The 55,104-nt window shown below is 67.0% G+C and carries 53 protein-coding genes, 1 tRNA gene and 1 pseudogene (2 of these 55 only partly in view); 27 read left to right on the top strand and 28 right to left on the bottom strand.

Annotated elements, in window-relative coordinates; genetic code table 11:
- Positions 1-133, bottom strand: partial view of a quorum-sensing-regulated virulence factor family protein gene (locus tag AVCA_RS17505; RefSeq protein ID WP_012702367.1) — the start only. The gene continues 266 nt to the left of window position 1, outside the view; only the first 133 of its 399 coding nucleotides appear in the window; its start codon is at positions 131-133; the stop codon falls past the left edge of the window.
- Positions 134-337: 204 nt separating this feature from the next.
- Here AVCA_RS17505 and AVCA_RS17500 point away from each other — a divergent pair, with 204 nt between their 5' ends.
- Both AVCA_RS17500 and erdR read left to right on the top strand, forming a co-directional pair.
- Entirely contained in the window at positions 338-1,048 is a 711-nt protein-coding gene (locus AVCA_RS17500; RefSeq protein WP_041807370.1) for a tRNA-uridine aminocarboxypropyltransferase, read from the top strand.
- Between the two features lie 190 nt (positions 1,049-1,238).
- Positions 1,239-1,886: a response regulator transcription factor ErdR gene (gene erdR, locus AVCA_RS17495; RefSeq protein ID WP_012702365.1), complete on the top strand. Its 648-nt coding sequence runs from the start codon at positions 1,239-1,241 to the stop codon at positions 1,884-1,886.
- A gap of 29 nt (positions 1,887-1,915) precedes the next feature.
- On the opposite strand, the gene AVCA_RS17490 is transcribed toward erdR, so the two are convergent.
- Positions 1,916-2,842, bottom strand: coding sequence for a LysR family transcriptional regulator (locus AVCA_RS17490; protein ID WP_012702364.1), 927 nt, complete (start codon positions 2,840-2,842; stop codon positions 1,916-1,918).
- Between the two features lie 112 nt (positions 2,843-2,954).
- Between AVCA_RS17490 and fpr the strand changes: the two genes are divergently transcribed.
- Positions 2,955-3,731, top strand: a complete 777-nt coding sequence (fpr, locus tag AVCA_RS17485) for a ferredoxin-NADP reductase (RefSeq protein ID WP_012702363.1) — start codon at positions 2,955-2,957, stop codon at positions 3,729-3,731.
- Positions 3,732-3,789: 58 nt separating this feature from the next.
- Here the strand turns inward: fpr and tsaA are convergent, their stop codons facing one another.
- The 3 genes from tsaA to AVCA_RS17470 all read right to left on the bottom strand — a co-directional run bounded on the left by tsaA (position 3,790) and on the right by AVCA_RS17470 (position 6,446).
- Positions 3,790-4,482: a tRNA (N6-threonylcarbamoyladenosine(37)-N6)-methyltransferase TrmO gene (gene tsaA, locus AVCA_RS17480; protein WP_175555870.1), complete on the bottom strand. Its 693-nt coding sequence runs from the start codon at positions 4,480-4,482 to the stop codon at positions 3,790-3,792.
- A gap of 59 nt (positions 4,483-4,541) precedes the next feature.
- Entirely contained in the window at positions 4,542-4,760 is a 219-nt protein-coding gene (locus AVCA_RS17475) for a hypothetical protein (RefSeq protein ID WP_373860954.1), read from the bottom strand.
- A 168-nt stretch (positions 4,761-4,928) separates the two neighbouring features.
- Positions 4,929-6,446 (bottom strand): fumarate hydratase, encoded by a 1,518-nt coding sequence (locus AVCA_RS17470; protein WP_041807368.1) that lies wholly within the window; start codon positions 6,444-6,446, stop codon positions 4,929-4,931.
- Positions 6,447-6,631: 185 nt separating this feature from the next.
- On the opposite strand from AVCA_RS17470, the gene AVCA_RS17465 reads away from it, so the two are divergent.
- Positions 6,632-7,777 carry a GGDEF domain-containing protein gene (locus AVCA_RS17465; protein ID WP_012702359.1) on the top strand — a complete coding sequence of 382 codons (1,146 nt, stop codon included), beginning with the start codon at positions 6,632-6,634 and terminating at the stop codon, positions 7,775-7,777.
- A gap of 31 nt (positions 7,778-7,808) precedes the next feature.
- Here the strand turns inward: AVCA_RS17465 and pyk are convergent, their stop codons facing one another.
- Together pyk and AVCA_RS17455 are read right to left on the bottom strand one after the other, a co-directional pair.
- A complete protein-coding gene (pyk, locus tag AVCA_RS17460) occupies positions 7,809-9,260 on the bottom strand; it encodes a pyruvate kinase (protein ID WP_012702358.1) in 1,452 nt (483 codons plus the stop codon).
- A 54-nt stretch (positions 9,261-9,314) separates the two neighbouring features.
- Positions 9,315-10,247, bottom strand: coding sequence for a universal stress protein (locus AVCA_RS17455; RefSeq protein WP_012702357.1), 933 nt, complete (start codon positions 10,245-10,247; stop codon positions 9,315-9,317).
- A 201-nt stretch (positions 10,248-10,448) separates the two neighbouring features.
- Here AVCA_RS17455 and AVCA_RS17450 point away from each other — a divergent pair, with 201 nt between their 5' ends.
- Complete coding sequence (locus tag AVCA_RS17450; protein ID WP_012702356.1) at positions 10,449-10,808, top strand: PilZ domain-containing protein; 360 nt, start codon at positions 10,449-10,451, stop codon at positions 10,806-10,808.
- 7 nt (positions 10,809-10,815) lie between these two features.
- Here AVCA_RS17450 and AVCA_RS17445 read toward each other — a convergent pair whose 3' ends face one another.
- The 6 genes from AVCA_RS17445 to AVCA_RS17420 are packed head-to-tail and all read right to left on the bottom strand — an operon-like array spanning position 10,816 to position 17,457.
- Positions 10,816-12,150: a DUF58 domain-containing protein gene (locus tag AVCA_RS17445; protein ID WP_012702355.1), complete on the bottom strand. Its 1,335-nt coding sequence runs from the start codon at positions 12,148-12,150 to the stop codon at positions 10,816-10,818.
- Positions 12,147-13,133, bottom strand: a complete 987-nt coding sequence (locus AVCA_RS17440; RefSeq protein WP_012702354.1) for an AAA family ATPase — start codon at positions 13,131-13,133, stop codon at positions 12,147-12,149. The genes AVCA_RS17445 and AVCA_RS17440 overlap by 4 nt, the downstream gene beginning before the upstream one ends.
- Positions 13,130-14,275 carry a DUF4350 domain-containing protein gene (locus AVCA_RS17435; RefSeq protein ID WP_012702353.1) on the bottom strand — a complete coding sequence of 382 codons (1,146 nt, stop codon included), beginning with the start codon at positions 14,273-14,275 and terminating at the stop codon, positions 13,130-13,132. Before AVCA_RS17435 ends, AVCA_RS17440 begins: the two co-directional genes overlap by 4 nt.
- Complete coding sequence (locus AVCA_RS17430) at positions 14,272-15,768, bottom strand: DUF4129 domain-containing protein (protein WP_236616254.1); 1,497 nt, start codon at positions 15,766-15,768, stop codon at positions 14,272-14,274. Before AVCA_RS17430 ends, AVCA_RS17435 begins: the two co-directional genes overlap by 4 nt.
- Positions 15,755-16,732 carry a stage II sporulation protein M gene (locus AVCA_RS17425; RefSeq protein ID WP_012702351.1) on the bottom strand — a complete coding sequence of 326 codons (978 nt, stop codon included), beginning with the start codon at positions 16,730-16,732 and terminating at the stop codon, positions 15,755-15,757. Before AVCA_RS17425 ends, AVCA_RS17430 begins: the two co-directional genes overlap by 14 nt.
- Complete coding sequence (locus AVCA_RS17420) at positions 16,729-17,457, bottom strand: RDD family protein (protein ID WP_012702350.1); 729 nt, start codon at positions 17,455-17,457, stop codon at positions 16,729-16,731. Before AVCA_RS17420 ends, AVCA_RS17425 begins: the two co-directional genes overlap by 4 nt.
- A 118-nt stretch (positions 17,458-17,575) precedes the next feature.
- On the opposite strand from AVCA_RS17420, the gene sbcB reads away from it, so the two are divergent.
- Positions 17,576-19,006, top strand: a complete 1,431-nt coding sequence (sbcB, locus tag AVCA_RS17415) for an exodeoxyribonuclease I (protein WP_012702349.1) — start codon at positions 17,576-17,578, stop codon at positions 19,004-19,006.
- Between the two features lie 66 nt (positions 19,007-19,072).
- Here sbcB and mvaT read toward each other — a convergent pair whose 3' ends face one another.
- Complete coding sequence (gene mvaT, locus AVCA_RS17410; protein WP_012702348.1) at positions 19,073-19,453, bottom strand: histone-like nucleoid-structuring protein MvaT; 381 nt, start codon at positions 19,451-19,453, stop codon at positions 19,073-19,075.
- Between the two features lie 520 nt (positions 19,454-19,973).
- On the opposite strand from mvaT, the gene purU reads away from it, so the two are divergent.
- The 13 genes from purU (at position 19,974) to AVCA_RS17345 (ending at position 32,540) form a co-directional block, all read left to right on the top strand.
- Entirely contained in the window at positions 19,974-20,825 is an 852-nt protein-coding gene (purU, locus tag AVCA_RS17405) for a formyltetrahydrofolate deformylase (RefSeq protein ID WP_012702345.1), read from the top strand.
- A gap of 136 nt (positions 20,826-20,961) precedes the next feature.
- On the top strand, positions 20,962-21,894 hold the full coding sequence (gene pcaQ / locus AVCA_RS17400) for a pca operon transcription factor PcaQ (RefSeq protein ID WP_012702344.1): 933 nt from the start codon (positions 20,962-20,964) through the stop codon (positions 21,892-21,894).
- Between the two features lie 125 nt (positions 21,895-22,019).
- Complete coding sequence (gene pcaH / locus AVCA_RS17395) at positions 22,020-22,739, top strand: protocatechuate 3,4-dioxygenase subunit beta (RefSeq protein ID WP_012702343.1); 720 nt, start codon at positions 22,020-22,022, stop codon at positions 22,737-22,739.
- Between the two features lie 13 nt (positions 22,740-22,752).
- On the top strand, positions 22,753-23,358 hold the full coding sequence (gene pcaG, locus AVCA_RS17390; RefSeq protein ID WP_012702342.1) for a protocatechuate 3,4-dioxygenase subunit alpha: 606 nt from the start codon (positions 22,753-22,755) through the stop codon (positions 23,356-23,358).
- 4 nt (positions 23,359-23,362) lie between these two features.
- A complete protein-coding gene (zapE, locus tag AVCA_RS17385; RefSeq protein WP_012702341.1) occupies positions 23,363-24,445 on the top strand; it encodes a cell division protein ZapE in 1,083 nt (360 codons plus the stop codon).
- A gap of 63 nt (positions 24,446-24,508) precedes the next feature.
- The gene (locus tag AVCA_RS17380; RefSeq protein WP_012702340.1) at positions 24,509-25,348 is read left to right on the top strand and encodes an IclR family transcriptional regulator; all 840 of its coding nucleotides are present in this window, start codon (positions 24,509-24,511) and stop codon (positions 25,346-25,348) included.
- A gap of 191 nt (positions 25,349-25,539) precedes the next feature.
- Positions 25,540-26,409, top strand: a complete 870-nt coding sequence (locus tag AVCA_RS17375) for a CoA transferase subunit A (protein WP_012702339.1) — start codon at positions 25,540-25,542, stop codon at positions 26,407-26,409.
- Positions 26,406-27,188, top strand: a complete 783-nt coding sequence (locus tag AVCA_RS17370; protein ID WP_012702338.1) for a CoA-transferase subunit beta — start codon at positions 26,406-26,408, stop codon at positions 27,186-27,188. The genes AVCA_RS17375 and AVCA_RS17370 overlap by 4 nt, the downstream gene beginning before the upstream one ends.
- A complete protein-coding gene (gene pcaF, locus AVCA_RS17365; RefSeq protein ID WP_012702337.1) occupies positions 27,185-28,390 on the top strand; it encodes a 3-oxoadipyl-CoA thiolase in 1,206 nt (401 codons plus the stop codon). The genes AVCA_RS17370 and pcaF overlap by 4 nt, the downstream gene beginning before the upstream one ends.
- Positions 28,391-28,622: 232 nt before the next feature.
- Entirely contained in the window at positions 28,623-29,975 is a 1,353-nt protein-coding gene (locus tag AVCA_RS17360; RefSeq protein ID WP_012702336.1) for a 3-carboxy-cis,cis-muconate cycloisomerase, read from the top strand.
- A gap of 292 nt (positions 29,976-30,267) precedes the next feature.
- Positions 30,268-31,056, top strand: a complete 789-nt coding sequence (pcaD, locus tag AVCA_RS17355) for a 3-oxoadipate enol-lactonase (protein WP_012702335.1) — start codon at positions 30,268-30,270, stop codon at positions 31,054-31,056.
- A 161-nt stretch (positions 31,057-31,217) separates the two neighbouring features.
- Entirely contained in the window at positions 31,218-31,610 is a 393-nt protein-coding gene (gene pcaC, locus AVCA_RS17350) for a 4-carboxymuconolactone decarboxylase (RefSeq protein ID WP_012702334.1), read from the top strand.
- A 63-nt stretch (positions 31,611-31,673) separates the two neighbouring features.
- Positions 31,674-32,540 carry a DMT family transporter gene (locus tag AVCA_RS17345; protein ID WP_012702333.1) on the top strand — a complete coding sequence of 289 codons (867 nt, stop codon included), beginning with the start codon at positions 31,674-31,676 and terminating at the stop codon, positions 32,538-32,540.
- Between the two features lie 182 nt (positions 32,541-32,722).
- On the opposite strand, the gene AVCA_RS17340 is transcribed toward AVCA_RS17345, so the two are convergent.
- The 3 genes from AVCA_RS17340 to AVCA_RS17330 form a co-directional block, all read right to left on the bottom strand.
- A complete protein-coding gene (locus AVCA_RS17340; protein ID WP_012702332.1) occupies positions 32,723-33,556 on the bottom strand; it encodes an aldo/keto reductase in 834 nt (277 codons plus the stop codon).
- Positions 33,557-34,077: 521 nt separating this feature from the next.
- A complete protein-coding gene (locus AVCA_RS17335; RefSeq protein WP_012702331.1) occupies positions 34,078-35,340 on the bottom strand; it encodes an OprD family porin in 1,263 nt (420 codons plus the stop codon).
- A gap of 537 nt (positions 35,341-35,877) precedes the next feature.
- A complete protein-coding gene (locus AVCA_RS17330) occupies positions 35,878-37,134 on the bottom strand; it encodes an OprD family porin (protein WP_236616400.1) in 1,257 nt (418 codons plus the stop codon).
- 461 nt (positions 37,135-37,595) lie between these two features.
- Between AVCA_RS17330 and quiC the strand changes: the two genes are divergently transcribed.
- Entirely contained in the window at positions 37,596-39,494 is a 1,899-nt protein-coding gene (gene quiC / locus AVCA_RS17325; RefSeq protein WP_012702327.1) for a 3-dehydroshikimate dehydratase QuiC, read from the top strand.
- A gap of 92 nt (positions 39,495-39,586) precedes the next feature.
- A complete protein-coding gene (locus AVCA_RS17320) occupies positions 39,587-40,252 on the top strand; it encodes a TetR/AcrR family transcriptional regulator (RefSeq protein WP_012702326.1) in 666 nt (221 codons plus the stop codon).
- A 117-nt stretch (positions 40,253-40,369) separates the two neighbouring features.
- Here the strand turns inward: AVCA_RS17320 and AVCA_RS17315 are convergent, their stop codons facing one another.
- Both AVCA_RS17315 and aroQ read right to left on the bottom strand, forming a co-directional pair.
- A complete protein-coding gene (locus tag AVCA_RS17315) occupies positions 40,370-41,224 on the bottom strand; it encodes a shikimate dehydrogenase (RefSeq protein WP_012702325.1) in 855 nt (284 codons plus the stop codon).
- A 4-nt stretch (positions 41,225-41,228) separates the two neighbouring features.
- Positions 41,229-41,672 carry a type II 3-dehydroquinate dehydratase gene (gene aroQ / locus AVCA_RS17310; protein WP_012702324.1) on the bottom strand — a complete coding sequence of 148 codons (444 nt, stop codon included), beginning with the start codon at positions 41,670-41,672 and terminating at the stop codon, positions 41,229-41,231.
- A gap of 320 nt (positions 41,673-41,992) precedes the next feature.
- Between aroQ and AVCA_RS17305 the strand changes: the two genes are divergently transcribed.
- A tRNA-Gly gene (locus AVCA_RS17305) sits at positions 41,993-42,066 on the top strand.
- A 101-nt stretch (positions 42,067-42,167) separates the two neighbouring features.
- Here the strand turns inward: AVCA_RS17305 and AVCA_RS17300 are convergent.
- The 3 genes from AVCA_RS17300 to AVCA_RS17290 form a co-directional block, all read right to left on the bottom strand.
- Complete coding sequence (locus AVCA_RS17300) at positions 42,168-42,638, bottom strand: (R)-mandelonitrile lyase (RefSeq protein WP_012702323.1); 471 nt, start codon at positions 42,636-42,638, stop codon at positions 42,168-42,170.
- A 39-nt stretch (positions 42,639-42,677) separates the two neighbouring features.
- Positions 42,678-43,883, bottom strand: a complete 1,206-nt coding sequence (locus tag AVCA_RS17295) for an aldo/keto reductase (protein ID WP_012702322.1) — start codon at positions 43,881-43,883, stop codon at positions 42,678-42,680.
- Between the two features lie 210 nt (positions 43,884-44,093).
- Positions 44,094-45,083, bottom strand: a complete 990-nt coding sequence (locus tag AVCA_RS17290) for an aldo/keto reductase (RefSeq protein ID WP_012702321.1) — start codon at positions 45,081-45,083, stop codon at positions 44,094-44,096.
- Between the two features lie 209 nt (positions 45,084-45,292).
- Here AVCA_RS17290 and AVCA_RS17285 point away from each other — a divergent pair.
- The 3 genes and pseudogenes from AVCA_RS17285 to AVCA_RS25370 all read left to right on the top strand — a co-directional run bounded on the left by AVCA_RS17285 (position 45,293) and on the right by AVCA_RS25370 (position 47,876).
- Positions 45,293-46,185 (top strand): annotated as a pseudogene (locus AVCA_RS17285) (LysR family transcriptional regulator).
- Positions 46,186-46,207: 22 nt separating this feature from the next.
- Positions 46,208-47,101, top strand: coding sequence for a LysR family transcriptional regulator (locus AVCA_RS17280; RefSeq protein ID WP_012702320.1), 894 nt, complete (start codon positions 46,208-46,210; stop codon positions 47,099-47,101).
- Between the two features lie 340 nt (positions 47,102-47,441).
- Positions 47,442-47,876 (top strand): carboxymuconolactone decarboxylase family protein, encoded by a 435-nt coding sequence (locus AVCA_RS25370; protein ID WP_072432521.1) that lies wholly within the window; start codon positions 47,442-47,444, stop codon positions 47,874-47,876.
- Here the strand turns inward: AVCA_RS25370 and AVCA_RS17275 are convergent.
- The 5 genes from AVCA_RS17275 to AVCA_RS17260 all read right to left on the bottom strand — a co-directional run bounded on the left by AVCA_RS17275 (position 47,768) and on the right by AVCA_RS17260 (position 52,070).
- On the bottom strand, positions 47,768-48,973 hold the full coding sequence (locus AVCA_RS17275) for an MFS transporter (RefSeq protein ID WP_012702319.1): 1,206 nt from the start codon (positions 48,971-48,973) through the stop codon (positions 47,768-47,770). The two genes, AVCA_RS25370 and AVCA_RS17275, sit on opposite strands and share 109 nt — an antisense overlap.
- A 340-nt stretch (positions 48,974-49,313) precedes the next feature.
- Positions 49,314-49,442: a hypothetical protein gene (locus AVCA_RS27070; RefSeq protein WP_012702317.1), complete on the bottom strand. Its 129-nt coding sequence runs from the start codon at positions 49,440-49,442 to the stop codon at positions 49,314-49,316.
- A 78-nt stretch (positions 49,443-49,520) separates the two neighbouring features.
- Complete coding sequence (gene yghX, locus AVCA_RS17270) at positions 49,521-50,408, bottom strand: YghX family hydrolase (protein ID WP_012702316.1); 888 nt, start codon at positions 50,406-50,408, stop codon at positions 49,521-49,523.
- A 15-nt stretch (positions 50,409-50,423) separates the two neighbouring features.
- Entirely contained in the window at positions 50,424-51,050 is a 627-nt protein-coding gene (locus AVCA_RS17265; RefSeq protein WP_012702315.1) for an O-methyltransferase, read from the bottom strand.
- Between the two features lie 24 nt (positions 51,051-51,074).
- Positions 51,075-52,070 carry a zinc-binding dehydrogenase gene (locus AVCA_RS17260; protein ID WP_012702314.1) on the bottom strand — a complete coding sequence of 332 codons (996 nt, stop codon included), beginning with the start codon at positions 52,068-52,070 and terminating at the stop codon, positions 51,075-51,077.
- Between the two features lie 307 nt (positions 52,071-52,377).
- On the opposite strand from AVCA_RS17260, the gene AVCA_RS17255 reads away from it, so the two are divergent.
- Positions 52,378-53,304: a LysR family transcriptional regulator gene (locus AVCA_RS17255; RefSeq protein WP_012702312.1), complete on the top strand. Its 927-nt coding sequence runs from the start codon at positions 52,378-52,380 to the stop codon at positions 53,302-53,304.
- A gap of 112 nt (positions 53,305-53,416) precedes the next feature.
- Here the strand turns inward: AVCA_RS17255 and AVCA_RS17250 are convergent, their stop codons facing one another.
- The gene (locus tag AVCA_RS17250) at positions 53,417-54,394 is read right to left on the bottom strand and encodes a substrate-binding domain-containing protein (RefSeq protein WP_236616252.1); all 978 of its coding nucleotides are present in this window, start codon (positions 54,392-54,394) and stop codon (positions 53,417-53,419) included.
- A gap of 604 nt (positions 54,395-54,998) precedes the next feature.
- On the opposite strand from AVCA_RS17250, the gene AVCA_RS17245 reads away from it, so the two are divergent.
- Positions 54,999-55,104, top strand: the beginning of a protein-coding gene (locus AVCA_RS17245; RefSeq protein WP_041807600.1) for a hypothetical protein. The gene runs 125 nt beyond the window's last position; the window shows 106 of its 231 coding nt (coding positions 1-106); the start codon lies at positions 54,999-55,001; its stop codon lies off the right edge, out of view.

Below are 55,104 nucleotides of genomic sequence, written 5' to 3'. Positions count from 1 at the left end.
CGCGCGGGGTGCCTATGCTGCTTTCCTTGGCCACTTTCTCCAGCATCCTGGTCAGCTCGTAATCCTTCAGGGACGCGGCCAGGGCGGTTGCCGGCAAAAGGAGGCAGAGGGTAAGGGCAGTCGGTCGCAACATGGAAATCTCCTGAGTGGGGCGCCGGCGATCCGGGCCGATATTCGGCAGTCAAGGCGTCGCATTATAGGTGCGTCTGCCATGTGGACAACGCCGGTTTCCCGTTCGCCGGGCTGGGTTTGTCCGGGGCCTCTGCTAGACTGCCGCCCCCGCTTTTTGCCCGTATCGACGATCGTGACCCTTTCCCGCGACTTCTGCGCCATTCCCATGAGCCATGCCGTGTCCCGCCTGCGCGAGGAGCGCCTGGCGCGCAGTCTGAAGCCCTTCCTGGCGCGCGGTTCACGAACGCCGCGCTGCCCGGCCTGTCGGGTGCCCGTCAGCCATTGCTTATGCGCCTGGCGTCCGCGGATCGAGGCCGAGTCCGGCGTCTGCCTGCTGATGCACGACATCGAACCCTTGAAGCCGACCAATACCGGTTGGCTGATCGCCGATGTAGTGGCCGATACCAGCGCCTTCGGCTGGTCGCGTACCGCAGTGGATGCGCGTCTGCTGGCGCTGCTCGACGATCCGCGATGGCAGCCCTGCGTGGTATTCCCCGGCGAATACGCGGCGCCGCCGCGGGTCGTCAACGAAGTGCGCCGGGAGACGGGACGGCGGCCGTTGTTCATCCTCCTCGACGCTACCTGGACCGAGGCGCGCAAGATGTTCCGCAAGAGTCCCTATCTCGACGATCTGCCGGTGCTCGGCCTGCAGCCGGAGCAACTGTCGCGCTACCGCCTGCGTCGCTCGAAGCGCGACGACCACCTGTGCACGGCGGAGGTGGCCGCGCTCTGCCTCGAATTGGCTGGCGACCGTCGTGCCGGCGAGGCGTTGGACGCCTACCTGGATGTGTTCACCGATCATTACCTGGCGGCCAAGCGGGGCCGGCCCGTGGATTTCGACGACGAGGTCCATCGGCGCTTGCAGGCTTTTCTCTGAAACTGCCTGGGGTCATGAAAACCAGATACGGGACAAGCGAAGCACCCCGTCCATCTCGAAAAGGGCGTAAACTGCGGTTTTCCGCCTGAATGACCAGCCGCCCGTTCCGCGGGTGTGGAGCCGCTGGCCAGGTTGTCCTGCCCCGGCTCGCGTTGCATCAGGTCTTCACGACAAGAAACGGGATCCGCCAATGCTTTCTTATGAAATCCTGATCGCCGACGACCACCCGCTATTCCGTAGCGCCTTGCAGCAGGCGCTGACCCTGGGGCTGGGCCCCGTGGTACGGCTGGTGGAGGCGGACAGCATCGCCGCGCTGGAGGTCCGCCTGGAGGAAAAGGCGGACTGGGATCTGGTTCTGCTCGATCTCAACATGCCCGGCGCCCATGGCTTTTCCGGGTTGGTCCTGCTGCGCGGGCAGTATCCGCAGATTCCGGTGGTGATGATCTCCGCCCAGGAGGACGCCGCCGTGGTGGCGCGGGCTCGCGAATTCGGCGCGTCCGGGTTCATTCCCAAATCCAGTCCCCTGGAAACCCTGCAGCAAGCGGTGCGCGCGGTGCTCGACGGCGACGAGTGGTGGCCGCCGCAGATCCAGGAAACGGCCAGCGTCTCCGCCGAGGCGAAGGCCGCCAGTGCCGGCCTGGCCAGCCTGACGCCCCAGCAGTTCCGGGTACTGAGCATGGTCTGCGACGGTTTGCTGAACAAGCAGATCGCTTATGAGCTGAATGTCTCCGAGGCGACCGTCAAGGCCCATGTGACGGCGATCTTCCGCAAGCTCGGGGTGCGTACCCGTACCCAGGCGGCTCTGCTGCTGCAACAGCTGGAGTCGCTGCCGGCCTGATCGGACGCCCTTACTGCAGTCGCCGTTCGTCAGGCGATCGGCGGCAGGACGATCTCGTCGCTGCGCCGTACGCCGGCGGTCAGCGCCCGGCATTGTTCGAGAAACTCGCGCATGGCTGCGGTATGCAGCTTCTGCTTGTGCCAGAGGAAGCAGAACTGCCGCTTCAGATCCAATTGCGGCGTTTCCACCGGCACCAGACTTCCGCGGCGGAAGGCATCGCGCAGGGCCAGGCGGGAGATGCAACCGATCCCCAGGCTGGACTCGACCGCGCGTTTGATCGCCTCGGTATGCTCCAGTTCCAGGCGGATGTTCAGCATCGGCCGATGATGACGCATGGCCTGATCGAAGGTCAGGCGCGTGCCCGAGCCCTGCTCGCGAAGGATCCAGGCCTCCCCGGCGAGTTCGTCCAGAGTCGCCCGGCCATGCCGCGCCAAGGGGTGTTGCGGGGCGCAGAACACCACCAGCTCGTCTTCCACCCAGGGTTGCAGTTCCACGTCGGGATGCTGGCAGTTGCCTTCGATCAGGCCGAGATCCAGTTCGTGGTTGACCACTTGCTGGACGATATGCGCGGTGTTCTGCACGTGCAGCCGGACCCGCGATTCCGGATGACGCTGCATGAAGGCGCCGATCAGCAGGGTCGCCAGGTAGTTGCCCACGGTCAGCGTGGCGCCCACGGCCAGCGAGCCGAAGCCTTCCTTTCCGTCGAGCAGATTCTCGATTTCCCGCGCCTGGTTGAGCAGCGCCACCGCCTGGGGCAGCAGTTGCCGGCCCAGGGCGTTGAGCTTCAGGCGCTTGCCGACGCGATCGAAGAGCTGGCAGTCCGATTGGCGCTCGAGTTCGGTCAGCGAGGTGCTGGCCGCGGACTGGGAGAGGGAGAGGGATTCGGCCGCGCGGGTGACACTTTCCAGACGGGCCACGGCGGCGAATACCTCAAGCTGGCGCAGAGTGAATCGCATATCTATATAACTGATTATCCATATCGCGATAATTTACTTAACAGATAGTTTGCCGGCTCCTAGAATGCACGACAACCATACCGCCAGGCAGCACCGTCCGAAGGAGCACCGAATGAGCAATCTGAACGTAGAGCGTGTCCTCAGTGTTCATCACTGGAACGATACCCTGTTCAGTTTCAAGACCACCCGCAACCCCAGCCTGCGTTTCGAAAACGGCCAATTCGTGATGATCGGTCTGGAGGTCGATGGACGTCCCCTGATGCGGGCCTACAGCATTGCCAGCCCGAATTACGAGGAACATCTGGAGTTCTTCAGCATCAAGGTACAGAACGGTCCGCTCACTTCGCGCCTGCAACACCTGAAGGAGGGCGACGAACTGATGGTCAGCCGCAAGCCCACCGGCACCCTGGTGACCAGCGACCTGCTGCCCGGCAAGCATCTTTACATGCTCAGCACCGGTACCGGACTCGCGCCTTTCATGAGCCTGATCCAGGACCCGGAGGTCTACGAGCGCTTCGAGAAGGTGGTGCTGATCCATGGTGTGCGTCAGGTCAACGAACTGGCCTATCAGCAGTTCATCACCGAGCACCTGCCGCAGAGCGAGTATTTCGGTGAGGCGGTCAAGGAAAAGCTGATCTACTACCCGACGGTCACCCGCGAGTCCTTCCACAACCAGGGACGTCTCACCGACCTGATGCGCAGCGGCAAGCTGTTCGAGGATATCGGTCTGCCGCCGATCAACCCGCAGGACGATCGCGCGATGATCTGCGGCAGCCCGAGCATGCTCGACGAGAGTTGCGAAGTGCTGGACGGATTCGGCCTGAAGATCTCTCCGCGCATGGGCGAGCCGGGCGACTATCTGATCGAGCGCGCCTTCGTCGAAAAATAAGCGCGCCTCCCTCTCGCGAAGCCCGGCCTGTCCGGGCTTCTTCGCTTTCGGCGGCGGCTCAGGCCGGCAGCACTTCCAGCACGCGGATTCGTCCCGGCCGCGGGTAGTGCCAGCGCACTTCCACGTCCCAGAAGCGCACGCCGTAGCGGCGCGAAGGTTCCGGTACCTGATAGGCGGGGCGTGGGTCCTGGGCCAGGCACTGTCCGATCAACTCGACCAGCGGCTCGCCGAGACGAGCGGCATGCGCCTGTGCCTGCAGCCGTGCCGGTTCGCTCCAGTCGACGGGAATCGCCAGCGGCGGCGTCTCGGCAATGGCGTTGTGGGCTTGCGGAAGGCAGTCGGCATAGGGAACGTAGGGCTTGACGTCGAGCACCGGCGTGCCGTCCAGCAGGTCGATGCCGGACAGCCACAGGCGTCCGGCATCGACCTTGTCCAGGCGGACCACCGACTGGCCGATGCCGTTCGGCCGGTGGGTCGAGCGAGTGGCGAACACGCCGAGCGAGCGGTTGCCGCCCAGGCGGGGAGGGCGGACCTTGAGGCGTGGCTTTTCCTCCAGGGCCTGGTGGAAGAGAAACAGTAGCCAGACATGACTGACCTGCTCGAGTCCCTCGACGGCCTGCCCCTGATCGAAGGGCGGCAGTAGCTCCAGCACGCCGCGGGCGGCCGGCGCCAGTTGCGGCTGGCGCGGAATGGTGAACTTTTCCTTGAAGCAGGAGCGCAGGTAGCCGATCGGCGAAACGAGATGGGACATGATGGCCGGTAGGTGCGAGCGAGGCGCCATGGTAGCGCATTCCACGGGCGGTTATCCCGTCAGTGGGGACTTCCGGCCTTGTGCGGATCGTTCTTGCGCAGGCCGCGGACGTTCATCGGCGCCAGGCAGAGTTGCAGGACGATCAGGGCCCAGGCATGGGCATGCCAGCCCCAGAGGCTCCACAGGACATTACTGAGCAGAAAGCACCAGAAACCGATGGTGCGTCTGCGCAGATTCAGCGAACCGATCAGCCAGGCCGCCGCCACGGTGGCGACCATCGCCGGCCACTGGATGAGATCGAGCCAGCCCACTGTGACAGCCCTCCCGACATGCCAGCCGGCCGGGAAGAAAGCAGGCCGGAGGCTTCTACCATTGAGAGCCTCCGGGCACAGCCGACGTTCTGCGAGCGCCCGACGCGATGCGGCGGGCGTTGCTGCAGCAGGGATTTACTTCAGTTGCACCAGTTCGGCGATCTTCTGCTTCCAGACCGCCGGGCCGGTGATGTGCACCGACTCGCCCTTGGTGTCCACGGCCACGGTGACCGGCATGTCCTGCACTTCGAACTCGTAGATGGCTTCCATGCCGAGTTCTTCGAACGCTAGCACCTTGGATTTCTTGATCGCCTGGGCGACCAGGTAGGCGGCGCCGCCGACGGCCATCAGGTACACGGCCTTGTTGTCCTTGATGGCCTCGATGGCGATCGGACCGCGCTCGGACTTGCCGATCATGCCCAGCAGACCGGTCTGTTCGAGGATCTGGCGGGTGAACTTGTCCATGCGGGTGGCCGTGGTCGGACCGGCCGGGCCGACCACCTCGTCGCGTACCGGATCGACCGGGCCGACGTAGTAGATGAAGCGACCTTTCAGGTCCACCGGCAGCTTCTGGCCGGCGTTCAGCATATCGACCATGCGCTTGTGCGCGGCGTCGCGGCCGGTCAGCATCTTGCCGTTGAGCAGCAGGGTGTCGCCCGGTTTCCAGCTCTGCACTTCTTCCGGGGTGACGGTGTCGAGGTTGACGCGGCGGGCGCTCGGGCCGGCTTCCCAGACGATTTCCGGATAGGCGTCCAGGCTCGGCACTTCCAGATTGGCCGGGCCGGAGCCGTCGAGCACGAAGTGGGCGTGACGGGTGGCGGCGCAGTTGGGGATCATGCACACCGGCAGCGAGGCGGCATGGGTCGGATAGTCCTTGATCTTCACGTCGAGGACGGTGGTCAGGCCGCCCAGGCCCTGGGCACCGATGCCCAACTGGTTGACCTTCTCGAACAACTCCAGACGCAGCTCCTCGACACGGTTCTGCGGGCCGCGGGCCTTCAACTCATGGATGTCGATCTCGTCCATCAGCGATTCCTTGGCCAGCAGCGCGGCCTTCTCGGCGGTACCGCCGATGCCGATGCCGAGCATGCCCGGCGGGCACCAGCCGGCGCCCATTTCCGGGACGGTCTTCAGGACCCAGTCGACGATGGAGTCGGAGGGATTGAGCATGCCCATCTTCGACTTGTTCTCGGAACCGCCGCCCTTGGCCGCGACTTCCACCTCCACCTTGTCGCCGGGGACGATGGAGTAGTGGATGACCGCCGGGGTGTTGTCCTTGGTGTTCTTGCGGCTACCGGCCGGATCGGCCAGGATCGAGGCGCGCAGGACGTTGTCCGGATTGTTGTAGGCGCGGCGCACGCCCTCGTTGATCATGTCGTCTACACTCATGGTGGCGCCGTCCCAGCGGACATCCATGCCGACCTTGACGAATACGGTGACGATGCCGGTGTCCTGGCAGATCGGGCGATGACCGGTAGCGCACATGCGGGAGTTGATCAGGATCTGGGCAATGGAGTCGCGGGCAGCCGGCGACTCTTCGCGCAGGTAGGCCTCGTGCATGGCCTGGATGAAGTCGACGGGATGGTAGTAGGAGATGAACTGCAAGGCGTCGGCGACGCTTTGTATCAGGTCATCTTGCTTGATCACGGTCATGCTGCGCTCCTTTATTGGGCAGGAACTTAGATGCGCCGAACCCGTGTCCGGTGCGGAAAATCGCCGCAGTATAACGTGCCCGGGATGACCGGGAGCAACCGCTTGGGCCAAAGGCGTATGACGGCTAGGCAGGCGCCTGGGCAGCCGGTAGAGTGTCCCATTGGTGTCGTCACGGGATGGACCCCATGAGCACTTCCTCCACGCGGCTGGAACCGCAGGCCCCGCAGCCTCTGTTGCTGCAGCGGTTCGTCATGGCGCAGGGAGTCTACGCTTCGCTGCTGTTGTTGCTGGCATTGGCGATGGCGACCGGCCATGCCAGGGTTCCGTTCACCGCGCTGGTGCTCGGCGGCATTTCCCTGGTGCTCAGCCAACTGGCGTTCTTCCTGCTCCTGCGCAGTGGTCGCAGCCAGCGTTTCCAGGACCCAGGGATGACCGAAGCGCAGGTGCTGGTCGCCCTGTTCTGGCAGACCGTGCTGCTTGGCTGCCTGGACGGCGGGGCTCGCGCCACCCTGATGGCATTCTATGTGCCGATCCTGCTGTTCGGTCTCTTCCAGCTGCATCCAGTCGCCTTCGGGCGCTGTGCGTTGCTCGCCTTCGTCGGCTTCGTCGCGCTCGAATGGGGAGAAGCGCTCTTTCTGCCGCAGGCCCGTGCCGAGCCGCCTTTCCTGCAGTTGGCGACCTTGTTCGTTCTGCTCTTCTGGCTCTGCCTGTTCGGCCGCCATGTCGAAGGGATGCGCCAGCGGCGCCAGGCTCCCACGGCGTACCAGGACGCCCGGCACGGTGCGCTGCGACAACCGGAGGATCAGGTTTCCACCGACGAACTGACCGGACTCTGCAACCGGCGGCAGTTCCTGCGCCTGGCGCAGCGCGATCTGCTCCACCTGCCGGCCCATGCCCAGTACGGCCTGGCCCTGATCGATCTGGACCATTTCAAGCGCATCAACGACCGCTACGGGCATGCGGCGGGGGACCGGGTCCTGCAGACCTTCGCGACGCTGGCGCAGGCCTGCCTGCGCGATAGCGACGTACTGGCCCGCTATGGGGGCGAGGAGTTCGTGCTGCTGCTGCCCAACGTCAATCTGGATCAGATTTCGGTCTGCTGCGAGCGGCTGCGCGAGGCTTTCGCCAGCGCCGAACCCCTGGGGCTGTCGCTGGGAGGGCTCAGCCTGTCGATCGGCATGACCCGCCTGCAGCGTGGCGACGATCTGGACCTCGCCCTGCAGCGTGCCGAACAGGCTCTCCAGCGAGCCAAGCACAACGGCCGGAATCGTTGCGAGGCGAGCTGGGAGCCGAGCGACGCCCGTACCGATCGCCGCTCGGCCTCCTCCTGAGGATGCTGGCCGCCCCGAGGCGGCCAGCCACTCAGATCAGCGGCTCGCCCACGTGGAGGATCTTCATGCCGTTGGTGCCGCCGGTGGTGTTGTAGCTGTCGCCCTTGGTGAGAATCACCCAGTCGCCCGGCTCGACCACGCCGCGCTTGAGCAGTTCGTCCACCGCCGCCTGGCTGAGCTTTTCCGGCGCCACGGCCGCCGGGTCGAAGGGCACCGTGTAGACGCCGCGGAACAGCGCCGCGCGCGCCTGGGTCTCGCGGTGCGGCGAGAAGGCGAAGATCGGCACCGAGGAGCGGATACGCGACATGATCAGCGGCGTGTAGCCGCTTTCGGTGAGGCTGATGATCGCCTTCACGCCGGGAAAGTGGTTGGCCGTGTACATGGCTGCCAGGGCGATGCTCTCGTCGCAGCGCTTGAAGGTCTGGCCGAGCCGATGGCTGGAGCGGGTGCTGGTCGGCTGGCGCTCCGCGCCCAGGCAGATGCGCGCCATGGCCTGCACCGCTTCCACCGGGTATTCGCCGGCGGCGCTTTCCGCCGAGAGCATCACCGCGTCGGTGTTGTCGAGTACCGCGTTGGCCACGTCCGAAACCTCCGCGCGGGTCGGCATCGGACTGTGGATCATCGACTCCATCATCTGGGTCGCGGTGATCACCGCCTTGTTGTAGCGGCGGGCATGCAGAATGATCTTCTTCTGGATGCCGACCAGTTCCGCATCGCCGATTTCCACGCCGAGATCGCCGCGGGCCACCATCACCGCATCGCTGGCGCGGATCAGGCCGTCGAGGGCCGCGTCGTCGGCCACCGCCTCGGCGCGTTCGATCTTGGCCACCAGCCAGGCCCTGCCGCCGGCCTCGTCGCGCAGGCGCCGGGCCAGCTCCATGTCGGCGGCGTCGCGGGGGAAGGATACCGCCAGGTAGTCCAGCTCCAGTTCCGCGGCCAGCTTGATGTCCTGCTTGTCCTTGGCGGTCAGGGCCGGCGCGGTGAGTCCGCCGCCGCGACGGTTGATGCCCTTGTGGTCGGACAGCGGGCCGCCGATCAGCACCTTGCAGTGCAGTTCGTCGGCGGTCTTCTCGAGGACCTGCATGACCACCCGGCCGTCGTCGAGCAGCAGTTCGTCGCCGACGTTGCAATCCTTCACCAGATCCGGATAGTCGATGCCGACCACTTCCTGGGTGCCCGCCTCGCGCGGATGGGTGACGGAGAAGCGGAAATGGTCGCCGACGGCCAGTTCGATGCGCTTGTCGACGAATTTGGCGATGCGGATCTTCGGTCCCTGCAGGTCGCCGAGCAGGGCGACGAAGCGCCCGTGCTTGGCGGCCAGCTCGCGGACCAGATGGGCGCGGGCACGGTGTTCGTCCGCGCTGCCGTGGGAGAAGTTGAGGCGGGCGACATCGATCCCGGCGAGGACCAACTGCTCGAGTCGTTCGGGCGAACTGCTGGCAGGACCGAGGGTTGCGACGATTTTGGTGCGGCGAAACGTCATGCGAAACTCCTTGTGGGACGCTGGCGCCGAGGCTACTACGTCAGGGGACTGTAGTCATTGACGGGCCGCACTACTTTCCCAGGGTTGCGGCTTGAGGATCAGAAGGTCGCACTCCAGGGCCTCCAGCACCCGCTCGGCGGTATTGCCGATCAGGGCGTTGTCCAGGTGACCGCGCGCGATGGCGCCCATCAGCAGCAGGTCGATCTGCCGGTCGCGCACGAAGCGGGGAATCACCTCTTCCGGATAACCCTGTTCCAGATGGCGATGGCTGGCGGGAATGGCATAGGGGGCGAGCAACCGTTCGAAGGCCTGGCGATGCTGCCGGTTGCCGCGTTCGACATAGGCGTCGTAGGTGGCGACCAGTTCGGCATCGAAGACCAGGCTGCGCGGCAGCGGCGCATGGCAATGCAGGTAGTGGGCGTCCATCCGCAGGCGCTCGCCCAGTTCGCGGGCGGTGGCGATCAGACGCTGGTCGAGCTGGGCCGGCTTGTCGGCGTCGTGTAGCGGATCGAGGGCGGCGCACAGGCGGCGGCCCTGCCACTGGCCGTGATGCGCCAGCCAGAGCGGCACCGGACAATGGCGCAGCAACTGCCAGCAGGTGTTGCCCAGCAGCAGGCGCCGGAGCAGACCGTGGTTGCGGGTGGCGGCCTTGAACACCAGATCCGGCTTCAACTCCTCGATCCGGCCGAGGATCGTCCTGTGCAACGGCCTGCCCCAGCGCACCTCGGTCCGTACCTGCAGACCCTCGGCGCGCAGCGGCGCGGCCAGCTCTTCGAGCCGCGCCTGGCGGTGGGCGAGCAGCGCGCTGCGCGCCTGTTCGTGTTGCCGCTCGTCGAACAGCAGGCTGCCGTCCAGGTTCTGCTCGAACTCGCAGGCCAGCAGCTCCAGAGCCGCGCCGCCATGACGGGCCAGCCAGACGGCCCGCTCCAGGGCCGGCTGGGGTTCCTGGGCGGGATCGATCACGACGAGCAACTGGCGCAGGTTCATCTTTGTCTCCTTGGCTCTTGGATACCGCGGCGCACCCGGGTGGCGGCCGGGATTCCGATCCGTAACAGACTAACTCAAGCGGGATGCTCCGTGCCGGGAGCATAAAAGCGAAACGGCTGGTCTGATTCCGTTAATGGGACACTGGTCCCTGACCGGCCTTGGGGTCATACTCGGAACTCGAACTAGCGGTTTGTCATAATCATGCCTACTCAACGCCGCATCGAACGTCATCAACTGCCTTACTATCTCAAGGTGTTCAATCGGATCACCGACAAGCCCATGGGTTATATCGGCAACATTTCCCGGGAGGGTCTGATGCTGATCAGCCCATGGCCGATGCTGGTGCTCGCCGAATTCGATATGCGCCTGAAGATTCCGGGACGCGATGGTCAGCAGCAATACATAGACTTTTCCGCCACCTGCCGCTGGACCCGCGAGGACGTGACGCCGGGCAGCTTCGACTCGGGCTTCGAATTGACCGATCCGCCCGCCGGATATCTCGAACTGGTCGAGGTTCTGCGCCAGTACTTCACCTTCCATCCCAACGCCGCATCGGCCTGATGCGACCCTAGAGCACGCCGGCGCGCTTCCAGGCCAGGTAGCGGCCGACCAGTTCGGGGCCCAGTTCGGCGGGGCGTGCGTCGAGCAACGGGATGCCCGCCGCCGCCAGGCGTCGGTGCAGGCCGTCGCGGGCGTTCAGGTAATCGATCGTGCCGCAGTAGGCCAGGGCGTCCGCATGGCTTTCCACCGGCGCATGGCTCAGCCGGTCGAGCACCTCCTCGCGCAGGCTGGCGACCAGCACCCGATGGCGCCGGGTCAGGCGGCGGATTGCTGCCGGCAGCTCGCCGTCGTCCTCGTCGCGCAGGTTGCTGAGGATCACCACCAGGGCGCGGCGTCGCTGGCGCTGCAGCAGCAGGTTCGCCGCGGCGGCGAAGTCCGCCGGGCGGCGGGTGGGCTGCAGGTCGTGGACGGCATTGAGCAGGGCATGCAGCTGGACGTCGCCCTTGGCCGGGGCCAGATAGCGCTCCTGCTCGCCGGCGAGGGTCGCCAGTCCCACCGCATCGCCCTGGCGCAAGGCCACGTAGGCGAGCAGCAGGCAGGCATCCAGGGCATGGTCGAAGTGGGCGAGTTCGCCGTCCCGGCTGCGCATGTGCCGGCCGCAGTCGAGCAGGAAGAGGATCTGCTGGTCGCGCTCGTCACGGTACTCGCGAACGATGGGGGTGTGCTTGCGCGCCGTCGCCTTCCAGTCGATCTGCCGCAGGGTGTCGCCGTCGCGGAATTCGCGCAACTGGTGGAAGGACTGGCCGAGGCCGCGACGTGGCAATTGTCGCACGCCGAGACGGCCGAGCCAGGTGTCCAGCGCCATCAGCCGGGCCCGGTAGAGGCGGGTGAAGTCCGGGTAGACGCGGGTTTCGCCAGGCAGTTCCAGGCGACGCCGTCCCTGCCAGAGGCCGAGCGGGCTGGGTAGGGTGATCTCGCACCACCGGAAGCGGAAATGTCCGCGTTCGAGGGGGCGGAGCCGGTAGCCGCATTCGGCGTCTTCGCCGGGGCGCAGCTTCAGGCGCAGTGGTAGCGGCTCGCCGTCCATGCCGGCGGGCAGGTGATCGAAGATTTCCACGGACAGCGCCAGCCGGTAGTCGTGCTCCAGGCTCAGGCGTACCTCGCTCCAGCGCCCCTGCGGCAGATGGCCCGGCAGGCGTCGTTCGAGGCGTGGCGAAGGGCGCCAGTGCAGCCAGGCGGCGTCGAGCGCGGCGAGCAGCAGCAGGGCGAGCAGCGCTCCCCACCAGAGGCTCGCGAAGTCCGACGCCCCTTCGCTACCGTACAGGGCAGAGTGGATGCCGAGCGGCAGGGCGGCGAGGAACAGGATGCCGAACAGGGCGAGGAGCCGACGCGCGGGCTTCATGGCCGCGGTGCCGCGACCTGGTCGAGCAGCTGCTCGAGCACCCGGTCCACCGACAAGCCTTCGATGTCGAGCTCCGGCGCCAGGCACACGCGGTGGCGCAGCACGGCCGGGGCGCAGTCCTTGATGTCGTCGGGGGTCACGAAGTCGCCGCCGCGCAGCAGGGCCCGGGCCCGGCCGCAGCGCACCAGATCGATCGAGGCGCGCGGCCCGGCCCCCAGAGTCAGGCCGGGCCAGTCGCGGGTACGGCGCACCAGGCGCACGGCATAGTCGAGCACCTGCTCGTCGAGCGGCAGTTCGCTGGCCAGCCCCTGCAGCGCCAGCACGTCGGCGGCCTGCAGCAGGGGACGCAGCGTGGCGACCTCGAGCATGTCGGCGCGGGGCGAACGGGCGACCTGGCGAACCAGGGCCAACTCGTCGTCGGCCTCCGGGTAGTCCATGCGCAGCTTGAGCATGAAACGGTCCAGCTCGGCCTCCGGTAGCGGATAGGTGCCTTCCTGCTCGATCGGGTTCTGCGTGGCGAGCACCAGGAACGGCTGCGGAACCGGCAGGGCGCGGCCTTCCAGGGTCACCTGGCGTTCCTGCATGACCTCCAGCAGGGCCGCCTGGGTCTTGGCCGGGGCGCGGTTGATCTCGTCGGCGAGCAAGAGATGAGTGAACACCGGTCCCTTGCGCAGCTTGAACTGCTCGCTGGCCAGGTCGTACACCGCGTGCCCGGTGATATCGCTGGGCATCAGGTCGGGGGTGAACTGGATGCGTCCGAAATCGCCGCCGAAACAGCGGGCCAGAGCGCGCACCAGCAAGGTCTTGCCGAGTCCGGGGACGCCCTCGACGAGAATGTGGCCGTTGGCGATCAGCGCGATCAGGATGTCGTCGATGGCCGCTTGCTGGCCGATCACCGCCTTGCACATTTCCGCGCGCAAGGCCTGGAGCAACTGGCCGGCCTGCTGGCGGGAAAGGGACGGGGGAGAGCTTGCATCGTTCATAGGGCGTTCCTGAGTCGTTGCAGGTCGGCGACCTGACGGGTGAAGTCGGCGGCCGGCAGCCTCTTGCCCGGCGTTTCCATGAGCCGGCGGACCTGTTCGGACGGCAGCCGGGCGAGTCGGGCCAGCGACTGCCATTGCGCGTCCTCGGACAGGTCGGCGAAGTGCGGGTTGCGCCGGGCGGCATGGCGCCGGATATCCTGCTGCAGGCCCTGCAGCAGGCTGGCCTGGCCACCGCGGCGGAGCAGGAAGTCGGCGCCGGCGCGCAGGTGTTCCTCCAGTTGCCGGCGCGCCGGCGCGGCGACCGGCAGCGCTGGCCCCTGGCGCAGGCCGGCGCGCCAGAGCAGGCAGCCGGCCAGCAGGACCAATGCCAGCAGGGCGGCGGGAAAATGGCGCAGCAGCAGGGTCGCCAGGCTGTCGCCGGCGACCCGATGGACCAGGGTGACCCGAGTGTCCCGGCACAGATACCAGAGCAGCCAGGCGTGGTCGTGATCGCCGATCCGTGCGTTTTCCCAGATCCAGTCGTCGCTCAGCACCGTGGCGCTGCCCTGCCCGTGGCGCACCTGCAGCAGGTGGGTGGCTGCGCCGCTGTTGGCCCAGGCGTAGGCGCGGTGGCGACTGTCGTAGAGGTGGAAGGTGGTGTCGAAGGCCAGATAGGCCGGCGTCTTCTCGTTCTGCAGGTAGAAGCGGGCCAGTTCTTTCCGCTGCCGGTCGTCATCGCGCGACTTGCCGACGGCCAGGTCCTCGCTCAGATATTGCTGGATGCCCAGTCCGTCGAGCAGCAGGTCGCCGCTGCGGCCGGCCTTCTCGTCCCACAGGCTCCCGGCGACGAATACCAGGTGGCCGCCGGCGGCGGTCCAGTCGAGCAGCCGCGCGGCCAGGCGCGGGGTCATGTGTTCGTGGCCACCGAGCAGCAGCAGGGTCTGCCGGCCGGGGGCCGCCAGGGTTTCCAGACCGCCGGCGCGCCGCACCTCGAGGCCCTGGCGGCGGAGGAAGAGTTCGGCGGCCAGATAGGGATTGGCGCGGGCCTGTACGGTCGGGCCGCGCTCGACGATTTCCCGATAGGGATGCAACTGGCCGAGCAGCCAGGTACCGAGCAGCGCCAGGGCCAGTCCGGCGGTGGCCAGGGAGAGGCGGCCCTTCATGCCGTGCTCCCGCCGCCGAACTGGGCCCGCCAGGCCGCCAGCAGGCCGTCCTTCTGGTCGGCCGGCGGTGGATGGCCGCCGTAGGCGAAATTCCGCCAGTGCCGGGTCAGGGTTTCGGCCAGGTGCTGCAGATCGTCCCTTTCCAGTCGGCGGACCCGACGCAGAATATCGCCTTCGGTGTCGGCTTCGTTCAGCGGCAGCCGGTAATCTTCGCGCAGACGTTCGAGCAGGCCGCGGTAGAGCAGGGCGAGCGCCTGTCCGGGGGCGTCGTTCCACAGCCGCTCTGCCTCCGCGGCGATGTCCGAGGGCGGTACCGGAGACGCGGGCCGAGGCGTGGATCGCCCGGGCGCCGCCGCCGGGGTGCGTCGGGTGCCTGGCGCGCGTCGTCCGGCGAAGGCGGCCAGCCAGTCGCGGTAGCGCCAGGCCAGCACCAGCGCACCGGCTCCCACGGCCAGCCAGAGAAGCGCTTCCAGTGTCCGGGCCAGCCGCTGGACGAGGTCGGCGGGCACGGCCGTTCGGGACCCTCCGTCCGTCGCCAGCGGCGGATCGCCGAGACGCCAGCGAATGATTTCTTCGCGCTGCCTGAAAGGCGGTTGCCCGAGCAGGGTACGGATATCCGCGCGGGCGGCCTGGCGGCCCAGCGGCGGGGATGCTTGCGGAACCGGCGGTTGAGCCAGGGCCGGACCGGGAAGCTGCGCCAGGAGCAGGCCGGCGGCGAGCAGCAGGACGCCGGCCACGCCGCCCAGGCGCCGGCGCAGGCGCTGGAAGGCCATTTCGAGGTCCCAGGCCTCGAGGTTCACGCGGCGATTCAGGTAGAGGCCGAAGCCACAAGCGACGTACAGCGGCTCCCAGACCATCAGCACCAGGGCATAGAGCCCGTTGGTCAGGTGCTCCAGCCACAGTCGCTCCCGCGGTGGGCCCTCCAGCAGGCGCAGCCAGTCGAATTCGATGCCTGCCTGCGGCGGCAGCAGCATATAAAGGAAGGCCAGCAGGCCGAGCCACAGGGCCAGCTCCAGATGCAGGCCGACCAGGGTCAGCCAGCCGGCGCCTCGCTTGCCGCGATTCGCCGCGAGCACGGCGCGGCGCTGCTGCAACTCCTTGCCGGTGAGTCCTTCGAGCAGCAGGACCGGCAGATCGAAGCTGCGGGTCGGGCTGAAGCGGCGCCGGGTCAGGCTGGTGAGCCACTCGGCGCGCAGCAGGCCGGGCAGGGCGCGCAGGCATTCGCCCAGGCGTGGTGTCTCGCCGAACAGGACGCGGGACAGGACGAACAGCGGCAGGCGTTCGCCGAGCGGTTTCAGCCACCAGAAGATCAGCAGGGCCCAGCCGGGGCTTTCCGGGAACAGCAGGCCGAGCAGGGCCAGCAACGGCAAGGCCGGCAGCGCCCAGGCGAGCATCAGCAGGCCGGCATGGCGTCGCGCCAGCAGCACGCCGAAGTCCATGGCCTCCCAATGGCTGCGCGGGCGAAGGACCGCGACGCTGTCACTCAGGCGCATGGCGAGGGCGTCCGGCCAGCAGGAAGTAGGCTGCCACCAGCAGCCAGAGCAGGATGCCGACCGTGTACTTGAGCGCCGCGCCGGGGAAGGTCATGGACGACCAGTAGGCCTCGACGAAGGCGGCGATCAGCAGCAGGAACAGCACCCCGGCGACCAGCCGCACGCTGCGCTCCGCGGCTTGGCGCAGGGCTTCGCTGCGGCGCAGGCGGCCGGGGGCGCACAGCGCCCAGCCGAGCTTGAGGCCGGCGGCGCCGGCGAGGGTGATGGCGGTCAGCTCGAAGGCACCGTGGCCGATCACGAAGGGCCAGAAAGTGCCGGTGTAGCCGATGTCGCTCAGATGACCGGCCACCGCGCCGATGGACAGGCCGTTGATCAGCAGGAAGAACAGGCTGCCGAGGCCGAACAGCAGGCCGCCGGCGAAGGTCTGGAAGGCGATGCCGAAGTTGTTCATGACGTAGTAACCGAACATCATCCAGTCGGCTGCGGAGCTGCGCTCGCCGAAGCGGCCGAGGCGGCTGGCGTCGGGATCGTACATGGCTTCCATCTGGGCCACTTGTCCGGGGTCGAGCAGGCTGTAGACCAGTTCCGGGAACAGATAGACCAGCAGCCCCATGCCGAGCAGGCAACCGTAGAACAGCAGGCTGGCGGCCAGCACCGGGCGCCACTCTTCGCGTACCAGGCGCGGAAAACCGCCGAGCAGGAAACCGAGGCAGCGTGCGCCCAGCGGATTGCGGTGCCGGTAGAACTGGCGATGGCCGCGCAGGGCCAGTTGTTGCAGTTGGTCGACCAGCCGGCTGCTGTAGCCGCGCTCCTCGGCCAGGGCCAGGTGGCGGCACAGGCGCCGGTAGGCGGCGGGGAAGTGGCGGCTGTCCGCCCCCGGCCTGCCGCGTTCGAGGGCGTCGAGCCGGCGGGCGAAGTCTTGCCATTCGGCCTGGTGGCGATGTTCGAACGAGTTCTGTTTCATGGCGGGCCCATGAGTTCGCGGGCGATGCCGAGGAGCCTGGCCTCGGCCTGCTCTTCCGGTACCCGCAGCGGCCCGGCGAGAATGCCCGCCAGCTCACGGCGGCGGCCGGCGGACAATCCGGCCTGGCGCTCGGCGAAGGCGAGCAGGGCGCGTCGCTCGTCCGCCTGCGGGGCGAAGGGCAGCGGCTGGGCATCGATCTCGGGCAGGGAAGGCCGTGGCTGAGGTCGTTCCCGGTAGATCACCAGGGTGCCGGCGGCCAAGTCGCCCAGGCGCTTGAAGGTCGGGTGGGCGAGGCAACTGAGGATGCCCAGGGTGTAGCCGAACGGCAGCAGGTCGACGACGCGCAGCAGGTTGCGGGTCAGCGAGGCGGCCCAGCCGACCGGGGTGCCGTCGTCGTGCACCACTTGCAGGCCGAGTAGTTGCTTGCCGGGCGTGCAGCCCTGGTTGAGCACCTCGAAGAGCACCATGTACCACCAGGTGACGAGAAAGAACAGCAGGCTGGCCAGGCCCATGCCCAACTCGCCGAACGGGCCGAGGGCCAGGAAGGCCAGCAGCAGGATCGTCCCGCGGATCGTCAGGTCGACGGCGAAGGCGAGGGCGCGCGGCACCAGGCCGGCCGGATGCAGCACGAGGTCGATGCCTTCCGGCGTTTCCACCAGGTGGCGGGTGTCCAGGAGCGGTTGCCGGAAGGTGTCGGCAGAGGGCTTGGCGAGAGGCGCGGGCATCGCTCTTCCGTGCTCGGGAAATCCCGATGCTAGCCAGCCTCCGGCCGCCAGGCAACCGCCCGGAGCCGTCCCGGGGCGGATGTTAGACTTGCGCCACTTCATCGACGGGAATTCTCCTGTGACTTCCAGCATCTTCTGGTACGACTACGAAACCACCGGTATCAATCCACGTTGCGACCGTCCCCTGCAGGTGGCGGGGATACGCACCGACGAAGCGCTCAACGAGATCGGCGCACCGCTGAACCTGTATTGCCGGCCGGCCGACGACATCCTGCCGCATCCGGCCGCCTGTCTGGTCACCGGCATCACTCCGCGACTGCTCGCCGAGCGCGGGCTGTGCGAAGCCGAGTTCGTGACCCGCCTGCATGCCGAACTGGCTCTTCCCGGCACCTGCACGGCGGGCTACAACAGTCTTCGCTTCGACGACGAGATCAGCCGTCATGCTCTCTATCGCAACTTCTTCGATCCTTATGCCCGCGAGTGGCAGGCCGGCAACAGCCGCTGGGACCTGATCGACCTGCTGCGTACCGCCTATGCTTTGCGCCCCGAGGGCATCCACTGGCCGCAGGAGGAGGGACGGGTTTCCCTGCGCCTGGAGCGGCTCACCGCGGCCAACGGGATCGAGCATGGCCAAGCCCACGACGCCCTGGCCGACGTGCGTGCGACCATCGCCCTGGCCCGGCTGCTGCGCGAGCGTCAGCCGAAGCTGTACGGCTACCTCTACCAGTTGCGCAGCAAGCAGCGGGTGCTGGACCAGATCAGGCTGCTGCGTCCTCTGGTGCACGTCTCCGGACGTTTCGCCGCCGAGCGCGGCTACCTGGCGGTGGTTCTGCCGCTGGCCTGGCATCCGTCCAATCGCAATGCCCTGATCGTCTGCGACTTGCAGGCCGATCCTTCGCCGTTGCTCGATCTCGACGCGGAAATTCTGCGTCGGCGTCTGTATATGCGTCGGGAAGAGCTGGCGGACAATGAGTCGCCGGTCCCCCTGAAACTTGTGCATATCAATCGTTGCCCGGTGTTGGCGCCCTTGTCGGTGTTGCGCGAAGAAGATATCGGTCGTCTACGGGTGGACATGGCAGAGTGCCAAAGGCGCGTGGAGTTGTTGTGCGCGGCACAGGGGCAGTGGCAGGAGAAACTGGCGCGGATTTATATGGGCGACGAATTCCCGGCCAGCGAAGACCCCGAGCAGCAATTGTATGGCGGATTCTTCGGGGAGCGGGACCGGCGTCTTTGCGAGCAAGTGCGCCGAGCCGAGCCGGAAAGTCTGGGCAGGCAAAACTGGGGATTCGACGATGAGCGTCTTCCCGAGTTGCTGTTCCGCTATCGGGCGCGCAATTTCCCGGAAACTTTGACGGCGGCCGAAGGGGAGTGTTGGCAGGAGTTCTGTCGGCGGCGTCTGAGTGATGCTGCCTGGGGAGCACCCTGCACATTGGGGGATTTCAATGTACAGCTGGAGCAACTGCTCGCGCAGGCCGACGAGGAACATCGACCGATACTTGTGGCTTGGCGCGAATATGCGCGGCAGTTGCTCGAGCGCTATGCCGTATGAGGCTGTTGGATTATTAAAGGAGCGCCGGCATCGCCGGCGTGTCTCCGATTCTCCGGCAATCTCCGATCAATCGAGCAGAGTGGCCCAGGCCTCGACGACATCGGCGCCGTACTGGGCTTTCCATTCCTTCAGGGTCTTGTGATTGCCCCCCTTGGTCTCGATGGTTTCGCCGGTATAGGGATTCTTGTATTGCTTGACCTTGCGGGCGCGCTTGACGGGCGCCGGTGCGGGCTTGGCGCCGCGGCCGCCGCGCACGGGCTTGGCATCCGGGTCGAGCAGGGCGTTGATGTCGCGCAGGGACTTTTGATATTCCCCCATCAGCTTGCGCAATTTGCCCTCGAACTCCAGTTCCTTCTGCAGTTTGTCATCCTGGGAAAGATTCTTCAGGCGTTCCTGAAGCTCCTTGATGGCCTCTTCGGTGGCACGGTATTCATTGATCAGGGACATTTTACTTACCTTGAACCCCGGAGGGGTGATTAGACGAGTTCTGGGACAATGATAGTCAGGCATTCCCGGCAAGTAAATATGCCGAAAAACTTTGTGTGCAACTTTAGTTGCCGCTTTTGTGGCAGCCCGCAAAATTCACGGCGGAAATAGACGGGGCGGGATTTATGGGTCGCTAATACTTGGCTGGAATCGTCCCGGAGGCGACTCCGCCATCGTGGCGGTTAATGGATTCGTCGGCATGGCCTCCATGTCGCATCTCGGAAACACCAGTTCGCGGCCGGCGACCGGCCAATAAAAGGTGTTTGGAGAAGAGTTCCGGTCCGTTCTGTTTGATGCGCTTCTTCAATCCGCAACAGCGCGGCGATATCCCTCGTTTATCCGCTCGTGCAGTGCAATCCGGCGGTTGCGCGAAGTGTCGCGGGCGCTTGTCGGGCGATTTCCCCTTCGTGCGCGGGTTACTGAAGTTTTTCGGTGCTGTGGCTAGAATGGTGCCTTCGCGAGTTCTGGAGTTGTTCCCATCATGCGTACATTTCGGCTGGTGATCGCTTGTCCCGACCGGGTTGGCATCGTCGCCAAGGTCAGTAACTTCCTGGCCACCTATAACGGCTGGATCACCGAGGCGAGTCACCATTCGGATACTCAGAGCGGCTGGTTCTTCATGCGTCACGAAATCCGCGCCGACTCCCTGCCGTTCGATCTCGAGGAGTTCCGCCGTGCCTTCGCGCCGATCGCCCGGGAGTTCTCCATGAAGTGGCGGGTCAGCGACTCGAGCGAACTCAAGCGCGTGGTGCTGATGGCCAGCCGCGAATCGCACTGCCTGGCCGATCTGCTGCATCGCTGGCACAGCGGCGAATTGCCCTGCGAGATTCCCTGCGTGATCTCCAACCATGACGAACTGCGCAGCATGGTCGAGTGGCACGGCATTCCTTATTGTCACGTGCCGGTCGATCCGCAGGACAAGGAACCGGCTTTCGCCGAGGTATCCCGGCTGATCCGGGAGCACGCCGCCGACACCGTGGTGCTGGCCCGCTACATGCAGATCCTGCCGCCGCAGTTGTGCCGGGAGTTCGCCATGCAGGTGATCAACATCCACCACAGCTTCCTGCCGTCCTTCGTCGGCGCCCGGCCCTATCACCAGGCCTCGCTGCGCGGCGTGAAGCTGATCGGCGCGACCTGCCACTACGTCACCGAGGAGCTGGACGCCGGTCCGATCATCGAACAGGACGTGGTGCGCATCAGCCATCGCGATAGCGTCGAGGACATGGTGCGCCTCGGCAAGGACGTGGAAAAGATGGTGCTCTCCCGCGGGTTGCGCTATCACCTGGAAGACCGGGTGCTGGTGCACGACAACCGCACGGTGGTGTTCGCCTGAGGCATCGGCGCCGACCCGCCGACGGCTGGCCGGCGGGCCGTGTCGACGAAGCGCTTGGCGGGATTGTCGGCCTGGCGGACAATTTCCCGCTCAGCCGACGGAGACGCCCTCCGCCGGGTCGATTCCGGGAGCGTTCATGCTCGTCGACAACCGTATCAAGTTCCGCCACCTGGTCAGCTTTCTCGAGGTGACCCGCCAGCGCAGCTTCGCCAAGGCGGCGGACGCCCTGGCGGTGTCCCAGCCGGCGATGTCCAAGACCCTCAAGGAACTGGAGGAGATCCTCGAGGCCCGGCTGTTCGAGCGCAGCAAGTCCGGCGTCTCCCTGACCCCGGCGGGAATCACTTTCCTGCGCTATGCCGGTCCTTGCGTGCAGGCCCTGCGCGATGGCGTCAATACCCTGCGCGGCGACAGCCAGGCCGGCGGGGTGGTGCGCGTCGGGGTGCTCTCGACGGTGGAGAGCCAGGTGGTGCCCGAGGTGGTGCTGCGTCTGCACCGCAAGCACCCGGCGCTGGTGATCAGCGTCCTCACCGGCCTCAGCGCCTACCTGCTCGCGCAATTGCGGGTCGGCGAACTGGAACTGGTGGTGGGACGGATGACCGACAGTCCGGAGATCCGCGGGCTGACCTTCGAGCACCTTTACAGCGAGTCGATGGCGCTGGTGGTGCGGCCCGGACATCCGTTGCTCGGCGCCGATCTCTCCAATCCGGCCCTGCTCGGCGACTATCCGCTGATCCTGCCGCTGGCCGGCACCACCATCCGCCAGTACGCCGAGAGCTTCTTCGTCCAGTGCGGCATTCCCCTGCCGGCGCAGCGCCTGGAAACCCTTTCGCCGGTGCTGAGCCGGCGCTATGCGCTATCCAGCGATGCGCTCTGGCTGGCGCCGCTGGATGCGGTGCGCCTGGACCTGCAGAGCGGCGAACTGGTCGAGCTGGCGCTGGGCATGCGCGAGGCGGGTGGTTCGATCGGCTTCTGCTGGAACTCGGCGCTGCCATTGCCGCTGGCCGCGCAATGGTTCTGCGATGAGCTGCGGGAGGTGGCCAGGGAGCTGAGCGGTGGCGCAGATACATAACTTCACGGTTATGTTTGTGAGTGTTCTTTTCAATTTTCATCGGACCGGGGCGGTGTGACACTTTGCCTCGCGTAGCCGCTTTGCGGTTCCAGCGACTCCACAATCCCAACAACAAGGAGCCTGAGATGTCCGAGCTCGATACCCGCCGTTTCGTCGCCCGCGATCGGAATTGGCAGCCGAAAGGTTATACCCCGGATTACAAGACCACCATCGCTCGCTCGCCGAGCCAGGCGCTGGTCAGCATCCCGCAGTCCCTCTCGGAAACCACCGGTCCCGACTTCAGCCATCTGAAGCTGGGCAAGTACGACAACGACCTGCTGCTCAACTTCAACCATGGCGGCCTGCCGGTCGGCGAGCGCGTCATCATGTGCGGCCGGGTGGTCGACCAGTACGGCAAGCCGGTTCCGCACACCTTGGTGGAAATGTGGCAGGCCAACGCCGGCGGCCGCTACCGCCACAAGAACGACAGCTACCTGGCGCCGCTGGACCCCAACTTCGGCGGGGTCGGCCGCACCCTGACCGACGCCGACGGCTACTACTACTTCCGCACCATCAAGCCGGGCCCCTACCCGTGGCGCAACGGCCCCAACGAGTGGCGCCCGTCGCACATCCACGTGTCCATCAGCGGCCCGTCGATCGCCACCAAGCTGATCACCCAGATGTACTTCGAGGGCGACCCGCTGTTTCCAAAGTGCCCGATCATCCGCGCCATCGCCAACCCGGCCGCCGCCGAGACCCTGATCGGCCGTCTGGACCTGAGCAGCAACGTGCCGATGGATTGCCTGGCGTACCGCTTCAATATCGTGCTGCGCGGCCAGCGCCAGACCCGTTTCGAGAACCAGTGAGAAGGAGCCGACCATGAATTACGAACTGCTGCCGGAAACCCCCTCGCAGACCGCCGGCCCCTACGTGCACATCGGCCTGGCCGGCGCCGCCGCCGGCAACCCGACCCGCGAGCAGGAAATCTGGAACGAGATGGCCAAGGACGATGCGCCGGGCGAGCACATCATCCTGATCGGCAAGGTCGTCGACGGCAACGGCCACCTGATCCGCGACTCCTACCTGGAGCTCTGGCAAGCCAACCACGAGGGCGTCTACGACACCGTCTATGACCTGGAAAAGTCGTTCAACGGTTTCGCCCGCACCGCGACCACCTTCGACGCCGGCGAGTGGACAGTGAAGACCGTCAAGCCGGGGGTGGTGAAGAACGCCGCCGGCAAGCCGATGGCGCCGCACATCAGCGTGTCGCTGTTCGCCCGCGGCATCAACATCCACCTGCAGACCCGCATCTACTTCGACGACGAGGTCGAGGCCAACGCCGCCGATCCGGTGCTGAACCTGATCGAGCAGCCGGAACGCCGCAAGACCCTGATCGCCAAGCGCTGCGAGGTGGACGGCAAGACCGCCTACCGCTTCGACATCCGCGTGCAGGGCGAAGGGGAAACGGTGTTCTTTGACTTCTGAGGTCATGCTCCGGCCGGCGCCCGCTCAGGCGGTGCGCCGGCACTTCGCACAGCGACTGGCGGCGTCCGGCTTTCAGGCCGACGCCGCGCAGTCGTTCGCGCTCGATGCGCTGGCGGACTGGCTGGAAACATTGCCGGGCGGCAGGCGCGGCTGGTTGCGCCGGCCCGCCGGCGGCTTCTATCTGTGGGGCGGGGTGGGGCGCGGCAAGAGCTTCGTCATGGACTGCTTCTTCCAGGGCGCGCCGCTGGCGGCCAAGCGCCGGGTGCATTTCCACGCCTTCCTGCAGGAGTTGCAGGCACGCCTGCTCGCCCATGCCGGGCAACCCGATCCGCTGGCGCGGGTCGCCGCGGAACTGGCCGGCGAGGTGCGCCTGCTCTGCTTCGACGAGTTCCACGTGCACGACATCGGCGACGCCATCCTCCTCGGTCGTCTGCTCGAAGCCCTGCTGCGGGCGCGGGTCGGCGTGGTGGTCACCTCCAACTACGCGCCGGCATCGCTGTGCCCGAACCCGTTGCATCACGAGCGTTTCAAGCCGTTCATCCGCGTGCTCGAAAGGCACATGCGCATCGTCGAACTGGACGGCGGCGTCGACTACCGCTCTCGCGGCGGCGGCCACTGGGGCCAGTACCACTGGCCGGAGTCGCCGCAGAGCCTGCTGGACTGGCGGCGCGAACTGGGCCTGGGCGCGCCGGCGGCGCCGCTCCAGGTCAACCGGTTGAGCCTGGCGCCGCTCGGCCAGGACGCACGCAGCCTCTGGCTGGACTTCGCCGCGCTGTTCCCGGTGCCGTCCTCGACCCGCGACTACCTCTGGCTCTGCGAACGCTTCGAGCGCATCGCCATCAGCGGCCTGCCTTGCCTGGACCGGCATTCGCCGGACGTCCGGCAGCGCTTTTTGAATTTCGTCGACATCGCCTACGACGCCGGCACGGAGCTGCTCCTGAGCAGCCGGACGAGCCTGGACGAGCTGTGCCGCGAACGGCCGCACGAGGACTTCGCGCGCACCCGCAGCCGCCTGGCCCAGCTCCGCCCGCAGGCCCTGGGCGACCACGGGATGCTCAATTGTGATCGGCCGGCCGCCGGTCGATAATCGAGCATTCCGAATTCGCCGCCCGTGCCATGGCTCCGGGGGCGAGCCAGTCAAGGAGACCCCATGAGTGAGTCGCGTCAGGCCGTGCCCACCCTTGCGCCGCCGCCCTATATTTCCCCCGCCAAGCGCATCGAGGCCCTGAGCGGCGATCCGAATTTCATGACCTCCCTGGCTCGCGGCCTGGCGGTGATCGGCGCCTTCCAGGAGCGCAAGCGCCACCTGACCATCGCCCAGATCAGCCACCGCACCGAGATTCCGCGCGCCGCCGTGCGCCGTTGTCTGCATACCCTGATGAAGCTCGGTTTCGCCACCACCGACGGGCGCACCTATTCGCTGACCCCCAAGGTACTGACCCTCGGCCACGCCTACCTGTCCTCCACGCCGCTGGCGGTGTCCGCGCAGCCCTACCTCGATCGCATCAGCGAACAACTGCACGAGGCCTGCAACCTGGCCACCCTGGAAGGCGAGGAGGTGCTTTACATCGCCCGCTCGGCGATACCGCAACGGCTGATCTCGGTCGACCTCAGCGTCGGCAGCCGACTACCGGCCTACTGCACCTCGATGGGCCGCGTGCTGCTCGCCGCGCTGGACGACGTCAGCCTGCAGGAATACCTGGAACACGCCGACCTGCTGGCCAAGACCAGCCGCACCCTGCACAGCCGCGAGGCGCTCTGGGAGTGCCTGCAGCAGGTGCGCCGGCAGGGCTGGTGCATCGTCGACCAGGAGCTGGAGCAGGGCCTGCGCTCGCTGGCGGTGCCGGTCCAGGATTCCTCGGGACGGGTACTGGCGGCGATGAACGTCAGCACTCACGCCGGGCGCGTGACCATCGCCGAGCTGGAAAAGCGCTACCTGCCGATCATGCTGGCGGCCAGCCGCGACCTGAGCGCCCAGTTGTTCGCCTGAACCGGCGGCGGGACACGGGCCCGTGCCCCGCCGCCGGCGTCTTTCCGCTCGCTCGATAGTCTCCTTACAATGCGTTCGATAAACGAACGGATTGGCGATTATCGGATTGTTACGCCATGCGCTTGCTCGTAACGTGGCTCTAAACCGCGCCGCTTCCGGCGCCGCCGATCCCCGACGAGAGCACTTACGAAATGGCCGAAATCCTCACCCTGCGCGAAGCGGTACAGCGCTTCGTCAACGACGGCGACACCCTCGCCCTCGAAGGTTTCACCCACCTGATCCCCAGCGCCGCCGCCCACGAAATCATCCGCCAGGGCAGGAAGGACCTGACCCTGGTGCGCATGACCCCCGACCTGGTCTACGACCTGCTGATCGGCGCCGGCTGCGCGAAAAAACTGATCTTCTCCTGGGGCGGCAACCCCGGCGTGGGCTCCCTGCATCGTCTGCGCGACGCGGTGGAGAAGGGCTGGCCGCAACCGCTGGAGATCGAGGAGCACAGCCATGCCGACCTGGCCAACGCCTACGTGGCCGGCGCTTCCGGCCTGCCGTTCGCGGTATTGCGCGCCTACGCCGGCTCCGACCTGCCGAAGGTCAACCCGCTGATCAGGAGCGTCACCTGCCCGTTCACCGGCGAGGTGCTGGCCGCGGTGCCCTCGGTGCGCCCGGACGTCACCGTGATCCACGCGCAGAAGGCCGACCGCAAGGGCAACGTGCTGATCCAGGGCATCCTCGGCGTACAGAAGGAGGCCGCGCTGGCCGCCAGGCGCTGCATCGTCACCGTCGAGGAGATCGTCGACGACCTGAAGGCGCCGATGAACGCCTGCGTCCTGCCGACCTGGGCGCTGAGCGCGGTCTGCCCGGTGCCCGGCGGCGCCCACCCGTCCTACGCCCACGGCTACTACGAGCGCGACAACCGCTTCTACCAGGACTGGGACCCGATCGCCCGCAGCCGCGAGGGCTTCACCGCCTGGATCGACGCCTTTATCCGTGGCACCGCCGATTTTTCCGCCTTTCAAGAAAAGATGGGGCAGGCCAGACTGGCCGCCCAGGAGGCCGAATGATGAATTACTCCACCAATGAAATGATGACTGTCGCCGCCGCCCGCCGCCTGGGTAACGACAGTGTCTGCTTCGTCGGCATCGGCCTGCCGTCCAAGGCCGCCAACCTGGCGCGCCTGACCCACGCCCCGGACGTGGTGCTGATCTACGAATCCGGCCCGATCGGCGCCAAGCCTTCGGTGCTGCCGCTGTCCATCGGCGATGGCGAACTGGCCGAGACCGCCGACACCGTGGTGCCCACCGGCGAGATCTTCCGCTACTGGCTGCAGGGCGGGCGCATCGACGTCGGTTTCCTCGGCGCCGCTCAGGTCGACAAGTACGGCAACATCAACACCACGGTGATCGGCGACTACCACCAGCCCAAGGTGCGCCTGCCGGGCGCCGGCGGCGCGCCGGAGATCGCCGGCAGCGCGAAGAAGGTGCTGATCATCCTCAAGCAGTCGCACCGCACCTTCGTCGACAAGCTGGCTTTCATCACCTCGGTCGGCCACGGCGAGGGCGGCGACCACCGCAGGCAGCTCGGCCTGCCGGGCGCGGGGCCGGTGGCGATCATCACCGACCTGTGCATCATGGAGCCGGAGGCTGGCACCAACGAGTTCGTCGTCACTTCCCTGCACCCTGGCGTGACCCGCGAGCAGGTGATCGAGAACACCGGCTGGGCGATCCGCTTCACCGATAAGGTGGCGGTCACCGAGGCACCGAACGAAACCGAACTGACCGCCCTGCGCGAGCTGGAAGCCCGCACCGCCGCCGCCCACGGGCAGGCCGGAGGTGAGGAATGAGCCGCGACGTCTTCATCTGCGATGCCGTGCGCACGCCCATCGGCCGCTTCGGCGGCGGCCTGGCCGGCGTGCGCGCCGACGACCTGGCCGCCATCCCGCTGAAGGCGCTGCTGGCGCGCAACCCGCGACTCGATCCGGCCGCCGTCGATGAGGTGTTCCTGGGCTGCGCCAACCAGGCCGGCGAGGACAACCGCAACGTGGCGCGCATGGCGTCGCTGCTCGCCGGCCTGCCGGAGACGGTGCCGGGGGTGACACTCAACCGCCTGTGCGCCTCGGGCATGGATGCGATCGGCACCGCCGCCCGCGCCATCGCCAGCGGCGAGATCGAGCTGGCCATCGCCGGCGGCGTGGAGTCCATGTCGCGTGCGCCCTTCGTGATGGGCAAGGCCGACGCCGCCTTCTCGCGCAACATGAAGATCGAGGACACCACCATCGGCTGGCGTTTCGTCAACCCGTTGATGAAGCAGCAGTACGGCGTGGACTCCATGCCGGAAACCGCCGACAACGTCGCCGACGACTACCGGATCGGCCGCGCCGACCAGGACGCCTTCGCCCTGCGCAGCCAGCAGCGCGCGGCGGCGGCCATGGAGTCCGGCTACTTCGCCGAGGAGATCGTCCCGGTGGTCATCAAGACCAGGAAGGGCGAGACGCTGATCGACACGGACGAGCATCCGCGCCCGGACACCAGCGCCGAGGCGCTGGCCAGGCTCAAGCCGGTCAACGGCGAGGGCAAGACGGTTACCGCCGGCAACGCCTCGGGGGTCAACGACGGCGCCGCGGCGCTGATCCTGGCCTCCGCCGAGGCGGTGCGCAAATACGGCCTGAAGGCCCGCGCCCGGGTGCTCGGCATGGCCAGCGCCGGGGTCGCGCCGCGGATCATGGGCTACGGCCCGGTGCCGGCGGTGCGCAAGCTCCTGCAGCGCTTGGAGCTGAGCATCGACGCCTTCGATGTGATCGAACTCAACGAGGCCTTCGCCAGCCAGGGCCTGGCGGTATTGCGCGACCTGGACCTCGCCGACGACGATGCGCGGGTCAACCCCAACGGCGGCGCCATCGCCCTCGGCCACCCGCTGGGCATGAGCGGCGCGCGCCTGGTGCTGACCGCCCTGCATCAACTGGAGAAGTCCGGCGGCAGCAAGGGCCTGGCGACCATGTGCATCGGCGTCGGCCAGGGGCTGGCGCTGGCCATCGAGCGCGTCTGAGCCTGCTCGGGGCCATCGTAGGGTGGGTAACCGCGTAGCGTTACCCACCAGGAGGCGGGTGATGGAAAACGCCGGCGCGGTTTTCCACCCTGCGAAACGGCAACGGCGCAATGGGTAAGGTGGATAACACCGTGGGCTTGTCCACCATGGTGGATGGCTTCGGCCATCCACCTTACAGCTGGACTGCCTCTGGGCCGTATTGCCATCGTTTTTTGTTTCAGGACGAATCGACGTGAGCAACCAACTCTTCGATGCCTACTTCACCAGCGCGCCGATGCGCGCGGTGTTTTCCGACCGCGGGCGGCTGCAGGGCATGCTCGATTTCGAGGCCGCGCTGGCGCGAGCCGAAGCGGCGGTCGGGCTGATTCCCGAGGCCGCCGTGGCGCCGATCGCCGAGGCCTGCGTGGCCGAGCGCTTCGATGTCGCCGCCCTGGCTCTGGCCATCGCCACCGCCGGCAATTCGGCGATTCCGCTGGTCAAGGCGCTCGGCCGACGGATCGCCGCCGTGGATGCCGACGCCGAACGTTACCTGCACCTCGGCGCCACCAGCCAGGACGCCATGGACAGCGGCCTGGTGCTGCAACTGCGCGCCGCCGTCGCGCTGTTCGAAAGCGAGCTGGCGCAACTGGCCGAAGACCTCGCCGTGCAGGCCGAGCGCCACGCCGACACGGCGCTGGCCGGACGCACCTGGCTGCAGCACGCCACCCCGGTGACCCTCGGCATGAAGCTCGCCGGCCTGCTCGGCGCCGTCACCCGCCAGCGCCGGCGGCTGGCCGAGCTGAAGCCGCGCCTTCTGGTCCTGCAGTTCGGCGGTGCCGCCGGCACCCTGGCGGCGCTGGGCGAGCAGGCCCTGCCGGTTTCCGAGGCGCTGGCCCGCGAACTCGACCTGGGCCTGCCCGAGCAGCCCTGGCATACCCAGCGCGACCGCCTGGCCGAGTTCGCCGGCTGGCTGGGGCTCTTGGCCGGTACTCTCGGCAAGCTCGGCCGCGACCTGTCGCTGCTGATGCAGACCGACGTCGGCGAAGTGTTCGAGCCCTCGGCGCCGGGCAAGGGCGGCTCCTCGACCATGCCGCACAAGCGCAACCCGGTCGGCGCCGCCGTACTGATCGGCGCCGCCACCCGCGCGCCGGGGCTGGTCGCCACCATGCTCGCCGCCATGCCCCAGGAACACGAGCGCAGCCTCGGCCTCTGGCATGCCGAGTGGGAAACCCTGCCCGAGCTGTGCTGTCTGCTTTCCGGCGCCCTGCAGCAGGCGCGCCTGCTGTTGCCGGGACTGGAGGTGGATGCCGCGCGCATGCGCGAGAACCTCGACCTGACCCGGGGGCTGGTGCTCGCCGAGGCGGTGAGCATCGCCCTGGCCCGGAAGCTGGGCCGCGAGCGTGCTCATCATCTGGTCGAGCAGTGTTGCCGCCAGGCCATCGCCGAGGGACGCCACCTGCGCGCCGCGCTCGGCGCCGATCCCGAGGTGAGCGCCGAGCTGTCCGCCGCCGAACTGGAGCGCCTGCTCGATCCGTCCCATTACCTAGGCCTGGCGCAGCGCTGGGTCGCCCGTGCGGTGGCCGAACACCGCGCCACCCACTGTTAGGGTCTGTTGACGTTTTGGCGTAGGCCGCGACGGAGGCCCGTTTGGCGCAGAACAAGGAACGAGGAGAGAAGTTTGGTCATTCCAAATGAACGACGAGCGACGCCGTGCTGCGCCAAACGGGCCCCGTCCCTACGGGTTGCGCGGCAAATGCCGCCATGCGGCGTTGCGGGTCTTGGCAAGGGAATGACCATTGCCGGCGACCCGCGCCTTGCCGAACGCGGCCCGGCCTGGCGGCATTTGACGCGGCAACGCGGCTCACGCCAAAACATCAACAGACCCTAAGGAGCTTCCAATGCCGACCGTGCAACTCGCCGATGGCGCACTGAACTACCAGATCGACGGCCCCGCGGGTGCGCCGGTGCTGGTGCTGTCCAACTCTCTGGGCACCGAACTGCGCATGTGGGACGCCCAGGTCCCGGCCTTCGCCGGGCATTTCCGCGTGCTGCGCTACGACACCCGCGGCCACGGCGGGTCGCTGGTCAGCCAGGGACCCTACAACGTCGAGCAACTCGGCCGCGACGTGCTGGCGCTGACCGATGCCCTCGACATCCGGAGGTTTTCCTTCTGCGGCCTGTCCATGGGCGGGCTGATCGGCCAGTGGCTGGGCATCAACGCCGGCGAGCGCCTGCACAAGCTGGTGCTGTGCAACACCGCGGCGAAGATCGCCAGCGACGAGGTCTGGAACGGCCGCATCGATACGGTGCTCAAGGGCGGCCGGCAGGCCATGCGCGACCTGCGCGACGCCACCATAGCGCGCTGGTTCACCGCGGAGTTCGCCGCCGCCCGGCCGGACAAGGTCGAGCCGGTCGTCGGCATGCTGGCGTTGACTTCGCCCGAGGGCTACGCCGCCAACTGCGCGGCGGTGCGCGATGCCGACTTCCGCGAACGGCTCGGCGTCGTCGCCGTGCCGACCCTGATCGTCTGCGGCACCCGGGACGCGGTGACCACCCCGGAGCATGGTCGCTTCATGCAGGAAAACATTCCGGGCGCGGAGCTGGTCGAGTTCCCCGTCGCGCACCTGTCCAACGTCGAGGCCGGCGAGGCCTTCACCGAGGCGGTGCTGGATTTCCTGCGCAAGTAGGCTCGGGCGTAGGCTGGACAACGCGCGCAGCGCTTGTCCAGCAAAGGCCACGGTGGGCAAGGCTGCGCCGTTGCCCAGCCTGCGAAAAGGCCAAGCCCGCCACCATGATCATCGGGCCAGCCGCCATGGGCGAGCCGGCCGAACCTCTCACGGAGCCAGCAATGGACGAGAAAGAACGTTATGACGCCGGCATGCAGGTGCGCCGTGCGGTGCTCGGCGACGCCCATGTCGACCGCAGCCTTAAGAACCTGACGCCGTTCAACGAGGAGTTCCAGGAAATGATCACCCGGCATGCCTGGGGCGACATCTGGACCCGTCCGGGCCTGCCGCGCCACACCCGCAGCCTGATCACCATCGCCATGCTGATCGGCATGAACCGCGAGGGCGAGCTGAAGCTGCACCTGCGCGCGGCCAGGAACAACGGCGTGACCCGCGACGAGATCAAGGAAGTGCTGATGCAGAGCGCCATCTACTGCGGGATTCCCGCGGCCAACGCCACTTTCCACCTGGCCGAGTCGGTGTGGGACGAACTGGGCGTCGAGTCCCTGGCGTGATCCGATGGGCATGGACGCCCCCATGCCCCGAACAGGGCGCTTTACTATCGAGAGCCCTCCTGGATGAGCCTATCCCGCCCGCTCATGGGCATCCTGCTGAGCTGTATCGCCGTGCTGGCCTTCGCTTCCCACGACAGCCTGGCGAAGCAGCTCGCCGCTTCCAACGGCGTATTGATGGTCCTCTGGGTACGCTATCTGTCGCAGAGCCTGCTGCTCGCCGCCTGGCAACTGCCGCGCCACGGCTGGCGCGTGCTGCGGGTCAACTGCCCGGGGCTGCAACTGCTGCGCGGGCTGTCGCTGCTGTCGATCAGCCTGTTCTTTCTTTCCGCCTTGAGGCTGCTGCCGCTGGCCGAGGCCACCGCCGTGCACTTCATCGCGCCGCTGCTGGTGATCCTGCTGGCGATGCCGCTGCTCGGCGAGCGCGCCAATCCCGGCCAGTGGCTGGCGGTCGGTGTCGGCTTCCTCGGCGTGCTGATCATCGTCCGTCCCGGCGGCGGACTGCTCACCCCGGCCATGCTGCTGCCGGTGGCGTCGGCCACCTGCTACGCGCTCTACCAGTTGCTGACCCGGCGCATCGGCACCCGCGACAGCGCCGGCGCCACCAACCTGGTCACCGGGCTGGTCGGCGCGACCGGCATGACCCTGCTGCTGCCGCTGTTCTGGCAGGGCCTGCCGCCCTGGCCGCAACTGCTGGCCATGGCCGCGCTGGGCGCGATCGCCGTCGGCGGGCACATGCTGCTGACCATCGCCTTCCAGTACAGCTCGCCGGTGTCGCTGGCGCCGTTCAGTTACCTGCAGATCCTCTTCGCCGTGCTGCTCGGCCTGCTGCTGTTCGACCATGCGCCGGATAGCGGCGCCCTGCTGGGCATGGGCGTCATCGCCCTGAGCGGCCTGGGCAGCGCCTGGCTGCAGGCGCGGCGCCACCTGTAATCCGCGCAGGCCGGCAAGAAGAGCCGTCCCCGGCCCTTCGTTTCTCTCGTGGCCATCCTGCCGCTCGATCCCCTACGCAACGCCTGTGCCCGGCCTTCCGGGGGCGAAACGCGGTATGGAGGCGCCCGGTCGAATGAGAGACCGCTGCCTGGCCCAGGGCGACGGCCGAGCTGGGGGAGAGGTCATTCGTCGAAGGGGTCCCAGCGCGGGGCGAAATCGGGGCTGACCAGGCGCTGGTTCTTCGGCAGGGCGTCGATCAGGGCACGTTCCCGGTCGTTCAGCGTCACCTTGAACGCGTCGAGGTTGATGCGCTGGTTGGCGACGCTGGCGGCCTTGGGAATGGCGGCGACTGCGGGCTGGTCGAGCAGCCATTTCAGGGCGATCTGCGCGGGCCGGGCCTGGTGCCTGGCGGCGATGTCGCGGATTTCCGCCACCTCGGCGATGCGATTGCGGGCCAGCGGGCTGTAGGCGATCAGCGCCATGCCGTGCTGGCGGACGTAGTCGAGCAGGCGCCGCTGGCCGAGCAGGACATGGTATTCCACCTGGATGGCGGAGAGCGGTGCGCCCAGTTCCTCGACGGTCCTGCGCAGCAGCGGCAGCGGGAAGTTGGCCACGCCGATGTGCCGGGCCTTGCCTTCCTCGCGCAGGGCGACCAGGGTTTCGATGCTGCGCGGCAGGTCCCAGTCCTTGCCCGGCCAGTGGATCATGAACAGGTCGACCCGGTCGGTGCGCAGGGCTTCCAGGCTGCGCTGTAGCGAAGCGCGCATGGCTGCCGGCTGCAACCGGTCCCACCAGACCTTGGTGGTCAGGTGCACGCTTTCGCGGGGCACCGGCGAGCGCTCCAGGGCCAGGCCGACGGCCGCCTCGTTCTCGTAGGCGGCGGCCGTGTCGATGTGCCGGTAGCCCAGCTCCAGGGCGCTCAGCACGGCTTGCGTGCATTCCTCGCCGAGCATCGGCCAGGTGCCGAGGCCCAGCTTCGGCAGGACCAGCTTGTCGTGGGTGACGATGGTTTGCATCCGTTCTTCTCCCCGAGTCGTTGCGTTCGTCGTGCGGTGGTTGCGTGCCTGGCCCGCTGTCTGGCGATCCGCCTGCGGGCCATGATTTCTAATATTCTGGAACTCTGTTCCGATAGTAATGTGGGAAAGCGGTCAGGCCAAGCGCGGCGGGTTTCTGGTGTTCGAGTTGATTGCCATTGTTCAAGGGGCGGCTCCGTGCCTGGCGGAGCGGGCATCGGGCGGGGATGTCGGCGTGAACCGATCTGGAGTGGGCGCGACAGCCGAATCCTTTTCGTGACGGGCCCCGGAGGGAACCCCGGCGTAGCCGGGGCCGGATTTCCTGCCTGCTGATGCGCCGCGGCAAGAATAGGTCGCCGTGCAAGGCGAACCCCGTAGCCTCCGTCGAGGAAAGCGTCACGATTTCGCACCAAGCGGTGGGGCCGCCCAGGTGGGGCTGCCGAGGTGGGGCCGCCCAGGTGGGTCGCCTTTTCCTCGGCTTCCAGTGCTTTTTCGAATCCGGGGCTTGGCGGGGCCGGCGCGTCTCAGAACAGCGAGATCGGGTAATTGATGACCACGCGATTCTCGTTCCAACTGGTGTTGGTGCCCCAGTTGGCACGTTTGGTCGAGTTACGCAGGCGGACGGTGAGGTTCTTCAGCGAGCCGCTCTGGAAGACGTAGGCCAGTTCGTTCTCGCGGCTCCAGGTTTCGCCGTTGGTCGCGCCGTCCCTGTGCACGTTCCGGCCGTCGATGTAGCGGCTCATGAAGGTCATGCCGGGAATGCCGAGGCCGGCGAAGTTATAGTCGTGGCGGATCTGCCAGGATTCTTCCTTGGGATTGTTGTAGGGGCCGGCGTAGACATCGTTGGGCAGGGGATCGGCGCTGGTGCCGTTGACCTGCAGCCAGCGGTCCTTGCCGGTGAGTTTCTGGTAGGCGAAGGTGAAGGTGTTGCTGCCGGTCCTGAGGGCGAAGCGGCCGAAGAAGGTCTTGTTGTCCAGGTCGCCGGCGAAGGCCTGGCCGTCCTCCTCGCCGTCGAAGAGCCCCAGCTTGGCGTTGAACGATGCGTCGCCGCCCAGCGGCTGGGTATGGCGGATCTCGAAGTAGCGCTGCTTGTAGAGGTCCTCCAGTTGTGCGAACCAGGCGCTGAGCATGGTCCTGCCGTCGTTGAAGCTGTATTCGATGCCGCCGAAGTTGAAGCGGTCGGAGCTGTCGCGGCTGCTGATGCCGTCGAGGGTCATGTCCTGCATGCTGGCATCGTTGCGCGGGCTGGTCTGGCGCATCTGTCCTGCATGGATGGTCACATTCTTGATTTCCCTGGAGGTGAGCATGCCGCCCTGGAAGGTCTGGGTCAGGCCGCGTCCGTCGTCCGAACTCAGGATGGGCAGCACCGGATTCCACTCGCCGATCTTGATCTCGGTATTGGAATAACGTGCCTTGAAGGCGACGCCGAAGCGGCCGAAGTCGTCAGCCGGCTTGTTGCCATCGTGCGTGGGCAGCAACTGGGTGCCGTAGGTACCCCTGCCGCCGTCGAGCTTGACCGACCAGAGCCCGAGCAGGTCGATGCCGAAACCGACCGGGCCTTCGGTGAAGCCCGATTGCACGTTCAGGATAAAGCTCTGGGTCCACTCCTCGGCCTTGCCGCGAGTGGCCCCGTGATCGTAATCCCGATTCAGATAGTAGTTGCGCAGGTTCAGCGTGCCCTTGGCATCTTCGAAGAAGGCGGCATGCAGCGCGCCGGACGGCAGGGCGGTGGCCAGCGCGAAGGGGAGTGCGATTCGGCAAGGCTTCGCGCGCCGAACGGTGGACATTCTCATTGTTTTTATTCCTGAACAGGTGATTTCCGGGCATGCGGGCGCCCCTCCGCCAGGGCGGACGTCTACATGGTGGGGGCTTGGATGCTGTGGCTATCGCCGGGACGGGTCGGGCATGGGGATGGAGCCTCGAAAGTCTTGTTGTTGTTATCGAAAGCGTCCCGGTCGTGCGCCGGGCCGCTCGGAGCATCGGCCTTCGGGGCGATCCCGAGGGCGATGTGGCGATGCTAGTAACAAAAGCTTTCAGCAGCCTTTCATGAAGTTTTCGCCGCCTGTTCGCCGATTGGCGGCGTGGATTCGCAGTCGTTCCGGATCGGCGGCGGAGGCGCGCCGGCGTTTTCCGGCGCGATTGCTGGATCGAGCAGGAGGCGGCCCCGCAGCCGCTGTCCTCTCACACCACCTTGCCGGGTGTGTAGAGGACTAAGTCATCGGCTCGCCACCACGGCGATCCGAACCGCGTCATGTCTGGCGCACGCAAAAAAAGACCCGCCGTGACGGCGGGTCAAACCTCTCGCAGAAGGCAAGCGGTGACGGTCAGAACAGCGACAGCGGGTACTGGATGATCAGGCGTTGCTCGTTGAACTGGTTGTCGCTGCCGTAGTCGCGACGCATGGTGGTGTTGCGCCAGCGCAGCGTCAGGTTCTTCGCCGCGCCGCTCTGCACCACGTAGGCCACTTCGCTCTCGCGGCCCCATTCCTCGCCGTCGTCGACGGCGCCGACGTGGATGTTCTTGCCGCTGATGTAGCGGGTCATGAAGGTCAGCCCCGGCATGCCCAGGGCGGCGAAGTTGTAGTCGTAGCGTAGCTGCCAGGAGCGTTCGCGGGCGTTGTCGTAGCTGGAGTTGTAGCTGTCGTTGGCCAGGGTGCCGCCGCTGGTGCCGTTGACCCGCAGCCACTTGCTGTCGCCGCTGATCCGCTGCAGGCCCAGGTAGAAGGTGTGCGCGCCGGTCCGGAGCGAGAACAGCCCGGACAGCGCCTTGTTGTCCAGATGGCCTTCGAGCGCCTCGCCGTCGTCCTCGCCGTCGAAGTAGCCGATGTTGGCGCCCAGGGTCCAGTCGCCGCCCAGCGGCTGGCTGTGCTGGAGCTGGATGTAGCGCTGCTTGTAGATGTCCTTCAGGCGCGCGTACCAGACGCCGACCAGGGTGCGCTTGCCGTTGAAGCTGTATTCGAGGCCGCCGAAGTCGAAATCGTCGGAGGTGCGGTCGCTGGTGTAGGGACTGGTGCCGAACAGGGTCATCTCCTCCATGCTGCCGTCGTCGCGCGGGCTGTTGCCGGTGATGTGGCCGGCGTGGAGGGTGAGGTTCTCGATTTCCTTCGAGGTGAGCATGGAGCCGCGGAAGGTCTGCGGCAGCGAGCGGCCGTCGTCGGAACGCAGGATCGGCAGTACCAGCGCCCATTCGCCGGCGCGCAGTTCGGTTTCCGAGAACTTCAGCTTGCCGGCCACCGCCAGGCGGCCGAACTGGTCGGCGGGCTTGCCGTCGTGGTCGAGCGGCAGCAACTGGGTGCCGCCGGTGCCCTTGCCGCCGTCGAGCTTGACGGAGTAGAGGCCGAGCACGTCGAGGCCGAAGCCGAGCGGGCCCTCGGTGTAGCCGGACTTGAGGTCGAGGAGGAGGTTCTGGGTCCATTCCTCGGCCTTGCTGCGGGTGGCGTTGTCGCCCTTGAAGTTGCGGTTGATGAAGAAGTTGCGCAGGGTCAGGGTGCCCTTGGCGTCTTCGACGAAACCTGCGGCATGCGCGGCGAGGGGCAGGGCCAGGAGCGCGCCGAGGGTCAGGCTTGCGCCGTCGCGCGCCATCGACAGCGGGTTGCGTGAAGTCATTGCGGTTCTCCGTGATTCTTGTAAGGCATGGCCCTCTCCTCCGACCGGACACGGAATGGTGGGGGAGTGGGGTGATGGAGGAGTGACGGCGCGCCGGATCAGCGCGGATGTACCGGGAAATGGCGGCGATGCGGAGGCGATAAGGCGGACATGCGGGACATCGGGGAAATTCCTTTTGAAATTATTGTTGGAATCGGACGCTGCTGGAAAAGCTCCTGAGCGGCTTTCATGGTTGCCGTGCGCCCTGCCGGGGGTCAATCAGAGAGCGGGGCTTTCGTGCGATAATCGAACGAATAACTAACCAACCGGTACATTTTGGTTGCCCGCCTCGCGGCCCCGTCCAATAATCGATACGGATTTTCCCTTCGCCAGTCCGACCCTCCCGCCCCACGGTTGCGGCGTCCGCTGGCGGCAGACTGCTCCAATGCGGAGGACCCATGCATCGTTCCATTGCCACCGTCTCGCTCAGCGGAACCCTGCCGGAAAAGCTCGAGGCGGTCGCCGCCGCCGGCTTCGATGGCGTGGAAATCTTCGAGAACGACTTGCTCTACCACGGCGCCAGCCCGCGCGAGGTACGCCGGATGGCGGCCGACCTGGGCCTGGCCATCACGTTGTTCCAGCCGTTTCGCGACTTCGAGGGCTGCCGGCGCGACCGGCTGCAGCGCAACCTCGACCGCGCCGAGCGCAAGTTCGACCTGATGCAGGAACTGGGCACCGACCTGGTGCTGGTGTGCAGCAACGTCGCCGGGGATTCCCTGGGCGACCGGCAGATCCTCGTCGACGACCTGCGGCTGCTGGCCGAGCGGGCCGCCGCGCGCCGCCTGCGCATCGGCTACGAAGCGCTGGCCTGGGGGCGCCACGTCAACACCTGGCAACAGGTCTGGGACATCGTGCGGGAAGCCGACCATCCCGATCTGGGCATGATCCTCGACAGCTTTCACACCCTGTCGCTGAAAGGCGATCCGAGTGCCATCGCCGAGGTGCCCGGAGAAAAGATCTTCTTCGTGCAGATGGCCGATGCGCCGATCCTGGCCATGGATGTGCTGGAATGGAGCCGGCATTTCCGCTGTTTCCCGGGGCAGGGCGAGTTCGACCTGGCGGGCTTTCTCGCGCCGATCCTCAAGAGCGGCTACCGCGGGCCGCTGTCGCTGGAAATCTTCAACGACGGCTTCCGCGCCGCGCCGACCCGCGGCAACGCGCTGGACGGCTACCGCTCGCTGCTCTACCTGGAGGAGAAGACCCGCCTGCTGCTGGAGCGCCAGGGACGGCCGCCAGAGCCCGGGGTGCTGTTCGCGCCGCCGCCGGCCAGTCGCTACGACGGCATCGAGTTCCTCGAGTTCGCCGTCGACGACGACCATGCCGCCCGACTGGGCCAGTGGCTGACCCGTCTCGGTTTCGTCGAGGCCGGCCGCCACCGCTCGAAGAACGTCAGCCTGCTGCGCCAGGGCGACATCAACCTGGTGCTCAACGCCGAGCCCTATTCCTTCGCCCACGGCTATTTCGAGGCCCATGGCCCGTCGCTGTGCGCCACCGCGCTGCGGGTGCAGGACAGCCATCGAGCGCTGGAGCGCGCCTGCGGCTTCGGCGGACAACCCTACCGTGGCCTGGTCGGTCCCAACGAGCGCGAGATTCCGGCGGTGCGCGCGCCGGACAGCAGCCTGATCTATCTGGTCGACCGCGATGCCGAGGGCCACAGCATCTACGAGACCGATTTCGAGCTGAAGGGCGGCACCTGCGCCGGCGCGCTGCAGCGCATCGACCACGTGGCCATGGCCCTGCCGGCCGAGGCCATGGATTCCTGGGTGCTGTTCTACAAGAGCCTGTTCGACTTCGAGGCCGACGACGAAGTGGTGCTGCCCGATCCCTACGGTCTGGTCAAGAGCCGCGCCGTGCGCAGCCGCTGCTGCTCGGTGCGCCTGCCGCTGAACATCTCGGAGAACCGCAACACGGCCATCTCGCGCTCGCTGTCGAGCTATCGCGGCTCCGGCGTGCACCACATCGCTTTCTCCTGCGACGACATCTTCGTCGCCGTCGAGCTGGCCAAGGAGGCCGGCGTGCCGCTGCTGGAGATTCCGCTGAACTACTACGACGACCTGGCCGCGCGCTTCGATTTCGACGACGACTTCCTCAGCAGGCTGGCCTACTTCAACATCCTCTACGACCGCGATGCGCAGGGCGGCGAGCTGTTCCACGTCTATACCGAGCCGTTCGCCGAGCGTTTCTTCTTCGAGATCCTGCAGCGCAGGGACTACGCCGGCTACGGGGCGGCCAACGTCGCCGTGCGCCTGGCGGCCATGGCCCAGGCGCGCGACGGGCACGGCAAGCCCAGGCTGTGAGCCGCGAAGCCACGGCATCCGCGCCGTGGCTTTCCTCCTCCCGTCCGGCCATGAATAATGGCGCTCGTCCTTATCCTCAAGATGCGCCTTCCATGCCGGACACCAAGCCCGTCGCCGATCCCGCCGCGCGCCCGCGCCAGCCACGCAAGAACAATCCGGAAAAGACCCGGCAGGACATCCTGCTCGCGGCGATCCGCGAGTTCGCCGAGCAGGGCCTGAGCGGTGCGCGAGTGGATGCCATCGCCGAGCGCACCAGCACCTCCAAGCGGATGATCTACTACTACTTCGGCAGCAAGGAGCAGCTCTACCTGGCCGTGCTGGAGAAACTCTACGGCGACATCCGCGCCACCGAGGCCACCCTCCGGCTCGACGAGCTGGAGCCGGAGGCGGCGATCCGCAGGCTGGTCGAGTTCACCTTCGATCACCACGCTGCCAATGTCGATTTCATCCGCCTGGTGAGCATCGAGAACATCCATCACGGCGAGCATATCGCCCGCTCTCCGTCGATCCGCTCGCTGAGCAAGTCGATCGTCAGCCAGATCGCCGCGATTCTCGCCCGTGGCGCCGATGCCGGCGTGTTCCGCGCGGGCATCGATCCGCTCGACCTGCACCTGTTGATCAGTTCGTTCTGCTTCTTCCGCGTGTCCAACCGCTACACCTTCTCGACCATCCACCAGATCGACCTCGGCGGGGCCGAGGCCAGGGCCCGGCACCGGGAGATGATCTGCGAGGCGGTGATCCGTCATGTCAGGGCGTGAGAGGGGGGCTCGCGAGGTTTCCGGGCCGCCGTCAGGCGCCGGAGGAGCGCTCGCCGGAGCGCCTGGAAACCGTCCGGGCCCTGGCCGTTGCCGGAGCGGCGACCTCGGTGGCCGGGCTCAGCCGAGGCTGGCGAAGTGCGCCATCATCCGTCCGGCATCGGCCCGGACGTCGCTGAACAGCTCGAACGCCTTGACCGCCTGGAACACCGCCATGTTGCCGCCGTCGAGGGTCAGGCAGCCGAGGGCGCGGGCGTTGCGCAGCAGTTCGGTCTCCAGCGGGAAGTAGATGATTTCCGCCACCCACAGGTCGGCATGCAGCAGTTCGGCCGGCAGCGGCATGCCCGGCAGCTTGGCCATTCCGACCGGGGTGGTGTTGACCAGCCCCTGGGCTTCGGCCATGGCGGCCGGCAGGTCGCTGCCGGCCAGCGCCCGGTCGGCGCCGAAGCTGGCGTTGAGGTTGGCGGCCAGATCGGCGGCACGGCTCGGCTCCACGTCGAAGATGGTCAGCCGGCGCACGCCCGCCTGCAGCAGGGCATGCGCCACCGCGGCACCGGCGCCGCCGGCCCCCATCTGTACCGCGCGTTCGCGCGCCACGCCCGGCAGGCCGCGCCGGAAGCCCTCGGCGAAGCCCAGGCAATCGGTGTTGTGGCCGATGCGCTTGCCGTCCTTGAACACCACGGTGTTCACCGCGCCGATGCCGCGGGCCTCCGCCGACAGCTCGTCGAGCAGCGGGATGACCGCCTGCTTGCAGGGGAAAGTGATGTTCAGGCCGGTGAAGCCCATGCGCTCGGCCGCGCTCAGCAGCTCCGGCAGGGCTTCGGTCGTCAGGCCGAGCTTGTCCAGATCGATCAGCCGGTACAGATAGCGGATGCCTTGGGCGTCGCCCTCGTGCTCGTGCATGGCCGGCGTGCGCGAGGCCTGGATGCCTGCGCCGATCAGGCCGGCGAGGATGCTGTGCGGTTTGGCGGTCATGGCTTCAATCCTTCTGCAGGAGCTGGCTGAAGTGCTGCAGGGCCGTGCGGTAGCCGTGGCTGCCGAGGCCGCAGATCACACCGACGGCGATGTCCGACACGAAGGAGCGGTGGCGGAAGGGTTCGCGCTTGTGCACGTTGGAAAGATGCACTTCGATGACCGGCAGCTCGCTGGCGAGCAGGGCGTCGCGGATGGCTACCGAGGTGTGCGTCCAGGCGGCGGGATTGATCAGGATGCCGGCGCAGCGGCTGCGGGCCAGGTGGATCCACTCGATCAACTCGCCTTCATGGTTGGTCTGGCGGAACTCCACGACCAGACCGCATTCCTCGGCGGTGCGCGCGCAGAGGCCGGCGATGTCGGCCAGGGTTTCCCGTCCATAGGTGGCTGGCTCGCGCGTGCCGAGCAGGTTGAGATTGGGACCGTTGAGCACGAGGACAGTGTGTGTCACGCGATTCTCCATTGTTATTGGATGGTGGAGGTCGCGGGTAAAATGTACCGAATGGTTAATCCGGTCAATCCGCCAGCCGCCGCCCCAGGGGACGCGGCGGACGCCGATTGTCGCCACACCGGCCGGAAGGGGCCTGCAAACCCGATGCGGCGGGCTTTCCGGAGCGTTCCGGGACAGCCGGCACGGGCGCCGAAAGTGTGCGGTTATCGCTCGGGAAGGTGCCCGGGGGCTGCGCGGCAAAAAGCCCGGAACAGCGGCGAGAACCTGCGGAAAGATTGCACTTCACCTGCCGGCCTGCTTCTGGTAAAAAGGCAACCCTCGCGGGCGTCGTATAATGGCATTACCTGAGCTTCCCAAGCTCATGACGAGGGTTCGATTCCCTTCGCCCGCTCCAGAATCGACATTCAAGCCCCTGATTTCAGGGGCTTTTTCGTTTCCATTGAATGCCTCTGTCGAAACCGCCGAGCGGTTCCGCCCCGACAGGACGAAGTGGATTCACCGGCGGTACTGCTCGTCGCTGACCTTCTCCAGCCATTCCACCGCTTTGCCGTCCAGCGTTTCGGCGATGGCGATATGGGTCATCCCCGTCGTCGGAGTGGCGCCGTGCCAGTGCTTGACGCCCGGCGGAATCCATACCGTGTCGCCCGGCCGGATCTCTTGGCGCGGGCCGCCCCAGTGTTGGACCAGGCCGGCGCCGGCGGTGACGATCAGCGTCTGTCCCAGTGGATGTGTGTGCCATGCCGTGCGTGCTCCAGGCTCGAATGTCACGGTGCCGCCGCCGACCCGTGCAGGCGCGCTTCCCCGAAACAGCGAATCGATGCGGACAGTGCCGGTAAAACAGTTTTCCGGCCCGGCGCTGGACGGCTGCGAGCCAACCGGGGTGATTTCGATCATGGGCGCCTCCCGAGCTGATGCGATTGAGGAAAGAAATGCGATGGCGAAGGTGGTCGTGGCGAGCCGTTTCATTGCGTTTCCTTCATGGATGGGAGCATTTTCACCGGGTGGTCACCGCCCTTTTGGCAGGGGCGTATCCCGCCCGACCATCTCCAGCAGCCTCGGGGTTCCTCTTTCGCCATGCACCACGATCTGCGCCAACGCGGTGTTGAACGCCTGCATCTCCGCTGCGCTGAACTGGAGGTTGATCGCGCCGAGGTTCTCGTCCAGGTGCTGGATGTTGGTGGTGCCGGGAATGGGCACGATCCACGGTCGCTGAGCCAGCAGCCAGGCCAGCGCGATCTGCGACGGCGTGGCTTCCTTGCGTTGCGCCCATTCGCGGGCCAGCTCGACCAATGCCATGTTGCCCGTGAGCGCTTCGGGGGCGAAGCGCGGGTTGGTGCGGCGGTAGTCCGTGTATCCGGGGGCGTCGAAGCGGGTATCGGCGTCGAGCGTGCCGGTGAGCAGGCCGGCGCCTAACGGACTCCAGGGCACCAGGCCGATACCGAGCTCCTCGCACGACTCCAGCAAGCCCAGTTCCGGTCCCCGCCACAGCAGTGAGTACTCGTTCTGAATCGCTGCCACGGGCTGTACCGCGTGCGCCCGGCGCACGGTCTGCAGGCCAGGCTCGGAGAGACCGAAGTGCTTGACCTTGCCTTCGGCGATCAGGTCTTTCACCGTGCCGGCCACGTCCTCGATCGGCACGGCCGGGTCGACGCGGTGCTGGTAGAACAGGTCGATGCGGTCGGTCCGCAGGCGCCTGAGCGACGTCTCCGCGACCGCCCGGATATGCTCCGGTCGACTGTCGAGGCCGCCGATGCGCAATGCACTCGCCGGGTCGATGCCGAAGCCGAACTTGGTCGCGATGACCGCTTTGTCCCGATACGGGGCGAGCGCCTCGCCAAGCAGTTCCTCGTTGATGAACGGGCCGTAGACTTCGGCGGTATCGAAGAAGTCCACCCCGCGATCGATGGCGGCGTGGATGACGCGGATCATCTCGCGCTTGTCCCCGGGCGGGTTGTACTGGCCGCCGTTCATGCTCATGCAGCCCAGGCCCAGGGCGGAGACCTCCAGCGCACCGGGCCTGCGGCGGGCGCTATGGATATCGGCCTTTGCACGGCCCCCGGTGCCCGCCGTCGTCTGCTGTGCGAAACCCATCGATGGCAAACTCGCCAACAGCGGCAAGGCCGCCAATACCGCGCCCGTAGCCAACACCTTTCTCCGGCCGGGCAGCGTCAGATCGGAGCCAGGCCTATCTTTTTCATCTTCAACGTACATGACACGTCTCCGCCAGGTTGCCTTGAGCGAGGCCATGCCGATCCGCTCCGGACGGATCACCTCGATGTCGGCCTTGATGCGTTTGCTTCGTCCATGACGCCCCAGGCTTCGACGCCGCCGCGGCTTCGCTCAGGGGAAGGCTTGCGAGTGCCGTCATGAGCGCTTTGCGAGTCGGGTCATGGTCTGGCGACATCGGTCCGTTCCGGTTGGCTAACGGCCCACGCGCGCCTGTAGCGCCGCTGGATAGCGATCGCCTTGGATCTTCACCTGTTTCAGTGCGGTCGCGATCTTGCCCAGGTCCGCTTCGGTAAGCTCGATGGACGCGGCGCCCAGGTTTTCTTCCAGGCGGTGCAACTTGGTGGTACCGGGAGTCGGCACTATCCAGGGCTTCTGCGCCAGCAGCCAAGCCAGGGCGACCTGTGCGGGTGTCACGCCCTTGTCGCTGGCGATCCGGCCGAGCGATTCCACCAGGGCCTGGTTGGCCTGCAGGGCCTGCGGCGAGAAGCGCGGCACTGTGCTGCGGAAATCGTCGCTGCCGAAGGTGGTCGAGGCGCCGATCGCTCCGGTGAGAAAGCCCTTGCCCAGCGGGCTGAAGGGTACGAAGCCGATGCCGAGCTCTTCCAGCGTCGGCAGGATTTCCTGCTCGGGCTCGCGCCACCACAGCGAATACTCGCTCTGCAGAGCCGTCACTGGCTGCACGGCGTGGGCGCGACGGATCGTCTGCGCGCCGGCCTCGGAGAGGCCGAAGTGCTTGACCTTGCCCTCGGCGATCAGCTCCTTGACCATCCCGGCCACGTCCTCGATCGGCACCTCGGGATCGACCCGGTGCTGGTATAGCAGGTCGATGTGATCGGTGCGCAGGCGCTTGAGCGAACCCTCGACCGCCCAGCGGATGTGTTCGGGTCTGCTGTCGAGAATCTGCTGTTTGTTATCGTCGCCGAAGGTGAAGCCGAACTTGGTGGCGATCACCACCCGCTCGCGTACCGGGGCGAGTGCCTCGCCGACCACTTCCTCGTTGAGATAGGGGCCGTAGACCTCGGCGGTATCGAAGAAGGTCACGCCACGTTCGACCGCCGCGCGGATCAGCGAGACGGCCTGCCCGGTGTCCGTGGCGGGGCCGTAACCATGACTCAGGCCCATGCAGCCCAGGCCGAGCGCCGAGACTTCCAGCCCGCTGCTTCCCAGTTTTCGCATTTGCATGTCGCTTCTCCATTTGGCAGGTGCAACGGGGCCATGGCGGCGGCGTTGCGTTGGCAGGTCACCGGCTGCCGTTTCGCACCTTCTGCCCGGCCGCTCGGGACGGCCGCGCGACCTTTTGGTGGTACGGCTCGACCTTTTGCAATGTAGTGACGGTCGTGCGGGGGGACTAGATGGTAAAATCGGCAAACGGACTTGAACTGGATTCATGAATGGCCCGCGAGATTTACAGTGACCTGTTGGCCTTCGTCGCGATCGCGCGCGAGCGCAGCTTCACGCGCGCGGCGGCCCGATTGGGTGTGTCGCAGTCGGCGCTCAGCCACCGGATCCGCGCCTTCGAGGCGGAACTCGGCGTCCGGCTGCTGACCCGTAGCACGCGCAGCGTTTCGGTCAGCGAGGCCGGTGAGTGGCTGCTGCAGTCCGTGGCGCCGCAGTTCGAGGGGATCGAGGAGGAGCTGAAGGCGGTGGCGGAACTGCGCGACAGGCCGGCCGGTACCATCCGCATCACCACCAGCGACCATGCCGCCGACACTCTGCTCTGGCCCCGGCTGGCGGAGGTGCTGTCCGGCTATCCCGAGTCCGGGTCGAGGTCGTCGTCGACTACGGGCTGACGGATATCGTCGCCGAGCGTTTCGACATGGGGATACGGCTGGGCGACGAACTCTCCAGGGACATGACCGCCGTGCGCATCGGGCCGGACGTGCGTTTCGCCATCGTGGGGGCGCCGGCCTACCTGGCGAGGCGCCCGCTTCCGGCCAAACCGCAGGATCTGGCCGACCATGAATGCATCAACCTGCGCCTGCCGACCCATGGCGGGCTGTATGCCTGGGAACTGCGCAAGGGCGAGCAGCGGCTGAACGTGCGGGTCGAGGGTCAGCTCGTTCTCAACGGTGTCTACCAGATACTCAATGCCGCCCTGGCCGGCCTCGGCCTGGCCTATGTGCCCGAGGACATGGTCCGGCCCCATCTCGCCGAGGGGCGGCTCCGGCGGGTGCTGGACGATTGGTGCCCGACCTTCCCCGGCTACCATCTCTATTTCCAGAGTCATCGCCAGTCTTCGCGGGCCATGGCTGTCCTTATCGAGGCGCTGCGCTACCGCGCATAGGCGGTGCGTGAACGAGGCTCCCATGGCCAGAGAGAACTTCAACGACCTGCTCGCTTTCGTCAGGGTCGTCCGCGAAGGCAGCTTCACCCGGGCGGCGGCCCAGCTCGGCATGTCCCCGTCGGCGCTGAGCCATGCCATCCGCGGGCTGGAAGCCAGGCTGGGGGTGCGGCTGCTGACCCGTACCACCCGGCACATCTCCACCACCGAGGTCGGCGAGCGCCTGTTCCAGGGCGTGGCGCCGCGCTTCGAGGCGATCGACGCCAGGCTGGCGGGCCTGGCCGAGTTCCGCGACCGGCCGGTCGGCACCGTGCGCATCACCACCGCCGAGCACGCGGCCAACAGTATCCTGTGGCCGAAACTGTCCGAGGTGCTTCGCGAGTACCCGGACATCCAGGTCGAAGTCACCGTCGATTACCGGCTCGCGGACATCGTCGCGCAGCGCTACGACGCCGGCGTCCGCCTGGGGGACCAGGTGGCGAAGGACATGATCGCCGTGCGCATCGGACCGGACCTGCGCATCGCCATCGTCGGATCGCCCGCTTACTTCGCCACGCGGAGCGAACCGGAGACCCCCATGGACCTGGCCGGGCACAACTGCATCAATCTCCGCCTTCCCACCCACGGCGGTCTGTTGCCCTGGGACTTCGGCAAGGACGGGAAGGAGATCGTCGCCCGCGTCGGCGGTCAGTGGACCTTCAACAGCAGCGAGCCGATCCTGCGCGCCGCCCTGGCCGGCCATGGCCTGGCCTTCCTGCCCGAGGACATGGCCCTGGAACACATCGCCGCGCAAAGGCTGGTCAGGGTGCTCGACGACTGGTGTCAGCCGTTTCCGGGCTACCACCTCTACTACCCGAGCCGGCGGCAGTCCTCGCGGGCTTTGGCCGTCGTCATCGAGGCGCTGCGCCATCGAACCTAGAGTCCGGAGCTGCCCACGCGTTCGTCCTGCGGATGGCGCGGGCGCATCGGCGTATCAGGCATCAATCGGTTCCAGGGGCATTGCTCAAAACCGCGATCGGGACTCGATGAATCCAGCCGTGGCCGGTAATTCATGAACTTTATTCAATACTGCATGCGGAATAATGAGCTTAATCGGATCGTGTTGCGTCCGTAGCATTCCGGAGCCGAAAAGGCCAACCCGGTTTCGCATCTCCCCATGTCGCATGCGAGGTACCCGGCCGGGTTGGTTCGATATCGGCGGGCGGATGGTTCGACGTCATGCCGCTCCATCCCCGCTGGCCCATCGCTGGAGTCCGTACATGAAAACCATCGGCTATGCCGCCTACGACCCAAAGTCGCCCCTGGCCCCCTACGAATTCGAGCGGCGTGAGCTACGTCCCAACGATGTCGCAATGGAGATTCTCTATCGATATGGCTTCGCTGTCCGAATGGCCGCGTTGATCGCCCGCGGCCGGGCCGGGCAACTGCACTTCCACCTGAACCGGGCGATGGACAACGGCCTGACGCGGGAACGGGCCGCCGAGGCCGTCGCCCACCTGGACATGTACGACAAGCCGCGATACGTGGGAGCGGCGGTGGCGAAGCTGGCCCGGTTCTATGGGCACCCTCTAAGCCTTCCAGGTTTTCAGGTCGCGGCGCACTCCTGTCCCGCCTCGGTCGAGAAGTACAGCAGGGCCGCCAGCGGCAGGGCGAGGCCGATCGACGAAGCGAGCGTCCAGCCGCCGTGCGCGTAGGCCCAGGCGCCGAGCGTCGAGCCGATCGCGCCGCCGGCGAAGAAGGTCGCCATGTACAGGCCGTTGAGTCGGCTGCGCTGTTCGGCGCCGAGCATGTAGATCAAGCGCTGGCCCAGGACCAGGTTGGCGGTCACGCCGGCGTCCAGCACCACGCCGGCCAGCACCAGCAGCGCCAGGGCGGCGTGCGAGCCGGCCGGCGCCAGATGCGTCAGGGCGAAGGCTGCCGCCACCAGCACCATCGCCGTGGCGCTGCCGGCGCGGGTCAGGCCACGGTCGGCCAGGCGCCCGGCCACTGGCGCGCACAGCGCCCCGGCCACACCGACCAGCGCGAACAGGGCGATGCCCGATTGCGACAGGCCGAAGGCGGGGCTGGCGAGCAGCAATGGCGTCACCGTCCAGAACAGGCTGAAGGCGGCGAACAGACAGGCCTGGTAGAGCGCGCGGCGGCGCAATACCGGCGTGTTTCGCCAGAGTCGGCCCAGCGAGGCGAGCAGCGCCGGATAGCCGATGCGCTGCTCGGGACGGCGCTCCGGCAGGGTGCGCCAGAGCACGGCCGCCAGCAGCACCATGACCGCTGCCGACAGCGCGAACACCGCGTGCCAGGACAGCAGGTCGGCGACGAAACTGGCGACCGGCCGCGCCAGCATGATGCCGAACATCAGCCCGCTCATCACGTTGCCGACCACCTGTCCGCGCATGTGCTCCGGTGCGAAGTGGGCGGCGAAGGGCACCATCACCTGCACCGCCACGGAGCCGATGCCGATCAGCCAGGCCGCGGCCAGGAACGGGAGCGCATGCGTCGAGAACGCCGCCAGCAGCAGCGCGGCGGTCACCGCGACGATCTGTGCCGTCACCAGCCGGCGGTTTTCCAGCAGGTCGCCCAGCGGCACGATCAGCAGCAGGCCGAGGCCATAGCCGACCTGGGTCATGGTGACGATCAGTCCGGCCAGTTGCGGCGACAGCCCCAGGCTCTGGCTGATCGGCCCGGCCAGCGGCTGGGCATAGTAGAGATTGGCCACCACCAGCCCGCAGGCCGCTGCCAGTAGCGGGGTCAGCCAGGCCGGTGGCGCCGGTACGGCGGAAACGTTCCCGTTCATGCGAAAACCTGCTCGGTGAACGGTCGCATCACGCCGGCCATGCCGCTCTTGCCCTGGCTGCGTTCGCATACGGTAATTTTCGTCATGCTGTTCTCCTCGAAAGTCCGGGCGGGCCGTGCCGCCCGTTCCCGAATGAAAGGGATGGAGCGGCTCCGGTCCGTGCCGCACGCTCGGTGGCGAACAGGAAGCCCCGGATAGACACCGCCTCCGTCCCGCCAGGCGCTCACTGCGCCGAGGCCTTGCCCCGGTCCCTTGTAGCGCGACAGCCAGTGCGCATACTGCCCGCTGGCGAGCCTGCCGTCACATACCGCGAAGGGTTGGAAGTCGGGCGGTGGCGTCTTCATTGCCGCCTGGCCTGGTGCGTGGCGGCGAGCGGATCGGCGACGATGATCTCGTTGGCGGCGAAGTGCTCGGTGGTGCCCGGCAGGCAGTCTTCAGGCCAGATGATCGCGTTCATCTTCCCGCTCATGGGGATATTCCTTTCCTTGCTTCGATGGCGACGGAACGGCTCGGATAGCGCCGGGATTCGCCGTCATGGCGTGCGGTTTCAGGCCAGGTAGCGGCGGAACCAGGCGATCGTCCTGTCCCAGGCGAGCCTGGCCGCCGCCTCGTCGTAGCGTGGCGTCGAGTCGTTGTGGAAGCCGTGCTGGGTGCCGGGGTAGATGTGGGCCTCGTAGGTCTTGCCCGCGGCTTTCAGCGCCGCCTCGCAGGCCGGCCAGGTTTCGTTGACGCGCGGGTCGTTCTCGGCGAAGTGGAGCAGCAGCGGCGCCCGGATGCGTGGCACGTCCTCCGCTTTCGCCTGGCGGCCGTAGAACGGGACCGCCGCGGCCAGCTCCGGGTAGGCGACCGCCGCCGCATGGCAGACGCCGCCGCCGTAGCAGAAGCCGGTGATGCCCACCTTGTCGGTGGCCAGGTCGCTCTTCAGCAGGTATTCGACGGCCGCGAAGAAGTCGTTCATCAGTTTCTCGGGATCGACCCGCTGCTGCAGTTCGCGGCCCTTGTCGTCGTTGCCGGGATAGCCGCCGACCGAGCTCAGACCGTCCGGGGCCAGGGCGACGAATCCGGCCTTGGCCACACGCCGCGCCACGTCTTCGATGTACGGGTTGAGGCCGCGGTTCTCGTGCACCACGACTACGCCCGGCACCGCTCCCCCGGCCCTGGCCGGGCGGACGAGGTAAGCGCGTACCTCGCCGTGGCCGTTCGGTGAGGGATAGCGGATGTATTCGGCATGGATGTCCGGATCGGTGAACTCCACCTGCTGCGCCAGCGCATAGTCCGGACTCAGCGAGGCGAGGATGGCGGCGGCGCTCAGGCCGCCGACGGCGAACCTGGCGGCGCCTTCGAGGAAGGCGCGCCGGCTGATCCGGCCGTGGACGTAGAAGTCGTAAAGTTCGAGCAGTTCGGGATGGAAATCCCTGGCGGTGAGACGGGCCATGTTTTCCTCCTTACCTCAGGCCGGGTTCGCCGGGGCGTAGCGGCTGACCTCGATGCCGGTGCCGACCGGCAGCAGCACGCTGTCGATCCCCGGCTTGGCGCGGATGGCGCGACCGTAGGCGCGCGCACCCTCGCTGACCGGCCGCAGCATGTTGTCCGCGACCAGGATCGCGCCGGGGTTGAGTTTCGGGTAAAAGGCCTCCAGGCACGGCACGTAGAGTTCCTTCCACAGATCCACGAAGACGAAGTCCAGCTTGTCCGGGAGTTCCCCGATCATTCGCACGGCGTCGCCGACCCTGAAGTCGATCCAGTCCGCCAGCCCCGCGCGCTCCGCCATTTCACGCGCATGGGCCGACTTGTAGGCATGCAGTTCCATGGTTACGAGCCGCCCGCCGCTGGCACGCGCGGCTTCCGCCAGCCAAATGCCGGAGTAGCCGAACGAGGTGCCGAGTTCGAGGATGGTCGGTGTGCCGAGACTCCTGGCCAGGATGTTGAGCAACTGCCCGGTCTCCGGCCCGATTGCGTACATGTGCAGGTCCTGGCCGCCGTCCTGCCCGCCGGGCGGTTCCTGCCACGGCGCACTGCGTTCCTCGCGGATTCGTGCGTGATAAAGCTCCAGAACCTCGGTGACTTTCGCATCCATGGGTATTTCCTCGGTCGGTCATGGTTATCGCACACGCACCAGCGGCTTGCCGGAAAACCGCCGGTGGCGCAGTTCTTCCAGCAATTGCGCCAGCTCGTCGAAGTCGCGCGCCAGCCGCGTCTCCGGCTGCAGGCGTCGCTCGGCCAGTTCGCCCAGCATCCGCTCGCCTGCGGCGGTCAGGCATGCCCAGGCGGCGTCGTCACCGAAGGCGTGCAGAGCGCCGAGGGCTACCTCGTGCAGCGACAGGGCGCGCCCGAAGGGCTCGCAGGGCCAGTGCGGCACGCGCCCCTGGATGCAGACCAGGTGCCCGTTGGCCAGCAGCGCCGGTGCCAGGCGTTCGGCATGATCTTCGTTAACGCTGTCGATGACCGCGAAGAAGCGTCCGTTATCCGGTACCCAGCGCTGTCCCGTCGCCAGCGGCCCGGCGATGCAATCCTGTGCGCCCAGGGTTCGCAGCCGTTCCCAGTGCCGCGGGTGGCTCATCGTGGTGACGGCGAAGCCGCGTGCGCTGGCCAGTTGCACGAGATAGTGGCCCACGGCGCCGCCCGCGCCGCCGATCAGGATCGGCCGGCCCGGCTGCGCGGGCAGCTTCTCGATCGCCAGCCAGGCGGTCAGCGCCGGGCATGGGAAGCTGGCGGCGACCTCGAAGTCCAGCGCGTCGGGCAGGCGCATCAGCGCCCGTGCGGCCACCGGCGTGTACTCGGCGAAGCTGCCGGGACGCTGCAGGCTGGTGTGGTAGGCCACGCGCTGCCCCAGCCACCGCTGCGCCACGCCAGCCCCGACGGCCACCACCACACCGGCGCCGTCGACACCCGGCACATGGCCGGGTCGCCAGTTCACCAGCGCGCCGCCGAGTACCTTCCAGTCGACCGGATTCAGCCCGATCGTCGCGTTGCGCACCAGTGCCTGTCCGGCTTCGAGCGGTGGCCTTGCCAGCCGTTCCAGTTTCAGATCCAGGGGAGCGGCGCTGCCGCGCCAGACCCACGCCCGGTAGTCCGCGGGCAGAGATTCGTCTCGCATGTCTTCTTTCGTCCCCAGTGCTGGCCGGCAGATGTGTCCACTCGATCGCTGACCGGCCCCGGCCGGAGGAATCAGCGTGTGGTTGTAGCGCTTCAGGATATTTCCGAACGGACCCTCGTCGGGCTCGGCCCGTGGGGCCGGCGTGGAACTCGACGGCGCCGCCCGGACCGCTCGGCGGCAGGCCGATGGAAAAACGCCGCGAGGAGGGCATGACGTGAGCCTCGTATTGGATCCGACCGGTCAAGGCTACGCCGGCGTGACGAATATTTGATCTAATGGCGCATTATCGAATCGATAAAAATTCCTTATGCTCAATCCGCAATGGCTGAAGACTTTCGTCGCCCTGGCCGAGTGCGGCGGCTTCACGCGCGCGGCCGATCGCCTGGGCCTGACCCAGGCCGCCGTCAGCCAGCACGTGCGTCATCTGGAAGAGCGGCTCGGGCTGCTGCTGATCCGCCGTCCCCGCCAGATCGAGCTGACGCCGTCCGGCACGGCGCTGCTGGACTACTGCAAGGAGATCGAGCAGGCGGACAGGCGCCTGAAGGCACGGCTGTCGAATGCCGACGCCCATCGGGGTGAAATCAGTCTGATCACTCCGGGCAGTGTCGGGCTCGCTTTGTACCCCGTTCTGCTGGAGTTGCAGCAGGCCAATCGAGGCTTGGTCGTTCGCCACCGTTTCGCGCCCGATCCCGAGACGCTGGACGCCGTTCTGCGGAAACAGTACGAGTTGGGCCTGGTCACGCTCAGGCCCGACGATCCGCGCATCGTCGCCGAGTCGTTCATCGAGGAGCCGCTGGAACTCGTCGTGCCGGCGGGGGAAGCGGTGGAGCGCTGGGGGGATCTGCAGCGGTTGGGATTCATCGACCACCCCGACGGGCAGGCGATGGCCACCCGCCTGCTGGCGCGCCGCTTTCCGGGCAATCCGGGGGTGCGCAGCCTGCCTTGCCGTGGCTTCAGCAACCAGGTCGCGCTGATCCTGGAACCGGTCGCCCGTGGCCTGGGCTTCACCGTGATTCCCCGGCATGCGCGCCAGGCCTTCGCCCGGAGCGATGCCATCCGCGTGGTCGAATGCGGCGTCCCCGTGGTCGACACGCTGTGGCTGATCCATCGGGCGGAATGGCCGTTGTCGGCCCGCGCGGCGTTCGTCGTCGGTCATCTCCGGAAACGGATGCTGTCGCATGGCATGGTGTCCAGGCGTGGCCGCGGGAATGGCTTTACCTCGCCCGGCACGTAGTCCGGCGGGACATTCCCGGCGGTGGCTTCAGCGCCTTTGTGGACTCCGCGGGGCGGGGGGCCACCGCAAGGCCGCATGGGCGGGGAGGTCGTCATGCGCTGGAAGCACCGACTCAGGGGCGCGCGGGGAACTGCGGCGATGCCCCGGGCAAGTGGATGGCATAGTGATCGATGAGCACCTCCCGGGCGATGGGCTCGCCTCGCGCCAGACGCTTCAGCATCCAGTAGCTCTGCCGGCCGATCTCGCGGCCCTCCATGCCAAGGTAGGCTTGGGCCAGGCCGTCGTCGAGCAGTGCCCGCTGGGCCGCATCCGGCTCGTTCGTCGCGATGACGATGGTCGGAGCGCTTCCTCTCGCCGCGAGTTCGGCGAGCAGTGGGCCAAGTCTTCGACGATAGGTCCGTGGCTCGTGGATTGGCCAACTGCCAGTGCTGATGACGGCGTCGATCTGGCTGGCATGCAGCAGAGCGGCCAATTGAAGTACGGCATTTTCCAGGTTCTCGGCGCGGTAGAGCGGGCAACGGTTCGGTTCGCTCCAGCCGTTTTCTCCGTTCAGGCGACCGCTTCCTCCATCGCTGGCCTGGGTGCCGCGCAACTGTTGGCGAATGCCCTGGATACGCTTCCGATGATTGGCCTGCTGGGGGCTGTCGGTCAGGATGCATAACTTGCCGCCCTGTGGTCTGAAGCGCTGGAGCAGCATGGCCAATTGCTGGCCGAAGGCCAGGTTGTCGAGCCCGACGTAGCCCTTGCGCAGGTGTTGCTCCATGGGCTCCAGATCCGAGTCGAAGGTGATCAGCGGCGTCTTATCCAACCGTTGCAAGGCGTGGGTGGCCAGCCATTTCGAATGGGTCACCGACAGGGCGATACCGTCCAGATCCCTTGCGAGGGCCTGTTCCAGGGCCTGATTCTGCTGGCGGAAGTGTTCGGGGCCTTGGGAGCCCAGCAGCAGGCAGGTGTCGCCCTGAGTCCGGGCGGCCTCGGCGCAGCCTTCGCCTGCCTGAATGAAGAAGCGATGGTCGACCCGTTTGGCGATCAGTGCAAACTGCAGGGGCTCGGCGCTGCCAAGGGGGGCTGAGAGCAGCCCGGAAAGCAAGCCGGCAGCATGGCAAAGAAAGTGAAACGATAGCCATCTTTTCAAAGCACATCCTTCAGGCTTCGTTGTTCGAACGGCATGCGCTCGACCTGGCGGCCCTGACCCAGTGGCATTGGAGACTGGCTGGCGACCGGAAAACCTATTGAAGTTGGAGGTCCGCCGTCCATCAAGCTAAGCGTTCATGAGTACTCCGGAAAGTGGTCCGGGCTTGGCGATGCTCTGAGCGTTCTTGCACCGTCAAGTGGCAGGACGCACTGTCATGACGCATTTTGACGGTGTTTGGAGGCGGCTGGGCCGGTGCGACGAGGCAGACCGCCGATGCGCTGTTTTCTCCGGCCACTCTACTGTCCGGCAGGCTGTGACACGAAGTTTCCGAGCATTTTCCTTGGTTTCGTTCCTTCTCTGCGTACAAGCGCTCCATGATCGCCGGACGTTGCAGGAAGGAGTCCACCTAGAAAAGCCCAAGACTGCGACAGGGCGGCACAGGCAGTGCATATTCCCCTACCACCCGGCGTTTTGTTGCCATGGATCAAGGCAGCAAGGCTACAGGTGATCTAACTTGTTAGACATGTATGCGAGCAAACACAAGCAGGGGATGACAAGAATGAAACTAGCAGTCGCTCGAAGCCTGTTTTTTGTCGGTTCCTTGGCCGTTGCTTCCCTGGCCGTGGGAGCTTGGCACGAGCCCGCGCCCGGCGTGATCAGCGCCA

Source organism: Azotobacter vinelandii CA, from assembly GCF_000380335.1.
GTDB lineage: Bacteria > Pseudomonadota > Gammaproteobacteria > Pseudomonadales > Pseudomonadaceae > Azotobacter > Azotobacter vinelandii.
This window is presented reverse-complemented; position numbering and strand designations above follow the sequence as displayed.

Excerpts from the sequence above, each read along its gene's own strand:
- AVCA_RS17500 (WP_041807370.1), top strand. The coding sequence starts at position 338 with ATGAGCCATGCCGTGTCCCGCCTGCGCGAGGAGCGCCTGGCGCGCAGT.
- erdR (WP_012702365.1), top strand. The coding sequence starts at position 1,239 with ATGCTTTCTTATGAAATCCTGATCGCCGACGACCACCCGCTATTCCGT.
- AVCA_RS17490 (WP_012702364.1), bottom strand. The coding sequence starts at position 2,842 with ATGCGATTCACTCTGCGCCAGCTTGAGGTATTCGCCGCCGTGGCCCGT.
- fpr (WP_012702363.1), top strand. The coding sequence starts at position 2,955 with ATGAGCAATCTGAACGTAGAGCGTGTCCTCAGTGTTCATCACTGGAAC.
- tsaA (WP_175555870.1), bottom strand. The coding sequence starts at position 4,482 with ATGTCCCATCTCGTTTCGCCGATCGGCTACCTGCGCTCCTGCTTCAAG.
- AVCA_RS17475 (WP_373860954.1), bottom strand. The coding sequence starts at position 4,760 with ATGGTCGCCACCGTGGCGGCGGCCTGGCTGATCGGTTCGCTGAATCTG.
- AVCA_RS17470 (WP_041807368.1), bottom strand. The coding sequence starts at position 6,446 with ATGACCGTGATCAAGCAAGATGACCTGATACAAAGCGTCGCCGACGCC.
- AVCA_RS17465 (WP_012702359.1), top strand. The coding sequence starts at position 6,632 with ATGAGCACTTCCTCCACGCGGCTGGAACCGCAGGCCCCGCAGCCTCTG.
- pyk (WP_012702358.1), bottom strand. The coding sequence starts at position 9,260 with ATGACGTTTCGCCGCACCAAAATCGTCGCAACCCTCGGTCCTGCCAGC.
- AVCA_RS17455 (WP_012702357.1), bottom strand. The coding sequence starts at position 10,247 with ATGAACCTGCGCCAGTTGCTCGTCGTGATCGATCCCGCCCAGGAACCC.
- AVCA_RS17450 (WP_012702356.1), top strand. The coding sequence starts at position 10,449 with ATGCCTACTCAACGCCGCATCGAACGTCATCAACTGCCTTACTATCTC.
- AVCA_RS17445 (WP_012702355.1), bottom strand. The coding sequence starts at position 12,150 with ATGAAGCCCGCGCGTCGGCTCCTCGCCCTGTTCGGCATCCTGTTCCTC.
- AVCA_RS17440 (WP_012702354.1), bottom strand. The coding sequence starts at position 13,133 with ATGAACGATGCAAGCTCTCCCCCGTCCCTTTCCCGCCAGCAGGCCGGC.
- AVCA_RS17435 (WP_012702353.1), bottom strand. The coding sequence starts at position 14,275 with ATGAAGGGCCGCCTCTCCCTGGCCACCGCCGGACTGGCCCTGGCGCTG.
- AVCA_RS17430 (WP_236616254.1), bottom strand. The coding sequence starts at position 15,768 with ATGCGCCTGAGTGACAGCGTCGCGGTCCTTCGCCCGCGCAGCCATTGG.
- AVCA_RS17425 (WP_012702351.1), bottom strand. The coding sequence starts at position 16,732 with ATGAAACAGAACTCGTTCGAACATCGCCACCAGGCCGAATGGCAAGAC.
- AVCA_RS17420 (WP_012702350.1), bottom strand. The coding sequence starts at position 17,457 with ATGCCCGCGCCTCTCGCCAAGCCCTCTGCCGACACCTTCCGGCAACCG.
- mvaT (WP_012702348.1), bottom strand. The coding sequence starts at position 19,453 with ATGTCCCTGATCAATGAATACCGTGCCACCGAAGAGGCCATCAAGGAG.
- purU (WP_012702345.1), top strand. The coding sequence starts at position 19,974 with ATGCGTACATTTCGGCTGGTGATCGCTTGTCCCGACCGGGTTGGCATC.
- pcaQ (WP_012702344.1), top strand. The coding sequence starts at position 20,962 with ATGCTCGTCGACAACCGTATCAAGTTCCGCCACCTGGTCAGCTTTCTC.
- pcaH (WP_012702343.1), top strand. The coding sequence starts at position 22,020 with ATGTCCGAGCTCGATACCCGCCGTTTCGTCGCCCGCGATCGGAATTGG.
- pcaG (WP_012702342.1), top strand. The coding sequence starts at position 22,753 with ATGAATTACGAACTGCTGCCGGAAACCCCCTCGCAGACCGCCGGCCCC.
- zapE (WP_012702341.1), top strand. The coding sequence starts at position 23,363 with ATGCTCCGGCCGGCGCCCGCTCAGGCGGTGCGCCGGCACTTCGCACAG.
- AVCA_RS17380 (WP_012702340.1), top strand. The coding sequence starts at position 24,509 with ATGAGTGAGTCGCGTCAGGCCGTGCCCACCCTTGCGCCGCCGCCCTAT.
- AVCA_RS17375 (WP_012702339.1), top strand. The coding sequence starts at position 25,540 with ATGGCCGAAATCCTCACCCTGCGCGAAGCGGTACAGCGCTTCGTCAAC.
- AVCA_RS17370 (WP_012702338.1), top strand. The coding sequence starts at position 26,406 with ATGATGAATTACTCCACCAATGAAATGATGACTGTCGCCGCCGCCCGC.
- pcaF (WP_012702337.1), top strand. The coding sequence starts at position 27,185 with ATGAGCCGCGACGTCTTCATCTGCGATGCCGTGCGCACGCCCATCGGC.
- pcaD (WP_012702335.1), top strand. The coding sequence starts at position 30,268 with ATGCCGACCGTGCAACTCGCCGATGGCGCACTGAACTACCAGATCGAC.
- pcaC (WP_012702334.1), top strand. The coding sequence starts at position 31,218 with ATGGACGAGAAAGAACGTTATGACGCCGGCATGCAGGTGCGCCGTGCG.
- AVCA_RS17345 (WP_012702333.1), top strand. The coding sequence starts at position 31,674 with ATGAGCCTATCCCGCCCGCTCATGGGCATCCTGCTGAGCTGTATCGCC.
- AVCA_RS17340 (WP_012702332.1), bottom strand. The coding sequence starts at position 33,556 with ATGCAAACCATCGTCACCCACGACAAGCTGGTCCTGCCGAAGCTGGGC.
- AVCA_RS17335 (WP_012702331.1), bottom strand. The coding sequence starts at position 35,340 with ATGTCCACCGTTCGGCGCGCGAAGCCTTGCCGAATCGCACTCCCCTTC.
- AVCA_RS17330 (WP_236616400.1), bottom strand. The coding sequence starts at position 37,134 with ATGGCGCGCGACGGCGCAAGCCTGACCCTCGGCGCGCTCCTGGCCCTG.
- quiC (WP_012702327.1), top strand. The coding sequence starts at position 37,596 with ATGCATCGTTCCATTGCCACCGTCTCGCTCAGCGGAACCCTGCCGGAA.
- AVCA_RS17320 (WP_012702326.1), top strand. The coding sequence starts at position 39,587 with ATGCCGGACACCAAGCCCGTCGCCGATCCCGCCGCGCGCCCGCGCCAG.
- AVCA_RS17315 (WP_012702325.1), bottom strand. The coding sequence starts at position 41,224 with ATGACCGCCAAACCGCACAGCATCCTCGCCGGCCTGATCGGCGCAGGC.
- AVCA_RS17300 (WP_012702323.1), bottom strand. The coding sequence starts at position 42,638 with ATGAAACGGCTCGCCACGACCACCTTCGCCATCGCATTTCTTTCCTCA.
- AVCA_RS17295 (WP_012702322.1), bottom strand. The coding sequence starts at position 43,883 with ATGTACGTTGAAGATGAAAAAGATAGGCCTGGCTCCGATCTGACGCTG.
- AVCA_RS17290 (WP_012702321.1), bottom strand. The coding sequence starts at position 45,083 with ATGCAAATGCGAAAACTGGGAAGCAGCGGGCTGGAAGTCTCGGCGCTC.
- AVCA_RS17280 (WP_012702320.1), top strand. The coding sequence starts at position 46,208 with ATGGCCAGAGAGAACTTCAACGACCTGCTCGCTTTCGTCAGGGTCGTC.
- AVCA_RS25370 (WP_072432521.1), top strand. The coding sequence starts at position 47,442 with ATGAAAACCATCGGCTATGCCGCCTACGACCCAAAGTCGCCCCTGGCC.
- AVCA_RS17275 (WP_012702319.1), bottom strand. The coding sequence starts at position 48,973 with ATGAACGGGAACGTTTCCGCCGTACCGGCGCCACCGGCCTGGCTGACC.
- AVCA_RS27070 (WP_012702317.1), bottom strand. The coding sequence starts at position 49,442 with ATGAGCGGGAAGATGAACGCGATCATCTGGCCTGAAGACTGCCTGCCG.
- yghX (WP_012702316.1), bottom strand. The coding sequence starts at position 50,408 with ATGGCCCGTCTCACCGCCAGGGATTTCCATCCCGAACTGCTCGAACTT.
- AVCA_RS17265 (WP_012702315.1), bottom strand. The coding sequence starts at position 51,050 with ATGGATGCGAAAGTCACCGAGGTTCTGGAGCTTTATCACGCACGAATC.
- AVCA_RS17260 (WP_012702314.1), bottom strand. The coding sequence starts at position 52,070 with ATGCGAGACGAATCTCTGCCCGCGGACTACCGGGCGTGGGTCTGGCGC.
- AVCA_RS17255 (WP_012702312.1), top strand. The coding sequence starts at position 52,378 with ATGCTCAATCCGCAATGGCTGAAGACTTTCGTCGCCCTGGCCGAGTGC.